At 62.7% G+C, this 56,286-nt stretch carries 56 protein-coding genes, 1 other RNA gene and 2 pseudogenes (1 of these 59 only partly in view); 15 read left to right on the top strand and 44 right to left on the bottom strand.

Annotated elements, in window-relative coordinates:
* The 10 genes from gcvP to N430_RS03115 form a co-directional block, all read right to left on the bottom strand.
* Positions 1-503 carry the start of an aminomethyl-transferring glycine dehydrogenase gene (gcvP, locus tag N430_RS03160; protein WP_110632693.1) on the bottom strand. Its footprint begins 2,371 nt before the window's first position, so 503 of the gene's 2,874 nt are visible here — the first part of the coding sequence; it begins with the start codon at positions 501-503; the stop codon falls past the left edge of the window.
* A 184-nt stretch (positions 504-687) separates the two neighbouring features.
* On the bottom strand, positions 688-1,071 hold the full coding sequence (gene gcvH / locus N430_RS03155; RefSeq protein WP_110632690.1) for a glycine cleavage system protein GcvH: 384 nt from the start codon (positions 1,069-1,071) through the stop codon (positions 688-690).
* A 48-nt stretch (positions 1,072-1,119) separates the two neighbouring features.
* Positions 1,120-2,202, bottom strand: coding sequence for a glycine cleavage system aminomethyltransferase GcvT (gene gcvT / locus N430_RS03150; RefSeq protein WP_110632687.1), 1,083 nt, complete (start codon positions 2,200-2,202; stop codon positions 1,120-1,122).
* Between the two features lie 123 nt (positions 2,203-2,325).
* Positions 2,326-3,948, bottom strand: a complete 1,623-nt coding sequence (locus tag N430_RS03145; protein ID WP_110633777.1) for an iron ABC transporter permease — start codon at positions 3,946-3,948, stop codon at positions 2,326-2,328.
* 141 nt (positions 3,949-4,089) lie between these two features.
* Positions 4,090-5,091, bottom strand: a complete 1,002-nt coding sequence (locus N430_RS03140; RefSeq protein ID WP_110632684.1) for an extracellular solute-binding protein — start codon at positions 5,089-5,091, stop codon at positions 4,090-4,092.
* Between the two features lie 240 nt (positions 5,092-5,331).
* Positions 5,332-6,549: a 2-octaprenyl-3-methyl-6-methoxy-1,4-benzoquinol hydroxylase gene (locus tag N430_RS03135; protein ID WP_165837335.1), complete on the bottom strand. Its 1,218-nt coding sequence runs from the start codon at positions 6,547-6,549 to the stop codon at positions 5,332-5,334.
* Positions 6,550-6,558: 9 nt separating this feature from the next.
* Entirely contained in the window at positions 6,559-7,041 is a 483-nt protein-coding gene (locus tag N430_RS03130; protein WP_110632678.1) for a DUF4442 domain-containing protein, read from the bottom strand.
* The gene (gene ubiH, locus N430_RS03125; RefSeq protein WP_110632675.1) at positions 7,038-8,237 is read right to left on the bottom strand and encodes a 2-octaprenyl-6-methoxyphenyl hydroxylase; all 1,200 of its coding nucleotides are present in this window, start codon (positions 8,235-8,237) and stop codon (positions 7,038-7,040) included. The genes N430_RS03130 and ubiH overlap by 4 nt, the downstream gene beginning before the upstream one ends.
* Positions 8,234-9,568 carry a Xaa-Pro aminopeptidase gene (pepP, locus tag N430_RS03120; RefSeq protein ID WP_110632672.1) on the bottom strand — a complete coding sequence of 445 codons (1,335 nt, stop codon included), beginning with the start codon at positions 9,566-9,568 and terminating at the stop codon, positions 8,234-8,236. The genes ubiH and pepP overlap by 4 nt, the downstream gene beginning before the upstream one ends.
* Before the next feature lie 22 nt (positions 9,569-9,590).
* A complete protein-coding gene (locus N430_RS03115; protein WP_027920874.1) occupies positions 9,591-10,145 on the bottom strand; it encodes a YecA family protein in 555 nt (184 codons plus the stop codon).
* Between the two features lie 182 nt (positions 10,146-10,327).
* Here N430_RS03115 and N430_RS03110 point away from each other — a divergent pair, with 182 nt between their 5' ends.
* The 4 genes from N430_RS03110 to N430_RS03095 all read left to right on the top strand — a co-directional run bounded on the left by N430_RS03110 (position 10,328) and on the right by N430_RS03095 (position 11,689).
* Positions 10,328-10,510, top strand: coding sequence for a TIGR02449 family protein (locus N430_RS03110; RefSeq protein WP_029886233.1), 183 nt, complete (start codon positions 10,328-10,330; stop codon positions 10,508-10,510).
* Positions 10,507-10,827 carry a cell division protein ZapA gene (locus N430_RS03105; protein WP_103446188.1) on the top strand — a complete coding sequence of 107 codons (321 nt, stop codon included), beginning with the start codon at positions 10,507-10,509 and terminating at the stop codon, positions 10,825-10,827. Before N430_RS03110 ends, N430_RS03105 begins: the two co-directional genes overlap by 4 nt.
* 17 nt (positions 10,828-10,844) lie before the next feature.
* A non-coding RNA gene (gene ssrS / locus N430_RS03100) (6S RNA) lies at positions 10,845-11,024 on the top strand.
* Between the two features lie 56 nt (positions 11,025-11,080).
* Positions 11,081-11,689 carry a 5-formyltetrahydrofolate cyclo-ligase gene (locus N430_RS03095; RefSeq protein ID WP_110632669.1) on the top strand — a complete coding sequence of 203 codons (609 nt, stop codon included), beginning with the start codon at positions 11,081-11,083 and terminating at the stop codon, positions 11,687-11,689.
* A 20-nt stretch (positions 11,690-11,709) separates the two neighbouring features.
* Here the strand turns inward: N430_RS03095 and N430_RS29410 are convergent, their stop codons facing one another.
* Positions 11,710-11,859 (bottom strand): hypothetical protein, encoded by a 150-nt coding sequence (locus N430_RS29410; RefSeq protein ID WP_165837333.1) that lies wholly within the window; start codon positions 11,857-11,859, stop codon positions 11,710-11,712.
* 178 nt (positions 11,860-12,037) lie between these two features.
* On the opposite strand from N430_RS29410, the gene N430_RS03090 reads away from it, so the two are divergent.
* Positions 12,038-12,490 carry an EVE domain-containing protein gene (locus N430_RS03090; protein WP_060485681.1) on the top strand — a complete coding sequence of 151 codons (453 nt, stop codon included), beginning with the start codon at positions 12,038-12,040 and terminating at the stop codon, positions 12,488-12,490.
* Positions 12,491-12,651: 161 nt separating this feature from the next.
* On the opposite strand, the gene N430_RS03085 is transcribed toward N430_RS03090, so the two are convergent.
* Complete coding sequence (locus N430_RS03085; protein ID WP_027920870.1) at positions 12,652-13,056, bottom strand: flagellar basal body-associated protein FliL; 405 nt, start codon at positions 13,054-13,056, stop codon at positions 12,652-12,654.
* A gap of 169 nt (positions 13,057-13,225) precedes the next feature.
* On the opposite strand from N430_RS03085, the gene N430_RS03080 reads away from it, so the two are divergent.
* Positions 13,226-14,203, top strand: a complete 978-nt coding sequence (locus N430_RS03080; RefSeq protein ID WP_110632666.1) for an NADPH:quinone oxidoreductase family protein — start codon at positions 13,226-13,228, stop codon at positions 14,201-14,203.
* A gap of 97 nt (positions 14,204-14,300) precedes the next feature.
* Here the strand turns inward: N430_RS03080 and N430_RS03075 are convergent, their stop codons facing one another.
* The 7 genes from N430_RS03075 to trxA all read right to left on the bottom strand — a co-directional run bounded on the left by N430_RS03075 (position 14,301) and on the right by trxA (position 20,453).
* Complete coding sequence (locus tag N430_RS03075) at positions 14,301-14,951, bottom strand: gamma-glutamylcyclotransferase (protein WP_103446191.1); 651 nt, start codon at positions 14,949-14,951, stop codon at positions 14,301-14,303.
* Positions 14,952-15,197: 246 nt separating this feature from the next.
* Positions 15,198-16,166, bottom strand: a complete 969-nt coding sequence (locus tag N430_RS03070; protein WP_110632663.1) for a CDP-6-deoxy-delta-3,4-glucoseen reductase — start codon at positions 16,164-16,166, stop codon at positions 15,198-15,200.
* Complete coding sequence (gene ubiD, locus N430_RS03065; protein WP_110632660.1) at positions 16,166-17,632, bottom strand: 4-hydroxy-3-polyprenylbenzoate decarboxylase; 1,467 nt, start codon at positions 17,630-17,632, stop codon at positions 16,166-16,168. The genes N430_RS03070 and ubiD overlap by 1 nt, the downstream gene beginning before the upstream one ends.
* Positions 17,633-17,792: 160 nt before the next feature.
* On the bottom strand, positions 17,793-18,107 hold the full coding sequence (locus N430_RS03060) for an addiction module antidote protein (RefSeq protein WP_110632657.1): 315 nt from the start codon (positions 18,105-18,107) through the stop codon (positions 17,793-17,795).
* A complete protein-coding gene (locus N430_RS03055; protein ID WP_110632654.1) occupies positions 18,104-18,424 on the bottom strand; it encodes a type II toxin-antitoxin system RelE/ParE family toxin in 321 nt (106 codons plus the stop codon). Before N430_RS03055 ends, N430_RS03060 begins: the two co-directional genes overlap by 4 nt.
* A 208-nt stretch (positions 18,425-18,632) precedes the next feature.
* Entirely contained in the window at positions 18,633-19,892 is a 1,260-nt protein-coding gene (gene rho / locus N430_RS03050) for a transcription termination factor Rho (RefSeq protein WP_003253661.1), read from the bottom strand.
* 231 nt (positions 19,893-20,123) lie between these two features.
* Positions 20,124-20,453, bottom strand: a complete 330-nt coding sequence (gene trxA, locus N430_RS03045; RefSeq protein ID WP_110632652.1) for a thioredoxin TrxA — start codon at positions 20,451-20,453, stop codon at positions 20,124-20,126.
* A gap of 242 nt (positions 20,454-20,695) precedes the next feature.
* Between trxA and ppx the strand changes: the two genes are divergently transcribed.
* Entirely contained in the window at positions 20,696-22,198 is a 1,503-nt protein-coding gene (gene ppx / locus N430_RS03040; protein ID WP_110632648.1) for an exopolyphosphatase, read from the top strand.
* On the opposite strand, the gene ppk1 is transcribed toward ppx, so the two are convergent.
* Positions 22,185-24,416, bottom strand: coding sequence for a polyphosphate kinase 1 (gene ppk1 / locus N430_RS03035; RefSeq protein WP_110632645.1), 2,232 nt, complete (start codon positions 24,414-24,416; stop codon positions 22,185-22,187). The two genes, ppx and ppk1, sit on opposite strands and share 14 nt — an antisense overlap.
* 213 nt (positions 24,417-24,629) lie before the next feature.
* Here ppk1 and N430_RS03030 point away from each other — a divergent pair, with 213 nt between their 5' ends.
* Positions 24,630-25,274 carry a DedA family protein gene (locus N430_RS03030; RefSeq protein WP_165837332.1) on the top strand — a complete coding sequence of 215 codons (645 nt, stop codon included), beginning with the start codon at positions 24,630-24,632 and terminating at the stop codon, positions 25,272-25,274.
* 501 nt (positions 25,275-25,775) lie between these two features.
* Here the strand turns inward: N430_RS03030 and N430_RS29635 are convergent.
* A pseudogene (locus N430_RS29635) lies at positions 25,776-26,402 on the bottom strand (sterol desaturase family protein); the annotation flags it as partial.
* A gap of 113 nt (positions 26,403-26,515) precedes the next feature.
* On the opposite strand from N430_RS29635, the gene elbB reads away from it, so the two are divergent.
* Positions 26,516-27,181, top strand: a complete 666-nt coding sequence (gene elbB / locus N430_RS03020; protein WP_110632638.1) for an isoprenoid biosynthesis glyoxalase ElbB — start codon at positions 26,516-26,518, stop codon at positions 27,179-27,181.
* Here the strand turns inward: elbB and N430_RS03015 are convergent, their stop codons facing one another.
* Together N430_RS03015 and N430_RS03010 are read right to left on the bottom strand one after the other, a co-directional pair.
* Positions 27,182-27,634 (bottom strand): YaiI/YqxD family protein, encoded by a 453-nt coding sequence (locus N430_RS03015; protein ID WP_103446197.1) that lies wholly within the window; start codon positions 27,632-27,634, stop codon positions 27,182-27,184.
* Between the two features lie 134 nt (positions 27,635-27,768).
* Complete coding sequence (locus tag N430_RS03010) at positions 27,769-29,709, bottom strand: cytochrome c/FTR1 family iron permease (RefSeq protein WP_110632635.1); 1,941 nt, start codon at positions 29,707-29,709, stop codon at positions 27,769-27,771.
* 220 nt (positions 29,710-29,929) lie between these two features.
* On the opposite strand from N430_RS03010, the gene N430_RS03005 reads away from it, so the two are divergent.
* The 4 genes from N430_RS03005 to N430_RS02990 are packed head-to-tail and all read left to right on the top strand — an operon-like array spanning position 29,930 to position 33,057.
* On the top strand, positions 29,930-31,321 hold the full coding sequence (locus tag N430_RS03005) for a COG3014 family protein (RefSeq protein WP_110632632.1): 1,392 nt from the start codon (positions 29,930-29,932) through the stop codon (positions 31,319-31,321).
* A gap of 15 nt (positions 31,322-31,336) precedes the next feature.
* Positions 31,337-31,702 (top strand): YcfL family protein, encoded by a 366-nt coding sequence (locus N430_RS03000; RefSeq protein ID WP_110632629.1) that lies wholly within the window; start codon positions 31,337-31,339, stop codon positions 31,700-31,702.
* Between the two features lie 20 nt (positions 31,703-31,722).
* Entirely contained in the window at positions 31,723-32,310 is a 588-nt protein-coding gene (lpoB, locus tag N430_RS02995; RefSeq protein WP_110632625.1) for a penicillin-binding protein activator LpoB, read from the top strand.
* A gap of 3 nt (positions 32,311-32,313) precedes the next feature.
* Positions 32,314-33,057 carry a penicillin-binding protein activator LpoB gene (locus tag N430_RS02990; protein ID WP_110632622.1) on the top strand — a complete coding sequence of 248 codons (744 nt, stop codon included), beginning with the start codon at positions 32,314-32,316 and terminating at the stop codon, positions 33,055-33,057.
* Between the two features lie 48 nt (positions 33,058-33,105).
* On the opposite strand, the gene N430_RS02985 is transcribed toward N430_RS02990, so the two are convergent.
* The 8 genes from N430_RS02985 to N430_RS02940 form a co-directional block, all read right to left on the bottom strand.
* Positions 33,106-33,357, bottom strand: a complete 252-nt coding sequence (locus N430_RS02985) for a DUF3077 domain-containing protein (RefSeq protein ID WP_110632619.1) — start codon at positions 33,355-33,357, stop codon at positions 33,106-33,108.
* Between the two features lie 16 nt (positions 33,358-33,373).
* Entirely contained in the window at positions 33,374-33,628 is a 255-nt protein-coding gene (locus N430_RS02980) for a hypothetical protein (protein WP_110632616.1), read from the bottom strand.
* Positions 33,629-34,345: 717 nt separating this feature from the next.
* Entirely contained in the window at positions 34,346-35,752 is a 1,407-nt protein-coding gene (locus N430_RS02965; protein ID WP_110632612.1) for an efflux transporter outer membrane subunit, read from the bottom strand.
* Positions 35,749-36,624 carry an HlyD family secretion protein gene (locus N430_RS02960; RefSeq protein WP_110632609.1) on the bottom strand — a complete coding sequence of 292 codons (876 nt, stop codon included), beginning with the start codon at positions 36,622-36,624 and terminating at the stop codon, positions 35,749-35,751. Before N430_RS02960 ends, N430_RS02965 begins: the two co-directional genes overlap by 4 nt.
* Positions 36,621-36,833, bottom strand: coding sequence for a DUF1656 domain-containing protein (locus N430_RS02955; protein ID WP_016392395.1), 213 nt, complete (start codon positions 36,831-36,833; stop codon positions 36,621-36,623). Before N430_RS02955 ends, N430_RS02960 begins: the two co-directional genes overlap by 4 nt.
* Entirely contained in the window at positions 36,830-38,917 is a 2,088-nt protein-coding gene (locus N430_RS02950; RefSeq protein ID WP_110632608.1) for an FUSC family protein, read from the bottom strand. Before N430_RS02950 ends, N430_RS02955 begins: the two co-directional genes overlap by 4 nt.
* Entirely contained in the window at positions 38,914-39,366 is a 453-nt protein-coding gene (locus tag N430_RS02945; protein WP_060486199.1) for a MarR family winged helix-turn-helix transcriptional regulator, read from the bottom strand. The genes N430_RS02950 and N430_RS02945 overlap by 4 nt, the downstream gene beginning before the upstream one ends.
* A gap of 106 nt (positions 39,367-39,472) precedes the next feature.
* Positions 39,473-40,267, bottom strand: coding sequence for a tetratricopeptide repeat protein (locus N430_RS02940; RefSeq protein WP_110632604.1), 795 nt, complete (start codon positions 40,265-40,267; stop codon positions 39,473-39,475).
* Positions 40,268-40,473: 206 nt separating this feature from the next.
* On the opposite strand from N430_RS02940, the gene N430_RS02935 reads away from it, so the two are divergent.
* The gene (locus tag N430_RS02935; protein WP_110632601.1) at positions 40,474-41,031 is read left to right on the top strand and encodes a WYL domain-containing protein; all 558 of its coding nucleotides are present in this window, start codon (positions 40,474-40,476) and stop codon (positions 41,029-41,031) included.
* A gap of 189 nt (positions 41,032-41,220) precedes the next feature.
* On the opposite strand, the gene N430_RS02930 is transcribed toward N430_RS02935, so the two are convergent.
* From N430_RS02930 to N430_RS02865, 13 genes and pseudogenes are all read right to left on the bottom strand, one after another.
* Positions 41,221-41,580, bottom strand: coding sequence for a hypothetical protein (locus N430_RS02930; RefSeq protein WP_256592058.1), 360 nt, complete (start codon positions 41,578-41,580; stop codon positions 41,221-41,223).
* Between the two features lie 72 nt (positions 41,581-41,652).
* Positions 41,653-42,003 carry a hypothetical protein gene (locus tag N430_RS02925; protein WP_256592057.1) on the bottom strand — a complete coding sequence of 117 codons (351 nt, stop codon included), beginning with the start codon at positions 42,001-42,003 and terminating at the stop codon, positions 41,653-41,655.
* Positions 42,004-42,131: 128 nt separating this feature from the next.
* Positions 42,132-42,503, bottom strand: coding sequence for a hypothetical protein (locus N430_RS02920; protein ID WP_110632598.1), 372 nt, complete (start codon positions 42,501-42,503; stop codon positions 42,132-42,134).
* 139 nt (positions 42,504-42,642) lie between these two features.
* Positions 42,643-43,026 carry a hypothetical protein gene (locus N430_RS02915; RefSeq protein WP_116583634.1) on the bottom strand — a complete coding sequence of 128 codons (384 nt, stop codon included), beginning with the start codon at positions 43,024-43,026 and terminating at the stop codon, positions 42,643-42,645.
* On the bottom strand, positions 43,023-43,997 hold the full coding sequence (locus tag N430_RS02910; RefSeq protein WP_110632595.1) for a hypothetical protein: 975 nt from the start codon (positions 43,995-43,997) through the stop codon (positions 43,023-43,025). The genes N430_RS02915 and N430_RS02910 overlap by 4 nt, the downstream gene beginning before the upstream one ends.
* A gap of 9 nt (positions 43,998-44,006) precedes the next feature.
* Positions 44,007-44,482: pseudogene (locus N430_RS02905) on the bottom strand (Hcp family type VI secretion system effector).
* 298 nt (positions 44,483-44,780) lie between these two features.
* Entirely contained in the window at positions 44,781-45,644 is an 864-nt protein-coding gene (locus tag N430_RS02895) for an ABC transporter permease (RefSeq protein WP_110632591.1), read from the bottom strand.
* Between the two features lie 14 nt (positions 45,645-45,658).
* Positions 45,659-46,522 (bottom strand): ABC transporter ATP-binding protein, encoded by an 864-nt coding sequence (locus N430_RS02890; protein ID WP_110632588.1) that lies wholly within the window; start codon positions 46,520-46,522, stop codon positions 45,659-45,661.
* Between the two features lie 6 nt (positions 46,523-46,528).
* Positions 46,529-47,548, bottom strand: a complete 1,020-nt coding sequence (locus N430_RS02885) for an ABC transporter substrate-binding protein (protein WP_110632584.1) — start codon at positions 47,546-47,548, stop codon at positions 46,529-46,531.
* 17 nt (positions 47,549-47,565) lie between these two features.
* Entirely contained in the window at positions 47,566-48,465 is a 900-nt protein-coding gene (locus N430_RS02880; RefSeq protein ID WP_110632581.1) for a TauD/TfdA family dioxygenase, read from the bottom strand.
* Between the two features lie 253 nt (positions 48,466-48,718).
* Complete coding sequence (locus tag N430_RS02875; RefSeq protein WP_110632578.1) at positions 48,719-50,095, bottom strand: HlyD family type I secretion periplasmic adaptor subunit; 1,377 nt, start codon at positions 50,093-50,095, stop codon at positions 48,719-48,721.
* The gene (locus tag N430_RS02870) at positions 50,085-52,241 is read right to left on the bottom strand and encodes a type I secretion system permease/ATPase (RefSeq protein ID WP_110632575.1); all 2,157 of its coding nucleotides are present in this window, start codon (positions 52,239-52,241) and stop codon (positions 50,085-50,087) included. Before N430_RS02870 ends, N430_RS02875 begins: the two co-directional genes overlap by 11 nt.
* 42 nt (positions 52,242-52,283) lie before the next feature.
* A complete protein-coding gene (locus N430_RS02865) occupies positions 52,284-53,621 on the bottom strand; it encodes a TolC family outer membrane protein (RefSeq protein WP_110632573.1) in 1,338 nt (445 codons plus the stop codon).
* Positions 53,622-53,974: 353 nt separating this feature from the next.
* Between N430_RS02865 and N430_RS02860 the strand changes: the two genes are divergently transcribed.
* A partial coding sequence (locus N430_RS02860; protein WP_133248819.1) for a retention module-containing protein occupies positions 53,975-56,286 on the top strand: 2,312 nt, incomplete at its 3' end.

The following is a 56,286-nucleotide window of genomic DNA, read 5'->3' as shown; positions in this document are numbered from 1 at the left end:
CGCGCCACGCGCTTGGCCAGGGCCATCGCTTCGGCAGCGGCCGTGGCCTCATCGAGCAATGACGCGTTAGCCAGCGCCAGCCCGGTGAGGTCGATGACCATCTGCTGGAAGTTGAGCAGCGCCTCCAGGCGGCCTTGGGCAATTTCAGGCTGATAGGGCGTGTAAGCGGTGTACCAGCCGGGGTTTTCCAGCACGTTGCGCAGGATGACCGTGGGCGTGACGGTGCCGTGGTAGCCCATGCCGATGAGGCTGGTCCACACCTGGTTCTGCTCGGCGTAGCCGGCCAGCTTGGCCAACGCAGCCTGTTCATCCAGGGCCGGCGGCAGGTCGAGGGCGCGGTTGAAGCGGATGCCCGGCGGCACGGTCTGCTCGATCAGCTCGCTGCGGCTGTTGAGGCCGAGGCTGCTGAGCATTGCCTGCTGCTCCGAGGCATCGGGCCCCAGGTGGCGGCGCAGGAAAGGGTTGAGCTCTTGCAGTTGATGCAGGGATGGCGACTGGGACATGTCGACGCTCTCTTCCTAGACCAGGTGTCATGGAGACTTATAAGTCTAGGAAGGATTGCCGATTCTGCGGGGAATCTTGCTCTGGCTGTACTGGCCTCTTCGCGGGCAAGCCCGCTCCCACAGGCCCTGAGGCCTACGCTATCTCTGTGGGAGCGGGCGTGCCCGCGAAGCAGGCGACGCGGTGTTACTCGCCAATCAGGGCTTTGTAGCCGGCAGCGTCCAACAGTTTGTCCAGCTCCGACTTGTCGCTCGGCTTCAGCTTGAAGATCCACGAATCATAAGGTTCTTCGTTGAGCAGCTCCGGGCTGTCGGCCAGCTCCTCGTTGACCGCGATCACTTCACCGGAAACCGGGGCGTAGATGTCGGAGGCGGCCTTGACCGACTCGACCACACCGGCTGCGTCGCCAGCGGCAAAGGTCTTGCCGACTTCGGCCAGCTCGACGAACACCACGTCACCCAGCGCTTGCTGGGCGTGGTCACTGATGCCGACGGTGACGGTGCCATCAGCTTCCAGGCGTGCCCACTCGTGGCTTTCGGCGAAACGCAGATCGGCGGGGATATTGCTCATGTCTTGAATTCCTCGTTTGGGTCAGCGGTTCGGCCCGCCGTTGAATGTTCAGATCAAAATCTTGCCGTGGCGCACGAAGGTCGGTCTGACCACCCGCACCGGGTACCATTTGCCGCGAATCTCGACCTCGGCACGGTCACCGGTCGCCATGGGCACGCGTGCCAGAGCGATGGATTTGCTCAGCGTAGGCGAGAAACTACCACTGGTGATCTCCCCTTCGCCAATCCCGGCTACACGTACCACCTGGTGGGCACGCAGAACGCCGCGCTCTTCCAGCACCAGGCCGACCAGTTTTTCCTGCACACCGCGCTCGATTTCCGCCAACAGGCCGGTACGGCCGACGAAGTTTCGTTCGGCCGGCTCCCAGGCGATGCACCAGCCCAGGTTGGAGGTCAGCGGGGTGTGGCTTTCATCGATGTCCTGGCCATACAGGTTCATGCCGGCCTCCAGGCGCAGGGTGTCACGCGCACCCAGGCCGCTCGGCGCGATGCCGGCGCCGACCAGATCGTTGAAGAATGCTACGGCCTCATCACCCGGCAGGATGATTTCCAGCCCGTCTTCACCGGTGTAGCCAGTGCGGGCGATGAACCAGTCACCTTCGGCAATACCTTCGAACGGGCGCAGTTCACGAATCAGCGCAGCGCGGGCCGGGCTCAGCAGCGCGGCGACCTTCTCGCGGGCATGGGGGCCCTGGATGGCGAGAATCGCGAGGTCTGGGCGAACCTCGAACGAGGCGCTGAAACCGGCGCTCTGGCGCTGTAGCCAGTCGATGACCTTGGCCCGCGTGGCCGCGTTGGTGACCAGGCGGTAGCCGTCTTGTGTGCGGTAGACGATCAGGTCGTCGATGACCCCGCCGTCTTCGTTGAGCAACGGGCTGTACAGCGCCTTGCCGGTGCTGTCGAGACGGGCCACGTCGTTGGCCAGCAGACGTTGCAGCCAGGGCGTGGCGTCGTCGCCGGTGATGTCGATGACCGTCATGTGGGAAACATCGAAGACACCGCAGTCGCTGCGCACCTGATGGTGCTCCTCGACCTGCGAGCCATAGTGCAGCGGCATGTCCCAGCCGCCGAAATCGACCGTCTTGGCGCCAAGCGCCAGGTGCAAGTCGTACAAAAGCGTGCGCTGTCCCATGGGTTTCTCCTTCCGGGCGTGGCGAAGCGGCGGCGGTCGATGACGTTTAATCGTCAGCTCTTCTTGTAGGAACCGCCGCGCGAATGCCGCGCATTGTAGCCGCAAGGGCGCAAGCTGGCATCCTCAGTGACTGTGACCCGGGCGACGAGCCGAACGGCGGATCAGCCCGATGACCGGCAACAGCCCCACCAGCACGAGAGTCAGCGCCGGCAGCGAGGCGCGCGCCCATTCGCCTTCGCTGGTCATCTCGAACACCCTGACCGCCAGGGTGTCCCAGCCGAACGGGCGCATCAGCAAGGTGGCGGGCATTTCCTTGAGCACATCGACGAACACCAGCAGCGCGGCGCTCAGGGCACCCGGCACCAGCAACGGCAGATACACCTTGAAAAACAAACCGACGCCACCGACGCCGAGGCTGCGCGAGGCTTCCGGCAACGAAGGGCGTATACGTTCCAGGCTGCTTTCCAACGGTCCATAGGCCACGGCGAGGAAGCGCACCAGATAAGCCAGCAGCAAGGCGGCCAGGCTGCCCAGCAGCAGTGGCTTGCCCGCGCCGCCCAACCAGGTCGACAGCGGGATAACCAGCTGATTGTCCAGATAGCTGAAAGCCAGCATGATCGACACCGCCAGCACCGAACCGGGCAAGGCATAGCCCAGGTTGGCCAGGCCGACACCGGCACGGATGCCGCCCGTCGGGACCTGACGGCGGGCGAAGGCCAGCATCAGGGCCACGCAAACGGTGATCAGGGCGGCCATGCCGCCCAGGTACAAGGTATGCAGCACCAGGCCGACATACCGCTCATCCAGATCATGCCGACCGCGCTGCCAGCACCACACCAGTAACTGCAGCAGTGGAATGACGAACGCACAGGCGAACACCAGCAGGCACCAGCCGCTGGCAAGTAGCGCCTTGACCCCACGCAAGTGATAGAGCGCCTGCCCACGCGGGCGCTCGTTGCCACTGCGGGTTGCGCCGCGGGCGCGGCGCTCGCCGTACAGCACCAGCATCACTGCCAACAGCAGCAGGCTGGCCAGCTGGGCCGCGCTGGACAGGCTGAAGAAGCCGTACCAGGTCTTGTAGATAGCTGTGGTGAAGGTATCGAAGTTGAACACCGACACTGCACCAAAATCGGCCAGGGTCTCCATCAGCGCCAAGGCGATGCCCGCACCAATCGCTGGCCGCGCCATCGGCAGGGCCACCCGCCAGAAGGCTTGCAGGGGCGACAGGCCCAATACCCGCGCAGCCTCCATCAAGCCCTTGCCCTGGGCCAGGAACGCCGTACGCGCCAGCAGGTAGACGTAGGGGTAGAACACCAGAACCAGGACGATGATCACCCCACCGGTGGAGCGTACCCGCGGCAGGCGCATCGGCCCGAACACTTCGCGCAGGGCGCTCTGCACGGGACCGGAGAAATCGAGCAGGCCGACGAAGACAAAGGCCAGCACGTAGGCCGGAATGGCGAACGGCAGCATCAGCGCCCAGTCGAGCCAGCGCCGGCCGGGGAACTCGCAGAGGCTGGTAAGCCAGGCCAGGCTGACGCCGAGCAGGGTGACGCCGATGCCGACGCCGACCACCAAGGTCGCGGTGTTGCCCAGCAGGCGGCCCATCTGGGTGTCGAGCAGGTGCGACCAGATCTGCAGGTCGATGGACTGCCATGACAGCAACAGCACGCTCAGGGGCAGGAGGACCAGGGCGGCTGTCAGGGTGACCGGGAGGTACCAGCGGCGTTGGGCGGTATGGGGCAAGTGAATGTCTCTGTGGCTGATTGCGACCGCTTTGCGGTCGTTCGCGGGCATGCCCGCTCCCACAGGGATCGAGTATTCCTGTGGGAGAGGGCATGCCCGCGAAGAGGCCCGTGAAGGCCCCGGAAGCTTAAGGCCGGGTGCTTAGTTCCAGCCAGCCCGATCCATCAGGCGAATGGCCTCGGCCTGACGCTTGCCGGCCACTTCCACTGGAATGCTGTCAGCCTTGAAGCTGCCCCAAGCCGCCACTTCTTCCGACGGTTTGACCTTTGGGTTTGCCGGGAACTCCTGGTTGATGTCGGCGAACAGCTTCTGCGCCTTCTCGCCGGTCATCCACTCCACCAGCTTCTTGGCGGCTTCCGGGTGCGGCGCATGCTTGGTCAGGCCGATGCCCGACAGGTTGACGTGCACACCACGGTCGCCCTGGTTGGGCCAGAAGATCTTCACCGGTAACTTCGGGTTCTGGGCGTGCAGGCGACCGTAGTAATAGGTGTTGACCACACCCACATCGCACTGGCCGGCCTCGATGGCCTGGATCACCGAGTTATCGTCGGAGAACACATCGGTGGCCAGGTTGCCGACCCAGCCTTTGACGATCTGCTCCGTCTTGGCCTCGCCGTGGTTCTCGATCAGCGTGGCGGTCAGCGACTGGTTGTACACCTTCTTCGCGGTGCGCAGGCACAGGCGGCCTTCCCAGTGTTTGTCGGCAAGGGCTTCGTAGGTGGTCAGCTCGGCCGGTTTGACCCGCTCGGTGGAGTAGACGATGGTACGTGCACGCAGGCTCAGGCCGGTCCAGTCATGGGACGAGGCGCGGTACTGCGGCGGGATGTTCTGGTCGATGATGTCCGATTTGATCGGCTGCAGGATGCCCATCTGCTCGGCCTGCCAGAGGTTGCCAGCATCGACGGTGAGCAGCAGGTCGGCCACGCCGTTCTCGCCCTCGGCCTTGATCCGCTGCATCAGCGGGGCTTCCTTGTCGGTGATGAACTTCACCTTGACCCCGGTTTCGGCGGTGTAGGCGTCGAATACCGGCTTGATCAGCTCGTCGATGCGTGAGGAGTACACCACCACTTCGTCCGCCGCCTGGGCGGTGCCGCCGAACAGGGTCAGGGCCAGGGCGGCCAGTAGGGGCTTGCGTGGCAACATGGAAAGCACTCCTCGGATCGTATGAGAGGTGCAAATGGTAGTGAATCCCATTTTCCGACTCATCATCCGAGCAGTTACCGGATGTTGCAAAATGAGCGCAAGCGCACCCTGTGGGAGCGGCCTTGTGTCGCGAAAGGGCCGCAGAGCGGCCCCGGCGATATCTGCTGGGAAGCTGAAATCTGGGGCCGCTACGCGACCCTTTCGCGACACAAGGCCGCTCCCACAAAAAAAACGGCGACTTCAGGGCTTGGCCAGTTCCGGCAGGTCCCCGGTCAACCCCAAGGCCTGGCGGACGAACATCGCCTTGGCTTCCGGCATCTGTTCCACCAGCTTCAACCCGCTGTTACGCAACCAGCGCAACGGCAACGGATTGGCCTGGAACAACCGCTCAAACCCTTCCATGGCTGCCATCAACGCCAGGTTGTGCGGCATGCGCCGGCGCTCATAACGGCTGAGCACCTTCACATCCGCCAAGCGCTCGCCGCGCTCGCAGGCATTCTCCAGCACCTCGGCCAGCACCGCGGCATCAAGGAAGCCCAGGTTGACGCCCTGCCCGGCCAACGGATGGATGGTGTGCGCGGCATCGCCAATCAACACCAGCCCTTCGTCCACGTAGCGCTTGGCGTGGCGCTGGCGCAACGGCACGCAGACGCGCGGGTCGGCCTCCAGCACATCCCCCAGACGCCCCTCGAATGCGCGTTCCAGGGCCTTGAGGAAGGCCTGCTCATCCAGTGCCATGATCTGCTCTGCCTGCTCCGGCGTGGTCGACCAGACGATCGAGCACCAGTCCTGCTTGCCGTCACGCGACAGCGGCAGGAACGCCAGCGGCCCCTCATCGGTAAAACGCTGCCAGGCAGTGGCCTGGTGCGCAGCACTGCAGCGCACGCTGGTGACGATCGCGTGGTGCAGGTAATCCCATTCGCGGGTTTCGCAGCCGGCCAGCCGGCGCACCGCCGAGTTGGCGCCATCGGCGGCCACCACCAGCGGCGTACGCAGCTGGCGGCCATCGGCCAGGGTCAGCAGCCATTCGTCACCGGAGCGGCGCAGCTGCTCCAGGCGGGCATTGGGCAACAGGCCGATGTCGCTGTCGTGCAGGCGCTCCAGCAGGCCGTCCTGTACCACCCGGTTCTCGACGATATGGCCGAGCACCTGGGCATGCACGCTGGCTGCCGAGAAATGAATCTGACCGGTACCGCTGCCGTCCCACACATGCATGTCGGAATATGGCGAAACGCGCCGCCCGGCGATGCCGTCCCAGGCTCCCAGGCGTTCGAGGATGCGCTGGCTGGCCGCAGACAGGGCACTGACCCGTGGCTCGAACGGAGCGGCGCCATCGAACGGTTTGACCGACAGCGGGCCGCCATCGAGCAGGAGAATTTCCAGGCCGCTGTGGCGAAGCGCCAGGGCCAGGGCGCTGCCGACCATACCGGCACCGACAATCAACAGATCTGCGCGCATTTCCATGCCTTACGCCTGCCTCGCTTGCGGCTTGAGCCGCACGTATAGGGTTTTATCGACTCGTGCCACCAGCTCGCCGGCTTCGTCACGGATATCGACCTGCACACGCGGCAGGTACTTCTTGCCGGTGGCGGTCTGCTGGCGGATCTCGTCCAGCAACCGGTCATCGACGTGGAACTCGGCGTACACCGTGCCCTTGCCCGGGGCGATGAAATCGATGCTGGCGGCCTTGTCCCAGACGATGTACTCGCGACCCAGCTGCTCGATCAACAGCAGCATGTAGAACGGGTCGACCATCGAATACAGGCTGCCGCCGAACTGGGTGCCGACGTAGTTGCGGTTCCAGCGGGTCAGTTTCATGCGCACCTTGACGCTGCGCATGTCCGGGCTGATGTGCTGGATGTGGATGCCAGCGCCAAGGTACGGCGGGTAGAAGTTCAGCAGCCAGCGCAACATGCGCGCCCGGCGCGCCAGCCTGCGCGGGTTGCTCATGCCTGACCCCGCGGATCGGGGCGGGTGCCGAGGCCCATGGCCTGGCGGGCAAACCAGCTTTTTGCCGGTGGCAGCAGGTCGAGCCCGAGCAGGCCGATATTGCGCCCGGCCGCCAGCAGCGGCTGGTTGCTGCCGAACAGGCGGGTGACCTGGTCGGAGAATCCGATGGTCAGGGCCTGGTCGAGGCGCTGGCGCTGGTGATAGGCCTGCAGGGTGGCGAGATCCCCCGGCTGCTGCGGGCCGGCCAGCAGCGCATCGGCCAGCGACTGCACGTCACGCAGCGACAGGTTGAAGCCCTGCCCGGCAATCGGGTGCAGGCTGTGCGCGGCGTTGCCCAGCACCACCAGGTGTGGGCGTACCTGCTCCTGGGCTTCGATGAGCGCCAACGGGTAGAGATGCCGGGCACCGACCTGGCGCAGAGCGCCAAGGCGATAGCCAAAGGCATCCTGCAGCTCACGCAGGAAGCTGCGCTCGTCGATTTCGGCCAGGCGCCGGGCATCCATCCCTTGCCGCGTCCAGACCAGCGCACAGCGGTTTTCCGGCAATGGCAGCAAGGCCATCGGGCCTTGCTCGGTGAAGCGTTCGAAGGCTTGGCCGCAGTGGGCTTCGCCCGGGGTGATGTTGGCGATCAGCGCGCTCTGCTCGTAGGGCGTACGGCGCACATGGATACCCAGTTGCTCACGCAGGCCGGAGCGGCCACCGTCAGCCAGCACCGCCAGGTCGCATTCCAGGCTGGTGTCGTCGTCCAGTAGCAGGCGGTAGCCACCTTCGATGGCCTGCATCGCCTTCACTTCGGCCGGGCAACGCCAGCTCACCACCTCGCTGTCCAGCCCTTGCCACAGGCACTGGCCGAGCCAGGCGTTCTCCACCACGTAACCCAGGGCCGGCACGCCCTCCTCCATGGCATCCAGGCGGGTAGCACCGAAACGGCCCCGATCAGAGACCTGGATCTGCCGGATCGGCTCGGCACGCGGGCTGATGGTTTGCCACAGGCCAAGGTGCTGATAGATCTGCCGGGTGCCGAAAGACAATGCCGAGGAACGTGCGTCGTAGCTGGGCTGGAAGCTGTCGCCGGGGGCGAACGGCTCGATCAGCAGGATCTTCCAGCCGCGTGCCTTGGCACCGGCCTGCAGGGCCAGGGCCAGGCTTGCGCCGACCAGACCGCCACCGATAATCGCCAGGTTGACCCGGTTCATGCCGCGTCCTTACGTGCAGCCTGCATCAGCGCCTCGATCTCGGCGACCGTACGGGGCACGCCCGAGGTCAGAATGTCACAACCTTGCCTGGTCACTACAACGTCGTCCTCGATCCTGATGCCGATGCCGCGCCATTTCTTCGCGACCGACTCGTTGTCGGCGGCGATGTAGATACCCGGCTCTACTGTCAGCGCCATGCCAGGCTCCAGCACCCGCCACTCGCCACCCACCTTGTATTCGCCAACATCGTGCACGTCCATGCCCAGCCAGTGCCCGGCACGGTGCATGTAGAAGGCCCGGTAGGCCTCGCTGTCGATCAACGCCTGCACCTCACCCTTGAGCAGGCCGAGTTCCACCAGACCTTCGGTGATGACACGCACGGTCGCCTCGTGGGCGTGGTTCCAGTGCTTGCCCGGTGCGATCTCGGCAAAGGCGGCCGCCTGGGCCTTGAGCACCAGCTCGTAGATGGCCTTCTGCTCGGGCGAAAAACGCCCGCTGACCGGGAAGGTGCGGGTGATATCGCTGGCGTAGCAGTCGATCTCGCAACCGGCATCGATCAGCACCAGGTCACCGTCCTTGAGCGGGGCATCGTTCTGCTGGTAGTGCAGTATGCAGCCATTGCGCCCGGCGGCGACGATCGAGCCGTAGGCCGGCATCTTCGCCCCGCCCTTGCGGAACTCGTAGTCCAGCTCAGCTTCCAGGCTGTACTCGTGCAGCCCGGCGCGGCAGGCCTGCATGGCCCGCACATGAGCGCGCGCAGAGATATCCGCGGCGGCACGCATCACTTTCACTTCCGCTGCCGATTTATACAGGCGCATGTCATGCAGCAGATGATCCAGCGCAACGAACTCGTTTGGCGGCTGGGCGCCGAGGCGCGCCTTGGAGCGGATCACGTTGATCCAGTCCATCAAGCGGCGGTCGAACTCAGCATTACTGCCCATGGCGCTGTAGACCCGTTCGCGACCTTCGATCAGGCCCGGCAGGATCTCGTCGATATCGGTAATCGGGAAGGCATCGTCCGCGCCAAAGTCACGGACTGCGCCTTCCTGGCCGGCACGCAGCCCGTCCCATTGCTCGCGCTCCGGGTTACGCTCACGGCAGAACAGCACGTATTCGCCATGCTCGCGGCCAGGAATCAGTGCGATCACCGCCTCTGGCTCGGGGAAGCCGCTGAGGTACTGGAAATCGCTGTCCTGGCGGTACACGTGCTCGACGTCGCGGTTGCGGATGGCAACGGCGGCGGCGGGCAGGATGGCGATGCTGTTGGGGACCATCTGCGCCATCAGCGCCTTGCGCCGACGGGCATACTCGGCCTTGGGTATGTGGCTCATGGGCAGAACTACCCCCGGTTAATCAGTGCAGCGAAGGTTTTGGTGCAGGTGCGGCCGGCGCGGCCAGCTCTGTGTACAGCAGCAGCGGTGCGACGCGCAGGTATTCCATGACTTCCATGTAGTCGCTCTCGCCGTCTTCGGATTCTTCGAGTGCTTCCTGGACCTGGGAAATGGCCACCAAGTCCTGCAGCACTTCCTTGGCTTCGGTAGACAGGTCCTTGCCACCGGCGTTCAGCCCGAAGCCGGTGATGAAGCCCTGGCACCACTGGCCCAGCGCTTCGGCGCGGTCGGCGAGTGCGGCATCGTCGCTTGGCAGCAGCAAGACGATGGCCATGTCTTCGCTGTTGAGCTCGCCCTTGACCATCTCTTGCAGGCCGATCAAGGCATTGCGCACGGTGTCACCGGGCTCGGTTTCCAGCAACTGGGCGGCGTCGGCCAGCCAGGCCTCGGCATCGAAACCTGCACCGGCACAGCTGCGGCCGATCAGCAGGCCGTGCAGCTCGGCAGGGGTTACAGGGTGGCCATTGCTCGAAAGCAGCATGGCGAAGGCAACGTAGGGCGATTGAGTATTAGGCATGGTCGGCTAGGCGCCAGACGGCGCATTTGACTAGAATGAAGACCTTGTATCCTAGCACCGGCAGGCGCGCCAAGACCATCGGCACTGGCCGCCGCTGCGCAGGGAGAGGCATCATCGCAGGGTGATTCAACGACGGAGCGAATCGAGTGCAACCCACGCAAGAGAACGACCTGCAAGCGCTGATGAGCCGGTTCGAGTTGCTGATTGAACGCGTCGAGCAACTAAAACGGCAAAATGCACTCCTAGTAGCTCAGGAAAAATCCTGGCGCGAGGAGCGCGCCCACCTCATCGAAAAGAACGAGATCGCCAAGCGCAAGGTCGAGTCGATGATTTTACGCCTGAAGGCCCTGGAGCAAGACTCATGAGTTCAAGCAATAGCGTCACCGTGCAGATCCTCGACAAGGAGTATTCGATCATCTGCCCGCCGGAGGAGCGCAATAACCTGGTCAGCGCCGCGCGCTACCTGGACGGCAAGATGCGCGAGATCCGCAGCAGCGGCAAGGTGATCGGTGCCGACCGTATTGCGGTCATGGCGGCGTTGAACATCACTCACGAGATGCTGCACCGCCAGGAGGAACGCAGTGACGCGCCAGTGAGTGGCACCAGCCGTGAACAGGTGCGTGACCTGCTGGAAAGGGTCGATCAGGCTTTGTCCGACGATGCGGGTACCAAAAACGGCTGAGATTGGTATACTGGCGCCACTCCCTGGGGGATGCGCCAGTCGGTTATGTCCCTGAGCCGATACGCACAACCACGGGGGTTGCACGCTGGGGCCGGTGTGCATGTCCGCCCGACGGAAAGCCTTAACGCCCCCTGCAATCTCCACCTTGAACTTTCGGGTTCAAGGGCTACACCGATAGCGGTCTTATCGGGGAGCCTGATTCTTCCTGCCCAGCACTCAGCTGGGCAATCCGACACCTGGGATCGCCAGTGCCATGACTGAAACTGCGCCGCTCACCCGCCCCCAGCTTCGTCGCCTGCTTCGCAATGCCCGCCGCGCCCTTACCCCCGCCCAGCAACACCAGGCTTCACGCGGGTTGTACCGGCAATTGGCGCAGCACCCCTTGTTCCGCCGTGCCCGGCATATCGCTTTGTACCTGCCCAATGACGGTGAAATCGACCCGCGCCTGCTGTTGCGCGAGGCTCAGCGCCGGGGCAAGCGTACCTACCTGCCGGTACTGCATGCCTGGCCGCGCACGCGCATGGTGTTCCAGCGTTTTGAACAGGGCGAAAAGCTCAAGCGCAACCGCTTCCGTATTCCCGAGCCATTGACCGATCGTCGGCGCCAGCGCCCGATCTGGTCGCTGGACCTGATCCTGCTGCCGCTGGTCGGCTTCGATGAAGTCGGCGGGCGATTGGGCATGGGCGGGGGATTCTACGACCGCAGCCTGGCCTACCAGGCACGGCGCAAGACCTGGAAGAAACCGCTGCTGCTGGGGCTGGCGCATGAATGCCAGAAGGTCGAGCGACTGGCACAGGCCAGTTGGGATGTACCGCTGCAGGGCACGGTCAGCGACCGTGGCTGGTACCTGGCGCCGAAGTAAGCGGCGTCAGTGAGGGGATATCAGCGTTGCTGCGGGTTGGCGTCGACCGGCGTCTGATAGGCGGTATCCAGCTTGCGCTCCCAGATGCCCTGGGCATAACCGGTGGTGACCACACCAAGGCCAAAGATGAAGACCAGGATCCACAGTAGATCCGGTTTGCGTTGATTCATCGAAGAATGCCCCCCTAGGCATACGTTCAGGCTCGGCGACCTTCTAGGTGCCGCCGGAGCGTCTAGCTTTAAAATCGGCGCATTTTCCGACAACCTGAGTCTTCACGCAAACGTTGACGCCAACCGGCTGTCGGTTTCGTGCAACAGGTTATTTCAAACCTTTTCAGGAGCAGTATCCATGGCCTATTGGCTGATGAAATCCGAGCCCGACGAGCTCTCGATCGAAGGCCTGGGCCGCCTGGGCGAGGCGCGCTGGGATGGCGTACGAAATTACCAGGCGCGCAACTTCATGCGGGCCATGAGCGTAGGCGACGAGTTCTTTTTCTACCATTCCAGCTGCCCGCAACCGGGCATTGCCGGCATCGCCCGCATCACTGCAGCCGCCTACCCGGACCCGACGGCACTGGACCCGGAAAGCCACTACTTCGACGCCAAGGCCAATGCCGAGAAGAACCCTTGGAGCGCGGTGGACGTGGCCCACGTGAAGACCTTCCGCCAGGTGCTGGGGCTGGGACTGCTAAAGCAGCAGAGTGCGCTGGCAGAGTTGCCGCTGGTGCAGAAAGGCACGCGGTTGTCGGTTATGCCGGTGACTGAAGAGCAGTGGGCGGCGATCATCGCGCTGGCGCGCTGAGTGCGAGCAATAGCGATCAACTGTAGGAGCGGCCTTGTGTCGCGAAAGGGCTGCGCAGCAGCCCCAGGATTTCAGCTTCGCAGCTTAGAATGCCGGGGCTGCTACGCAGCCCATTCGCGACACAAGGCCGCTCCTACACGCTTCAACTTGAGCATGTTGCGTTATTGAACAATCAGATTATTGAACAGCAGATCCTCGACAATCGGCTTGCCCTCTTCCGATTCCATCACCTGCTGCACCTGCTTCAACGCTTCCTGGCGCAGCTTCTCCTTGGCGTCGACGTTACTCATGCTATCCACCGTCTGCTGGGTGAACAGTGCCACCAGCTGGTTGCGGATCAACGGCTCCTGGTGCTTGACCGCAGCCGCCGCGGCATCACCGGTCACGCGCAGGGCCACATCGGCCTTGTACACGCGCAGCTTGGGGCTGCCATCGAGGGCATAGTTGCCGACGAAGGGTGGGCTCAGGGTGATGTAGGAAACTTTCGGCTCCCCTTCCTTGGCTTCTTCGGCCATGGCCGCCGCTGGCAGCATCAGCGCCAGTACCATCAAGATCCACGCTTTCACGAATTCGCTCCTCAAAACAGTTGGCGCCAGCTTACCCAGCATGCCGCGCAAACCCAAGCACGGGCTTGTGCCAGCACTTATGTCAGTACATCAGGGCGGGGCATGCTCGTTGACCCGGCAGGCGACCCTCCTACACTTATCGGCCACTACACGCAAAGGAATAGCCCCGATGAAAGCTGTGTTGTGCAAAACCCTGGGCCCGGCTCGTGACCTGGTGCTGGAAGACGTGGCCAACCCGGTGCCGAAGAAGAACGAGATCCTGCTCGATGTGCAGGCTGCCGGGGTCAACTTCCCCGACACGCTGATCATCGAAGGCAAATACCAGTTCCAGCCCCCGCTGCCATTCTCGCCAGGTGGCGAGGCCGCTGGCGTAGTCGCTGCGGTCGGCGAACGGGCCGGTACTTTCAAGGTGGGCGACCGGGTAATGGCCCTGACCGGCTGGGGGGCGTTCGCCGAGCAGGTGGCGGTGCCCTTCTACAACGTGATGCCGATCCCCGAGCACATGGACTTTGCCACCGCCGCGGCATTCGGCATGACCTATGGCACCTCGATGCATGCCCTCAAGCAGCGCGCCCAGTTGCAGCCCGGCGAAACCCTGCTGGTGCTCGGTGCATCCGGTGGTGTTGGCCTGGCAGCGGTGGAAATCGGCAAGGCCATGGGCGCTAGAGTGATCGCCGCCGCCAGCAGCGCCGACAAGCTCGCCGTTGCCAAGGCTGCCGGGGCTGACGAACTGATCGACTACAGCCAGGCCAGCCTCAAAGAGGAAATCAAGCGCCTGACCGGCGGCCAGGGCGTGGACGTGATCTACGACCCAGTGGGTGGTGAGCTGTTCGACCAGGCCGTGCGCGGCCTGGCGTGGCAGGGCCGGCTGCTGGTGGTGGGGTTTGCCAGCGGCACGATTGCGCAGATGGCGGCGAACCTGGTGCTGCTCAAGGGGGCGGCGGTACTTGGGGTGTTCTGGGGAGCGTTTGCCCAGCGCCAACCTGAGGACAATGCGGCGAACTTCCGGCAATTGTTTGCCTGGCATGCCGAGGGCAAGTTGAAACCGTTGGTGTCGAAGACTTATCTACTGGCTGAAGCGGGAGCCGCAATTGAGCAGCTGGGGCAGCGCAAGGCTGTGGGTAAGTTGGTAGTGCTGGCCAGATAAGCAGGACCGGCCTCTTCGCGGGGCAAGCCCGCTCCTACAAGGGATAGCGTTTTCCCTGTAGGAGCGGGCTTGTCCCGCGAAAGGGCCGGCAGCCCGTTCATACCTCTCGCAGGTTATGGCAACGCCTGAACCGTGCCTCGAGGTTACGATCTGGCATCTGATGGCTGCGCAGCGCATTCAGCGTCTGCTCGACATAGTCCCGCGTGGTGCCATAGCGCCCCTTGGCACTGGCCAGAATCTGGCTGAGCAAGGTATCCGGCAGGTTGCCCGCATAGCACGGCAGATGCCGCTCCAGCACAAACCCCAACGCCTGCACCTTGCTGCCATCGCCCAACCGGCAGCTGAGCCAGTGCGGCCGATACGCCGGATAAGGCATTTCCCGCTGCCACAGGGCCATCAGCGAATCATCGAGGTTGCTGTCTTCAAGTCGGTAGGCAAAACCGCTGCAGGATCCGCCGCGATCAAGGCCGAACACCAGGCCTGGCGTTTCCGGCGTACCCCGGTGCTCGTGCGACCACAGGTACAACCCACGGTGATAACCATGCACTCGCGCCCGTTGGCGCTCCACCGAATTGCATTCCGGGCGCCAGATCAACGAGCCGTAGGCAAACAACCAGACAGGGCCACCTTCATGGCGCGACATGGTCATTTGCATGGAATTGAGCAATTGCTCACGGGTGAGTTGCTGACCGAAGTCGAGCGTCGGAGGATATGCAACTTCCCAGGACAAACTTTCAAGTGCCGACATAAGCTGCCGCCATTATTCCCTGTGTACTACGCATAAAGCGGGAGGCGCTGATGACGCGGCCTGCGCGGCCGCGCCAGCGGCGCTTGCAGTAACCATAGGATAGAAATGCGCCAATACTCAAGTCCCATGAACAGAGTTTCATGCACAGTTCCGACGACTGGGAAGTACTGTTTCGATGGTGGCGAAAGTTAATGGCCAAGGCGGTAACAATGACCGCCTTATACCCCTTACTTCAAACTTCGGTTATTAACCGCGTGGTGCGTAGGCAAACACATCGGCGCGCATGCGGTGCGCATCCATGCCGGCCTCGACCAGGGCGTCGAGGGTGGCGTAGACCATGTTCGGCGACCCGCTGGCATACACATGCACGGTATTGAGGTCTTTGACGTCCTCGCACACCGCTTCGTGCAGCATGCCGCAACGCCCTTCCCAGCCACACAGGTCACTGACCACCTTGTGCAGGAACAGGTTGGGCAAGCGCTCCCATTCGGCCCAGTGCTCGATGCTGTAGAAGTCTTCCGGGCGACGTACGCCCCAGTAAAGATGCACTGGATGCTTGAAGCCCTGGGCGCGGCAATGTTCGACCAGGCTGTGCATCTGGCCCATGCCAGTACCAGCCGCTATCAGCACCAGCGGCCCGTCAGGCAATTCGGCAAGGTGAGTATCACCAAACGGCATTTCGATACGCGCCAAGCGGTCGCGCTGCAGTTGTGCCAGCAGTTGCTGGGCGCTGGCTTCGCGGACCAGCACATGCAGCTCGAGCTCGCGCCCGGAATGCGGCGCAGAGGCCAGCGAGAAGGCCGCCGGCTTGCCGCCCTCTCGCTCGATCATCAGGTATTGCCCGGCATGGTAACGCGGCGGCTTGCCAGCCGGCGCACGCAGGCGCACGCGCCAGACGTCGCCACCGACTTCGACGCATTCGCTCACGCTGCACGCCAGCTTGCGCACTGGCAGCTCACCCAAGGCAAGCACACCATCCCAGAGCAACACACAGTCCTCCAGCGGTTCGGCAATGCAGGTGAACAACTCGCCATGGTCACGGACTACACCGTCCTGACGCACGCTTCCTTCGACCAACAACGCGGCGCAGACATGGCAATTGCCATTGCGGCAGCTGTTCGGGCAGTCATAGCCCAGCCGCCGCGCTCCATCCAGGATCCGTTCCCCGGGTTCGAGCGCCAGCACCGCCCCGGACGGCTGCAACGTTACCTGCATCAATCTATTCCCAACTGATCCCACAGCTCATCGATACGGCGGGTGACGGTCTCGTCCTTGACGATGACCCGGCCCCATTCGCGTGTAGTCTCGCCCGGCCACTTGTGCGTGGCGTCCAGGCCCATCTTCGACCCCAGCCCCGATACCGGCGACGCGAAGTCCAGGTAGTCGATCGGCGTGTTGTCGATCATCACCGTATCACGCTTGGGGTCCATGCGCGTGGTGATGGCCCAGATCACATCGTTCCAGTCGCGGGCGTTGATATCGTCGTCGGTGACAATAACGAACTTGGTGTACATGAACTGTCGCAGGAACGACCACACACCCAGCATCACGCGCTTGGCGTGGCCTGGGTACTGCTTTTTCATGGTCACCACCGCCATGCGGTACGAGCAGCCTTCCGGCGGCAGGTAGAAGTCGACGATTTCCGGGAACTGCTTCTGCAGGATCGGCACGAACACTTCGTTCAGCGCCACGCCCAGGATCGCCGGTTCATCCGGCGGCCGGCCAGTGTAGGTGCTGTGGTAGATCGGCTTCTGCCGGTGAGTGATGCGCTCGACGGTGAACACCGGGAAGCTGTCCACTTCGTTGTAGTAGCCGGTGTGATCGCCATACGGGCCTTCCGGGGCCATTTCGCCCGGATGAATCACGCCTTCGAGGATGATCTCGGCGGTGGCCGGCACCTGCAGGTTGCTGCCACGGCACTTGACCAGCTCGGTGCGGTTGCCGCGCAGCAGGCCGGCGAAAGCGTATTCGGAAAGGGTATCCGGCACTGGCGTCACGGCGCCAAGGATGGTGGCCGGGTCAGCGCCCAGGGCCACGGCAACCGGGAACGGCTGGCCCGGGTGCTTTTCGCACCACTCGCGATAATCCAGGGCGCCGCCACGGTGGCTCAGCCAGCGCATGATTACCTTGTTGCGGCCGATCACCTGCTGGCGGTAGATACCCAGGTTCTGGCGATCCTTGTTCGGGCCGCGAGTCACGGTCAGGCCCCAGGTGATCAGCGGCGCCACATCGCCTGGCCAGCAGTGCTGGATCGGCAACTGGCCGAGGTCGACATCGTCACCCTCGATGACCACTTCCTGGCACACCGCGTCCTTGACCACCTTCGGCGCCATCGACACGACCTTCTTGAAGATCGGCAGCTTGGACCAGGCGTCCTTCAGGCCTTTCGGCGGCTCGGGCTCCTTGAGGAAGGCCAGCAACTTGCCGATCTCGCGCAGCTCGTCAACCGACTCGGCGCCCATGCCCATGGCCACACGCTCTGGCGTGCCGAACAGGTTGCCCAGCACCGGGATGTCGAAGCCGGTGGGCTTTTCGAACAGCAAGGCCGGGCCCTTGGCACGCAGGGTGCGGTCGCAGACCTCGGTCATTTCCAGGACAGGGGAAATCGGAACCTGGATGCGCTTGAGTTCACCGCGCTGCTCCAGGCCACGGATGAAGTCGCGCAAATCGCGATACTGCATGCATGAGCCTCGTGTTGGCCGTATCGGTCGGGGTGCAGAGTGTAGCGCCGTTCGGGCTTTGTTGGGGGGCAAAATGCATTGGGGCCGCTTCGCAGCCCTTCGCGTAGGCTTGCGCGAAGCGGGCCCCAATCAATACTCGGTGAGGAAGATTACGTGCACTTCATCGATTATGCGAAACCACCTTCGACAGCCCGACACCAAGCGCTTGCAGCACCTTTAACACGGTGGACAACTTTGGATCACCATCTGCTGCCAACGCTCGATAGAGGTTGGGACGAGCAAGCCCGGTAGCCTGAGAAAGGTTGCCCATGCCGCCGCGCGCTTCAGCCACACGCCGAACCGCCGTCAGAAACCCTGCAGCGCCACCAGGCTCATCGATTTCCTCAAGCGCAACAGAGAGATAATCGATGGCGAAAGACTCGTCGCTGCGGAGCATTTCGAGAACACTTTCTTCATGGGGACGTGTGCCGGTCATAGCTTTACCTTCTGCCTGCGCCAAAGTGATCTGGCCTGGTCAATATCGGCCTGCTGCCGGTCTTTCGAACCACCCCCGAGCAGGAAAATTATCCTTCGCCCAATGGTGGCGTAATAGATGCGATAGCCTGGCCCAAAATCCAGTTTCATCTCGAACACGCCATCACCCACTGGCTCCGTTACGCCAAAATGGCCCTGCGCGGCCCGGTCGACCCTTGTGGTGATTCGCGCCTTCACCCTTGTGTCGCGAATGGTGTCCAGCCATGCCTGGTAGAGATCCACGCCATTACTGGATAGAACGTGATGAACTGCGTACATCCACACTGTACCTTAAAAGAGACAATTCCGTGTCGTTTTTTTGGTCAGCTGCCTATGCGAGCTGGCTTTTGGCGGGAGGCAGAGTGCCTTCAGGGGATGACAGCCCGCAGACAGCATGGTGGCCTGCGTTCAGGTTGCTGGCGAACGGTCTTTTGTGACAAACAGCAAAAAGCCGGGTTTCCCCGGCTTTTCGCGTGGTACGACGATCTTACTTGCGCTTCATCGACAGGAAGAACTCGTCGTTGGTCTTGGTCTGCTTGAGCTTGTCGACCAGGAACTCGATGGCAGCGATCTCGTCCATCGGGTGCAGCAGCTTGCGCAGGATCCACATGCGCTGCAGTTCGTCGTCGGCGGTCAGCAGCTCTTCGCGGCGGGTACCGGAACGGTTGATGTTGATGGCCGGGAAGACGCGCTTCTCGGCGATACGACGGTCCAGGGGCAGTTCCATGTTGCCGGTACCCTTGAACTCTTCGTAGATCACTTCGTCCATCTTCGAGCCGGTTTCGACCAGCGCGGTGGCGATGATGGTCAGCGAACCGCCTTCCTCGATGTTACGCGCGGCACCGAAGAAGCGCTTCGGCTTCTCCAGGGCGTGGGCGTCGACACCACCGGTCAGCACCTTGCCGGAGCTCGGGATCACGGTGTTATAGGCACGCGCCAGACGGGTGATGGAGTCCAGCAGGATGACCACGTCCTTCTTGTGCTCGACCAGGCGCTTGGCCTTCTCGATGACCATTTCGGCAACCTGCACGTGGCGGGTTGGCGGCTCGTCGAAGGTCGAGGCGACCACTTCGCCGCGCACGGTGCGCTGCATTTCGGTCACTTCTTCCGGGCGCTCGTCGATCAGCAGGACGATCAGGTGGCACTCGGGGTTGTTACGGGTGATGTTCGCCGCGATGTTCTGCAGCATGATGGTCTTACCGGCTTTCGGCGGAGCGACGATCAGGCCGCGCTGGCCTTTGCCGATCGGGGCGCACAGGTCGATGACACGACCGGTGAGGTCTTCGGTGGAGCCGTTACCAGCTTCCATCTTCAGGCGCTTGTTCGGGAACAGCGGCGTCAGGTTTTCGAAGAGGATCTTGTTCTTCGCGTTTTCCGGACGGTCGAAGTTGATGGTGTCGACCTTCAGCAGGGCGAAGTAACGCTCCCCTTCCTTCGGCGGGCGGATCTTGCCGACGATGGTGTCGCCGGTACGCAGGTTGAAACGGCGGATCTGGCTTGGCGAGACGTAGATGTCGTCAGGGCCGGCCAGGTAGGACGCATCAGCCGAACGCAGGAAACCGAAACCATCCTGGAGAATCTCCAGCACGCCGTCACCCGAGATCTCTTCGCCGCTTTTCGCGTGCTTTTTCAGCAGGGCGAAAATCACGTCCTGTTTGCGCGAACGGGCCATGTTTTCGATGCCCATCTGTTCGGCCATTTCCAAAAGATCGGTAATCGGCTTTTGCTTGAGTTCAGTCAGGTTCATAAGGGGAGTGACGTAATCATGTAAGAAGGGAGAATTAAGCTGTGGCTTAATGAGGCCGCGCCGCTAGATGGCGACAGGATCGCGTACTGATTCGAATTAGGGATGCTTCGGCGACGGCGTGCAGAGGGCACTGGAGAAGCAGTGCGAGGCCGAATGTAACACTTGCTTTTTTCTGCGTCTAGTGCTCTGAAAAAGAAAAAACCCCGCATTTGCGGGGTTTTTTGCTTCGAATCACAGGTGGGCGTCGAGGAACGCGGCCAGCTGCGATTTGGACAGGGCGCCGACCTTGGTGGCTTCGACGTTGCCGTTCTTGAACAGCATCAGAGTCGGGATGCCACGCACGCCGTGCTTGGCTGGGGTTTCCTGGTTGTCGTCGATGTTCAGCTTGGCGACGGTCAGTTTGCCGTTGTAGGTAGCGGCGATGTCGTCCAGAACCGGAGCGATCATCTTGCATGGACCGCACCATTCAGCCCAGTAGTCGACCAGCACCGGGCCTTGTGCCTGCAGGACTTCGGCATCGAAGGTGGCGTCAGTGACGTGTTTGATCAGATCGCTGCTCATGGATATCTCCAGGGTCGTAAGCAAAAAAACGTGGCCCATGATAGCGGCACCCAGGCCCTACAGGAAGTCACGGACGATTGAGTGTAACTATAGTTGTGCAAGACGCCGCGAATCGAAACTGTCACACAAGTGTCATAGCATGGAATGGCACATTGCCTTGCATCAAGGCCCGGTGCGCTGCGCGTTGGCGTCAGCCAAGGATCGTGGCACGATTGCCGGGTTACCGACCGAGAACACACAGAATGCCGCATACCTCCGCGAAGAACCTGTCCCTGATCGCCGCCATCGACCTGGGCTCCAACAGCTTCCACATGGTCGTGGCCAAGGCGCACCACACCGAAATCCGCATTCTCGAGCGGCTCGGCGAGAAGGTTCAGCTGGCCGCCGGCATCGACGAAGAGCGCAAGCTCAGCGAAGAAGCCATGGAGCGAGGCCTGGAATGCCTCAAGCGTTTTGCCCAACTGATCAACGGCATGCCGGCAGGCTCCGTGCGCATCGTCGGCACCAACGCCCTGCGCGAAGCGCGCAACCGCAACGAATTCATCCTGCGCGCCGAAGCCATCCTCGGCCACCCGGTGGAGGTCATCTCCGGCCGAGAAGAGGCGCGCCTGATCTACCTCGGCGTGTCGCACACCCTGGCCGACACCCCCGGCAAGCGCCTGGTCGCCGACATCGGCGGCGGCAGTACCGAGTTCATCATCGGCCAGCGCTTCGAGCCGCTGCTACGCGAAAGCCTGCAGATGGGCTGCGTGAGCTTCACCCAGCGCTACTTCCGCGACGGCAAGATCACCCCGGCACGCTACGCCCAGGCCTACACCGCCGCACGCCTGGAGCTGATGAGCATCGAAAACGCCCTGCACCGCCTGACCTGGGACGAGGCTATCGGTTCGTCCGGCACCATCCGCGCCATTGGCGCCGCGATCAAGGCCGGCGGCCTGGGCAACGGCGAGGTCAATGCCGAAGGCCTGGCCTGGGTCAAGCGCAAGCTGTTCAAGCTGGGCGAAGTCGACAAGATCGACTTCGAAGGCATCAAACCCGACCGTCGCACCATCTTCCCGGCCGGCCTGGCGATTCTCGAGGCGATCTTCGACGCCCTTGAGCTGCAGCGCATGGACCACTGCGACGGCGCCCTGCGCGAAGGTGTGCTGTTCGACCTGCTCGGCCGCCACCACCACGAGGATGTGCGCGAGCGCACCCTGAACTCGCTGATGGAGCGTTACCACGTCGATCAGGGCCAGGCAGCACGCGTCGAACGCAAGGCTCTGCATGCCTTCGACCAGGTGGCCAAGGCCTGGAAGCTTGAGGAAGGAAACTGGCGCGATCTGCTGGGTTGGGCGGCGAAAATCCATGAAATCGGCCTGGATATCGCCCACTACCATTACCACAAGCACGGCGCCTACCTGATCGAACACTCCGACCTGGCGGGCTTCTCGCGCGACGAGCAGCAGATGATGGCCTTGCTGGTGCGCGGCCATCGCCGCAACATTCCCAAGGACAAGTTCACGGAATTCGGCGACGAAGCCGTGCAGCTGATTCGTCTGTGCGTGCTGCTGCGCTTCGCCATCCTGTTCCACCACATCCGTGGTAATCAGCAGATGCCCAAGGTGGAGCTGCAGGCCGGCGAAGACAGCCTTGAAGTGGTGTTCCCTGAAGGCTGGCTGGAACAGAACCAGCTGACCCAGGCCGACTTCGCCAACGAGGCGGAGTGGCTGGCCCGGGTCGGCTTCGTCCTCAGCGTACGTTGAGGAGCGGGTTGCTCAGGCGCTCCAGCAGGGTCGCCTGGGCACTGCGCGGGTTCTGGTTGCCGGTCGGGGTGCTGCGCACGTAGCGCCCGTCAGGCTGCAAGGTCCAGGCGTGGGTATTGTCGGTCAGATAGCCTTCCAGCTCCTTCTTCACCCGCAGCAACAGCTTCTTGCCCTCCACCGGGAAACAAGTCTCGACGCGCTTGTCGAGGTTGCGTTCCATCCAGTCGGCACTGGACAGGTAGATCTGCTCTTCGCCGCCATTGAGGAAGTAGAACACCCGCGTGTGCTCGAGGAAGCGGCCGATGATCGAGCGCACCTGGATGTTGTGCGAAACCCCCGGAATGCCTGGGCGCAGGCAGCACATGCCGCGCACCACCAGGTCGATCTTCACGCCCGACTGGCTGGCCTTGTACAACGCCTTGATGACCTTGGCGTCGGTCAGCGAATTGAACTTGGCGATGATGTGCGCCGGCTTGCCTTCCAGGGCGAACTGGGTCTCCCGGGCGATCATGTCGAGCATGCCCTTCTTCAGGGTGAACGGCGCGTGCAGCAGCTTCTTCATGCGCAGGGTCTTGCCCATGCCGATCAGCTGGCTGAACAGCTTGCCGACGTCCTCGGTGAGGGCGTCGTCGGAGGTCAGCAGGCTGTAGTCGGTGTACAAGCGAGCGTTGCCGGCGTGGTAGTTACCGGTACCCAGGTGCGCATAACGCACGATCTCGCCCTGCTCGCGGCGCAGGATCAGCATCATCTTGGCGTGGGTCTTGAAGCCGACCACGCCGTAGATCACCACCGCACCGGCGGCCTGCAGGCGGCTGGCCATCTGCAGGTTGGACTCTTCGTCGAAGCGCGCGCGCAGCTCGATCACCGCGGTGACCTCCTTGCCGTTACGCGCCGCATCCACCAACGCGTCGACAATCTCCGAGTTGGCCCCGGAACGGTACAGGGTCTGACGCACGGCGAGCACGTGCGGGTCCTTGGCGGCCTGGCGCAGCAGGTCGATCACCGGGGTGAAGGACTCGAACGGGTGCATCAGCAGGATGTCCTGCTTGCCGATCACGCTGAAAATGTTGTCGGCATTCTGCAGCAGCTTGGGGATGGCCGGGGTGAACGGCGTGTACTGTAGCTCCGGGTGGCTGTCGAGGCCGGTGATGCTGAACAGGCGGGTCAGGTTGACCGGGCCGTTGACCTGGTAGAGCTCGCTTTCGCTCAGGCTGAACTGCTTGAGCAGGTAGTCCGACAGGTGTTTCGGGCAAGTGTCGGCGACTTCCAGGCGCACGGCGTCGCCGTAGCGGCGCGAGAACAGCTCACCGCGCAGGGCGCGGGCAAGGTCGTCGACCTCTTCGGAATCCAGCGCCAGGTCGGCGTTACGGGTCAGGCGGAACTGGTAGCAACCCTTGACCTTCATGCCCTGGAACAGGTCATCGGCGTGGGCATGGATCATCGACGACAGGAAGACGTAATTGTCGCCTGGGCCACCGACTTCTTCCGGCACACGAATGACGCGTGGCAGCAGGCGCGGGGCCGGGATGATCGCCAGACCGGAGTCGCGGCCAAAGGCGTCCACACCTTCGAGCTCGACGATGAAGTTCAGGCTCTTGTTCACCAGCAGCGGGAACGGGTGGGTCGGATCGAGGCCGATCGGGGTGATGATCGGCGCGATCTCGTCGCGGAAGAAGCGGCGCACCCAAGTCTTGAGCTTCGGCGTCCAGTAGCGGCGACGAATGAAGCGGATAGCGTGCTTTTCAAGCTCCGGCAGCAACACGTCGTTGAGGATCGCGTACTGGCGCTCCACTTCGAAGTGCACCAGCTCGCTGATGCGTGCCAGCGCCTGGTGCGGCTGCAGGCCATCGGCGCCGGCCAGCTCGCGGGCGAAGTTGATCTGCTTCTTAAGGCCCGCGACGCGGATCTCGAAGAACTCGTCGAGGTTGCTGGAGAAGATCAGCAGGAATTTGAGGCGTTCGAGCAGCGGGTACGATTCGTCCAGCGCCTGCTCCAGCACGCGGATATTGAATTGCAGCTGCGAAAGTTCGCGATGAATGTACAGGCTGCTGTCGTCCAGGCTGGGGACGGCGATGGCCGGCGTCGGCGCAGGGGCCGGGGCGGCGACTTCGACCACCGGCTCCACGACCTCGGGCAGGTCTGGCGGGGTCTGTACCATCTCTTCGGGGACTGCCTGGGCATCCTTGATCGCGACAGGGGTTAGCACTTCATTATTCATCTGACGTTCCTAAGGACGTTAACGCCCTATGATCAATTGAGCGGCAAGATAAGCGCCCATTATGACGGCTGTGTTACAGCTTCGCGCAAGCCGCGACTTAAGGCTGCCGGTATTGTCCGCGTAGGAATAGTTCACGTCGAGACACATTTGGACACTTTCACGAATGCGCGCGAAGGGGTAGGCTGCGCGTTCATTTCGCCAGCACCTCAGAAAATGCTCCAACAATTCCTGCAGGATTTCGGCTACTTTGCCCTTTTTCTAGGCACCTTCTTCGAAGGCGAGACCATTCTGGTACTTGCGGGCTTCCTTGCGTTCCGCGAATACATGGACATCAAGCTGGTGGTCCTGGTGGCCTTCTGTGGCAGCTACGCTGGCGACCAGCTGTGGTACTTCATGGGCCGGCGGCACGGGCGCAAGATCCTCGCACGCAAGCCGCGCTGGCAGGCCATGGGTGACCGGGCGCTGGAGCACATCCGCCGTCACCCGGACATCTGGGTGCTGAGCTTCCGCTTCGTCTACGGCCTGCGCACGGTGATGCCGATCGCCATCGGCCTGTCCGGCTACTCGCCGCGCCGGTACCTGCTGCTCAACGGCATCGGCGCTGCCGTATGGGCCTTGGCACTGGGCCTGGCTGCCTACCACTTCGGCGCCATCCTCGAAGGCATGCTGGGCAGCATCAAGAAGTACGAGCTATGGGTGCTCGGCGGCCTGTTGCTGCTGGGCGGCCTGCTCTGGCTGCGCCGGCGTTTCCGCACCATCCGCGCCGAGCGCCGCGCGGCGGCAGACGAGCAACCCGCCAGCGCTGAGCAGCAGGTAAACACCGAGAAGCAGCCAGAACACGGGCACGACCACCGCTAAGCCCAGCGTGCCGGCCAGGTACAGCGCCGGCACCAGCGTCAGCAGGCGCGCCAGCTCCAGACGCACCGCCCACGGCCGGTTTTCCAGAGCCGCTCCCAGCACGAACAAGCCGAACGCCATCAGCGACCAGCCCAGCACCAGGGCTGCAGCTGGCACGCGCTCGGCCACATCCATCAGATAACTGCCCAGCGCGATGTAGACGGCGAATTGCGCCGTCACGTACACCTGCCACCCCCGGCCCAGGGCTATCTCGAACTTGCGGAACATCGCCAGGTTCTGTTTCGCCTGTGGATAAGCTGCCGCGACATCAGCCGGGCGCCAGCCAGTGGGCATGAACCAGATGCGCAGCTTGTCCTTCCAGCTGCGGGTGCGACGGGCATCGCTATACAGCTGGGCGTAGAACTGCAGGTTGGCCCACAGCGGGTTCCAGCTGGCCAAAGGCGTGGTCACGCCAAACACCACCGGCTCGGCCAGGTCCTCCTCCTTGAACGTGCCGAACAGGCGGTCCCAGATAATGAACACGCCGCCGTAGTTGCGATCCAAGTAGGCAGGATTCTGCGCATGGTGGACACGATGGTTGGACGGTGTGATCAGCACCCACTCAAGCCAGCCCAGCTTGGGAATGTGCCGGGTGTGTACCCAGAACTGGTACAGCAGGTTCAGCGAGGCCACGGTGATGAACACCACGGGCGGCACGCCGATCAGCGCCAGCGGCAAGTAGAAGATCCACGAGAAGATGAAACCGCTGCTGGTCTGGCGCAGCGCCGTGGTGAGGTTGTACTCCTCGCTCTGGTGATGCACCGAATGCGCCGCCCACAATATGTTGCGCTCATGGCCCAGGCGGTGCAGCCAGTAGTAGCACAGGTCGTACAGCACGAACGCCAGCAGCCAGACCCACACGGCGTTCGCCGGCAGGCGCAGCAGCGCCAGGTGCTCCCAGGCCAGCGCATAGGTCAGCAGCCCTACCCCTTTGGTCAGCAGGCCGGTACTGGTGGACAGCGCGCCAGTGCTGAGGCTGTTGATCGAATCGGCCAGGGTGAAGTTGCGCTGGCCGCGCACGCGGTCGGCAATCAGCTCTACGGCAATCAGCACGAAGAAAAACGGCACGGCCAGCAGAATCAGGTCCATGGGCAACGCTCGGTAAGGTTATCCACAGAGATTAGGATGCGCCTGCCGTAATCCCTATGGCCACATCTGCCAAACTAGAGGACATTTAGCGCCTCGAAAATGGAGTAATGAGCATGACCAAGAAAGTAGCGGTGATTCTTTCCGGCTGTGGCGTCTACGACGGCGCCGAAATCCACGAAAGCGTGATCACCCTGCTGCGCCTCGACCAGCGCGGCGCACAGGTGCAGTGCTTTGCGCCGAACATCGCGCAGATGCACGTGATCGACCACCTGACTGGTCAGGAAATGCCTGAATCGCGCAATGTGCTGACCGAGTCGGCGCGCATCGCCCGTGGCGAAGTGAAAGACATCCGCGAGGCCAAGGCCGAAGACTTCGATGCGTTGATCGTGCCGGGCGGTTTCGGCGCGGCGAAGAACCTGTCCAACTTTGCCGTGGAAGGCACTGAATGCACGGTGAACCCGGAGGTGCTAAGCCTGGCCGAAGCCTTTGCCGAGGCCTGCAAGCCGGTTGGCCTGATCTGCATCTCGCCGGCGCTGGCGGCGAAGATCTATGGCCCGGGCGTGATCTGCACCATTGGCAATGACGCGGACACCGCGGCAGCTGTGGAAAAGATGGGCGGCAAGCACGAGGAGTGCGATGTGCATGACATCGTCGAGGACACCCAGCGCAAGCTGGTGACTACCCCGGCCTACATGGTGGCCAAGTCGATCAGTGAAGCGGCCAGCGGCATCTACAAGCTGGTGGACCGGGTGCTGGAGCTGACCCACGAAGGGGCGTGATCAGCCCTTGCTGAGGCGGGTCAGGATCCGATCCAGGGCATTGGCGAAGGCCTGCTTCTCGCGTTCGCCATAGGGCGCCTGCCCTCCCCCGACCTGACCCTGCTCACGCAGCTCGGTGAACAGGTTGCGCACCGCCAGGCGCTCGCCCATGTTGCGTTCGTCGAACTCGCGGCCACGTGGGTCCAGCGCGGCGACTCCCTTCTTGATCAGGCGGTCGGCCAGCGGCACATCGCTGCAGATCACCAGCTCGCCGGGCACGGCGTGTTCGACCAGGTAATCGTCGGCCGCGTCCATGCCGCTAGGCACCACGATCAGGCGGACGATCGCGAAGGCCGGCTTGGCTACGGCCTGACCGGCCACCATCACCACTTCGAGCTGACGCTTGAGGGCAAATTTGACGATCAGGTCCTTGGCTGCCTTGGGGCAGGCGTCGGCGTCGATCCAGATGCGCATTCAGTTAAATCTCTTCATTCCTGCACTGGCCTCTTCGCGGGCAAGCCCGCTCCCTCAGGGATCGCACAGTATCTGAAACCTGTGCAGTACCTGTGAGAGCGGGCGTGCCCGCGAAGAGGCCAGCAGCATCAACCTTAAACGGCAGCCCGGCGCTTGTCGGCCAGGCGACTACGCCCATACAACACCAGAATCGCCAGCAACGCCACCGCCTGCGCACTCAGCGAGTACACATCGGGGTGAATCCCCAGCCAGTCGAACTCGAAGAACGCCACCGGCCGCGTGCCCAGCACGCCCGCCTCCTGCAGCGCCTTCACGCCATGCCCGGCAAACACCACCGACAGGGCGCACAGCAGCCCGGCGTTGATGCTGAAGAACAGCGACAGTGGCAGCTTCGCCGAACCGCGCAGGATCACCCACGCCAGGCCCACCAACAGCACCAGCGCCGTGGCACCGCCGGCCAGCACCGCCTGGTGGCCAGCTGGGCCAGCTTGCAGCCACAGGGTTTCGTAGAACAGGATCACTTCGAACAGCTCGCGATACACCGAGAAGAACGCCAGCACGGCAAAGCCGAAGCGCCCGCCGCCACTGACCAGGCTGCTCTTGATGTAGTCCTGCCAGGCGGCAGCATGGCGGCGGTCGTGCATCCACACGCCCAGCCACAGCACCATCACGCTGGCGAACAACGCCGTGCTGCCTTCCAGCAGCTCTCGCTGTGCACCGCCGACGTCGATCACATAGGCCGCCACGGCCCAGGTGGCAAAGCCTGCAACCAGCGCCAGCCCCCAGCCGATGTTGACGCTGCGTATGGCCGATTGCTGGCCGGTGTTGCGCAGGAAGGCCAGCACCGCGGCCAGAACCAGAATCGCCTCCAGGCCTTCACGCAGCAGGATCAACAGGCCGGAGATATAGCTCAGCGACCAGCTCAGGCCGTCGCTGCCCAGCAACTTGGCGGCCTGGTCGAGCTTGCTTTTCGCCTCGGCAAGGCGCTGTTCGGCCTGGGCGACCGGCACGCCGTCCTGCAGCGACTGACGGTAAGCCATCAGCGACTTTTCAGTGCTCTTGCGCGCTTCGGTGTCGATGTTGTCCAGCGAGCTTTCGACCAGCTCAAACCCTTCCAGATAAGCCGCCACCGACAGGTCGTAGGCCTGGTCGTGGTCGCCTGCACGGTAGGCCGCCAGGCTCTTGTCCAGCGTACTGGCGGTGTATTCGAGCAACTGCGACGGCCCACGCTTGACCTGCGGCGGCTGGGCGCGCTGGGCGCGGAACGCCTCGACCGACGCGGCGCCTTCGTTGGCAGCGACTTCGGCCGGGGTCTGGCGGGCCAGGTCGGCGATGTTCCAGGTCTTGTCGCCCTTGGCGGCTTCAGGCTTGGCCGTGAAGCTGGCGATGTAGGCCGCCACGTCCCAGCGCTGGCGCTCATCAAGCTGGTCCGCGAAGGACGGCATTTCGGTGCCGTCGATGCCCAGGGCCAGGGTGTTGTAAAGGTCGAACAGGCTCAACTGATCGAGACGTGCGGTGTCACGCAGGTTGGCCGGTGCCGGCTCCAGGCCTACACCTGCCGGGCCGTCACCGGCGCCGGTATCACCGTGGCAGATCGAGCAGTTCTGCGCATACAGCGAGGCGCCACGGACCGGGTCCGGAGTAATGACCGGGGCCTGGCTGACCTCGTAGGCCACCGCCAGGCGCGCGCCCAGCAGACGGGCCTGCTTGGCTACCGCTGCGCCGTCCTGGCGCTGGTCGATAGCGTGGCGCAGCACCTGTACCCCCTGTGCCAGGCCAGCTTGTTCGGCATTCGCCGGCAGGCCTTTGACCAGGTCAGCCAGCACTGCACCGAACTCCTGCTGCTCGCGGTACTCGCCATCTTCGATGACCTTGCCGTCCTGCACGGTCGGTGGGTAATCGGCGCCAATGTAGTCAAGCAGGTGCAAGGCCTTGGCTGCCTCGGCGGGCGCTTCGGCCTGCACCAGGGTGCTGCACAGCGCCAACACCGGGCCGAGCAGTACAGCCGGCAACCAGGCGAGCAGACGGGAACGGGTTTTCATGGCCAGTCTCGGACGGAATGCGAAAGAGAACATTGTTCACTTCCACTCCAGCTTGCTCAAGGTTTGCCGACGGATTTCATGAAAAATTCGGCAACAAATTGGCTGCGCAAACCCAGGATTACATCCCTTCCGAAAAATAGGGGCACTTTGCCACCGTCTGTCGGGCACTTTGCATATAATCCGCGGTCACAATGATGGCCAAACGCAACTAATGGCCAGGTGCCCGTATCTGCTCAGGGAATGAAGCTCAACGATGGGATCTCGTGTCCTCCTCCTCGCCCTGCTGGTGGCCATCCTGCAAATGACTGGCTGTGCCATGCTCCGCGACTATGACAGTGAGTTGCAGCAGACCAGCGAGCAATTGGCGACTGGCAACGTCGATGCGGCCCTCGCGCTGCTCGAAAGCCATAATCAGGACGAGAAGAAGGACCTGCTCTACTACTTCGAAAAGGGCGAATTGCTGCGTTCCAAGGGCGATCTCAAAGGCAGCCAGGACGCCTGGCGCGCCGCTGACAGCGTGGTGTTGCAGTGGGAGGAAGCGGTCAAGTTCGACACCGACAAGTACCTGAGCCAGTTCGGCACCCTCCTGATAAACGACAAGCTGCGTCGGTACGAGGGTTACGACTACGAAAAGGTCATGCTGACCACGCAGATGGCCCTCAACCTGCTGGCCGAGAATGATTTCGCCGGCGCCCGCACCGAGATCAGGAAGACCCACGAACGCGAAGCCGTGATCGCCGAAGTGCGCGACAAGGAATACCTCAAGTATGAGGAACAGGCCGAGCAGGAAGGGCTCAAGACCGAGTACAAGGACCTGCAGGGCTATCCCGTCGCCAGCCTCGACGACCCGGAAGTGATAAAGCTGAAAAACAGCTACCAGAGCGCCTTCAGTCATTACCTGGCAGGCTTCGTCTACGAAGCGCTGGGCGAGAAGGGCCTGGCCGCCCCCGGCTACCGCAAGGCCGCCGAACTGCGCCCGAACACGCCACTGCTCGAGCAGGCCCTGCTGAAGCTGGACAAACGCAGCGTCAAGGCCGGCCAGAGCGAGGTATTGATCGTGGTGCAAAGCGGCCTGGCGCCGGCCCGCGCGTCGATGAACATCCCCCTGCCGCTGACCATCGACGGCAACCTGGTGCTCACACCGTTGTCGTTCCCGATCATCCGCGAAGACACGTCTACCACCGGCGTTAGCAAGCTGTGGCTGGATGACAGGCCGCTGGACCTGACAGTGCTCAACAGCACCAGCGCCATGTCGCGCCGCGCACTGCGTGATGAAATGCCGGGGATCATCCTGCGCACCAGCGTACGCGCCATCCTCCGCGGCGCGGGGCAGAAGAAGCTGAACGAAAAAAACCCGTCGGCTGCCCTGGCTTTGAGCATCGCTTCACTGGTTGCCGAGGATGCCGACACCCGCACCTGGCGCACCCTGCCCAACGATACGCTGGTGGCCCGTGTGCGCCTGGCTCAGGGCAAGCACCAGCTGACCCTGCCGTCAGGCCAGGGCGGCGGCCACGTCAAGGTCACCATCGACCGCCCATACCAGGTAGTAAGCCTGCGGGTGATCGGCAATCAGGTATTTGCCAGCGGTGCCGCCGTCGAAGTGGCACCCCACACCCCAGCCCCGGCCACCGTCAGCCTCAAGTGACCTCAAGGATCGAACATGCGCAGAACCTGCCTCGCCCTCATCGCCGCCGCTCTGCTGGCCGGTTGCGCTTCCCAGCCGGAGCCGGGTAGTGCCGCCAGCAAGGTCGTGACCATGGGGCAACTGGATGACATCGACGTCGGCCCGATGCGCGTCGCTCGGGAAAACGGCTTTCTCACCGTCAAGGTAGCGCTGAACAATGCCAGCGGCAGCAACCAGACCCTGTTCTATCGCTTTGCCTGGCTAGATAACGACGGTTTCCCGGTGGCCGATGAAGAGGGCTGGAAAGCCCTGCCACTGTACGGTGGACAAGCCAGCTTCCTACCTGCCATCGCACCCACGCCCAAGGCGACCGATTTCCGCCTTGAAGTCCACACCCGGTAACCCTTTCCAGGAGCAGTCCCATGCTTGCACGCCTTTCCCTTGCCGCCCTCGCCATCGCCCTGGTCAGCGGCTGCAGCACCCCGTCGCCCGTGCTGGGCAGCGGCAACATCAGCTATGGCGACGCCAGGGCCGTGGAGCTTGTGACCAACGAATTCGGCTCCACCGACCTGCAGATGATCGCCGAGAGCATGACCCGCTCGCTGGCCCAGTCCGGCGTGCTGCATGGCCGCCCGGTGGTGCAGGTATACGACGTGAAGAACAAGACCAGCGAGTACATCGACACCCGCGAGATCACCACTTCGATCAAGACCCAGTTGATGAAGTCGGGTACCGCTCGGTTCGCCAGCGACAACACCGACATGCAGAGCCAGGTCGACCAGCTGCAACTGCAGAACCAGAGCGGCCTGTACAAGAAGAGCACCGTTGCCAAAACCGGCAACATGATCGCCGCACGCTACCGGCTGGAAGGCTCGATCAGCTCCATCGTCAAGCGCAGCAGCGATTACAAGGACGTGTTCTACAAGTTCAGCCTGCAGCTGGTCGACGTTGAAAGCGGCCTGGCCGAATGGATGGACGAGAAAGAAATCCGCAAGACCACGGAGCGCTGAGCGATGAAAGCATGGATGGCAGTGATCGGCCTGGCCTGGGCGTTTTCGGCACACGCGGCGCCCATGCTCGCGGTCACCGACCTGGCCTACGAAGCACGTGTGGAAGAATACATCCACACCGTCAACGCCCAGAACGATGGCCAGTCGAGCCCGTACAACAGCAGCCACTCGTCGAGTTACAGCGAGTACGAAAGCAGCAAGGGCTACATCGAGCAGACCGAGCTGCGCAATTTCGGCGGCGACATCAAGGGCGAGATCCTCAAGACCGGGCTGTTCCAGCTGGTGCAAGGCAAACCATACACCGCCTCGTCCGGTGAGGACGTGCATGACGTGATCGCGCGGATCAAGGCCGGCGCCTTCCCCGGCGCCGACTACGTGCTGTTCGGCACCCTCTCGGACATCGACTTCCAGCGCGATGTCGGCGCGCTGGCCAATACCAGCAGCTACTCGTCGGTGCTGGCCCTGAGCGTGGTGGCCGACTTCAGCCTGATCGACACCCGCACCTTCGAGATCACCTCGGCGTTCACGGCCATGGGTGAGGGGCAGGACACCAAGCTGGTCAGCAGCCGGGACCGCCAGGTGACGCCGAACCGCCCGCGGGTGGTACGTGAAGTGTCCAAGGAGCTGGGCATGGACGTGGCGCGGCAGATGGTCGAACAGTTGCGTGGGTCGCCCAATGACCGGGAAGCGCCCACGAGCGGGCAGAATGACTTGCCGCCGGATGAGCCGGCGAAGATCTTGCGTTGAGACAGGGCCCTGGCGAAGGGCCGCTATGCGGCCCCATGTACTTGAAGTTTATTGACGAACCTTGTTCAGCCCCAGCTCCATATCGTCGATCAGCGCCTTGGCCATTTCACTGAGAATTCGCGCCGCGCTGCCGGCCATGCGGTCGTTCTCCATTTCTGCTTCGGTGGTGAGGTGGCGGATGCAGCCGAGCAACACTGATAGCTGCGAGAAGGCATGGTCAAAGGGCACGTTGGGCTTGAGGCTGAAAAGATCGAAGGTTTCCAACCCTGCCGTTACTGCGTCCTGTGGATAAGTGCTCATCCTGTCGCTCCTTGCTTTAGACGGGGAGGTCCGAGTGTTCGGCCAGGGCAGAGACCATTCGGCACAGCAGACGGATGTTCATGGCCATGGCATCACGCTGCGGGCCTGGCTCGCTGTCCAGCAGGACGCCGTAGGTTTGCTGCACGGTGAGGGTCATGGCGTGCATCAGCGCATTGCATTGCCCGGTGCCGGGTGGCGTGATGAGCGAGAAGCCGGGGATGTCGAGTTGAGGGATAGAGGTAGGAGGTGGGTCGGGGACTAGCTTTTTCATGGCGGAACTCCTGTACATGGAAATGTCCTGCCTTCCTCCTCGTCTCACGGATTTGGGTGGCAGCCGTGCACGGGGTGAGACCCGGGGTACAGGAGACCCGGCCAGGCAAAAGCCTGCCCGCGCACGACCGCCATAAGCGATGCGCCCTGTACCAAACGGGTGTCTCACGCCCGATCGCCTTGCGAGGCGACCCAGGAACAGTAGTCCGGGAGCACTTCCCAGCCAAGACAGCACCTTCCGACAGGTGCCGTAGGATAATTCGACATGAAATCAGAACTGAAGCATTTGGTTTCAAGTTCGGAGATGTCTGACAGCAAGGGACTTTAGTGGATTCAGGAGATGCCTGCCGGGAGATAGGGTGAGGGCGGACAGGTGCCTGCCGACAGGTTTGCAGCGCCTATGAGATCGAGCGCCGCCCGCGCGGCGCATCGCGGGCAAGCCCGCTCCCACATCTGTTTCGGGCCAGTCATTCCTGTGCCGCCAACAGGGACCGCCTTGTTGGCATGGCGATGCATTTCGGTGAGCGCCAATGCCGCTCCATCTGTCTCCAGACATGCACCGAGGCAGATCCTGTTGGCGGCACAGGAGATATTGCCCGAAACAGATGTGGGAGCGGGCTTGCCCGCGATGCGCCGCGCGGGCGGCGCTCGATCTCATAGGCGCTGAATGCGTCAAGGCGGACACATTTCAGCCATCACCCAATCTCAAGCCAAAACCTCACTGCTTCCACCCCCCACCCAACGCCAGGAACACACCAATCTGCCCCAACGCCACCTGGCTGTTAGCCGCCGCCAACTGCGCCCGCACATCGGTATAGGTCCGCGTCGCCTGCAGGTCGGCGAGGAACGACTCACGCCCCGCCTGGTAATACCGGTGCGTCTGATCCGCCGCTTCCTTCGCCGATTTCTCCGCCTCAGCCAGCGCATCACGCCGGTCCAGCAGGGCGCTGTACTGGGCCAGACGGGTCTGGGTCTCGCGGATGGCGTTCAGCACCACGCCGTCGAAATGCGCCAGGGCAGCCTGGGTCGAGGCTTCAGCCATGCGAATCCGCGCGCGGGTGCCGTTGGTCGGGATGCTCCAGCTGATCTGCGGGCCAAAGCCCCAGCGGTTGGTCGACGGATCGCCAAGCTCTTCAAGGATACCGATGGTGCCGACCTGGGCACCGATGCTGATGTCCGGGTACAGCGCACCCGTCGCCACGCCGATTTCGGCGGTGGCCGCCGCCAGCTGGCGTTCGGCCTGGCGCACGTCCGGGCGGCGCTTGAGCAGGGCCGCGCCGTCACCGACCGGCACCAACTGGTTGAGGTGCGGCAGCTCGGCGCAATCGGCGGTACCGGCGGGCAACTTATCCACAGGCACGGCCAGCAGCGCCGCCAGGGTGTACACGCCCGTTTCGCGCTCGGCCTTGAAACGCGGCAGTTCGGCGCGCAACGACTTGAACTGGGTCTGCGAGCGGGTGACCTGGGTTTCGTCGCCACGGCCGGCGTCGCGCAGGCGCTGGTTGAGCTTCACGCTCTGTTCCTGCAGGTCGAGCGACTCGCGGGCGATATGGAATTCCTCGTTGGCCGAGCACACCTGGGTGTAGGCCTTGACCACGTCGGCCACCAGGGTGATGCGTGCGGTGTCGGCGGCGGCCTGTACTGCGTCGGCATTGGCCTTGGCGGCCTCGGTGCCGCGCTTGAAGGTGCCCCACAGGTCGAACTGGTACGAGGCACTGATGATCGCCTCGCCGATATTGGCCACCGGTACCTTCTCCGGCAGCAGGAAGGCCTGGCCAGACTCCTGCAGGCGCTGGGCGCCGGCCTTGATGCCGCCATTGAAGCCGCCCTGGGACTCGGCCACTTCGACTTGGGCACGGGCCTTGGCGATGTTGGCCGCGGCCACGCGCAATTCAGTGTTGGCACTCAGCGCCTGGCGCACCAGTTCGTTGAGGCGTTGATCCTGATACAGCTGCCACCAGTCCTCGGGCACCGGCGCCGACACCACGCTGTCGGCATCCTGGCGCAACGGGCCGTTGAGGTCGCTGCGTTGCACCGCCGCGTCCTTCGGCACTTGGTAATCGGGGCCGACCATCATGCAGGCCCCCAGGGACAGGCAGAACCCCGCCAGGATCAGCTGTTTCATGGGCGCTGGCCCTCGAGGATCGACACGGTGGCCGTGCGCCCGGCGATCATGCGGAAGTCTGCCGGCACTTCGTCGAAGGCGATGCGCACCGGAATGCGCTGGGCCAGGCGCACCCAGCTGAACGCCGGGTTGACGTTGGGCAGCAGGTTGGCGCCGCTGACGCGGTCACGGTCTTCGATGCCGGCGGCGAAGCTCTGCACATGGCCGCGCAGGCGGGTGTTGTCGCCCATCACGCGGATGTCCACGGCGTCTCCGATGTGGATGCCGCCGAGCTTGGTTTCCTCGAAGTAGCCATCGACGTGATACGAGGCACTGTCGACCACCGACAGCACCGGGTGGCCAGCGCTGACGAATTCATGGTCACGCGGGGCGCGGTCGTTGAGGTAGCCATCTACCGGGCTGCGCACCACCGAGCGGTCGAGGTTGAGCTGGGCAGTATCGACCGCCACCTGGGCCTCGCTGACCGCCGAACGGGCGCGAGCCTCGCGGGACTGGCTCTCTTCCAGCTGCTCGGCCGCCACCAGGTTGCCGAGCTTGCGGTTACGCTGCGCTTCGCGGGACGCCTGGGCCAAGGTTTCCTGGCGCTCGCCGAGGGTCGCCTTGGCCTGGCGCAGGGCCAGGGTAAAGCGGTCCTGGTCGATGGTGAACAGCACATCGCCGCGCTTGACGGTCTGGTTGTCGCGCACCTCGACCTTCTGGATCAGGCCGGACACGTCCGGGGCAATCTGGATCACGTCGGCACGGATGTGCCCGTCGCGGGTCCAGGGGGCGAACATGTAGTACACCACCATCTGCCACACGAGCACGGCGGCGAAGGTCACTACCAGCAAGGTCAGGACCACACGGCCCAGGGTCAGCAAAGGTTTTTTCATGGCAGCATCAGGCTTCGGCAAAAGTGGTCGACCGCACCCAGCAGCACGGCATACAGGGCAACGTTGAACAGCGCCCGGTGCCAGACCAGGCGGTAGAAATGAAGGCGCACCAGCACCGCGTGCACCCCCAGGAACAGCAGGTAGGTGCCAAACATCATCACCAGCAGCGTGGGCAGGAACACCCCGCTGATATCCAGTTCACCGATCACAGGGGCGCTCCATCGAGGCCGGGGGGCAGTTGCGGTTGTTCGGCAGGCTCGAGCATCACCTCGACACCCGGCAGCAAGGCCAGGCGCAGGCCTGCCAGGGCATGCAGCAGATGAGTGCGTGCATCGCCGCGCTCGTACAGTTCATCCAGGTTCAGCGCCAGGCGCGCACGCTCCATGTTGCGCAGCAGCGCGGCCGGGGCATGCAGGCGCTCGCCAGCACGCAGGCAGGCGGCGTAATGCGCGCCGACTTCCTCGATCACTGTGCCCAGGCGCTCGCGGGCCTGCTGGCCGGCGCGCGGCATATAGGCCAGCAGGTCGAGCAGGTTCAACCCCACGCGCAGGTCACGCAGCGCCACGCCGCTGTCCTGGCCGGTCTGCGACAGGCGTGGCAGGTGCTGCATGAGGCGATCGAGCATCTGCACGCCGACCTGGCGGTGCTCGGCCAGGGTCGCCGCCTCGGTCATTTCGACGATGTCGCGCCAGACGAAGCGGGTCATGCGCTTGGCCGCCAGCTCCACGCCAAATGGGCGCATCACCAGGGTCCAGATGAAGGCGAACAGCAGGCCCACGGGGCCGGCCAGGTTGGAGTTGAGGAAGGTGAAGAAGTCAGCGTCGTAGGCGCCCTGGATGCTGATGAACGTCGAGGTGTTGACGATGGTCAGCAAGGTGCCGAGGTAGAAGCGTGGCTGCACGGTCAGGGTGCCGACACAGATGAACGGGATCGCGAAGGCCAGCACCAGCATCGGGAAGTCGTGCAGGTTGGGCAGCACCAGGAACAGGTACAGGCTGGAGAAGATCACCGACATCAGGGTCCAGAAGAAGAACCGGTAGATCTGCGGCGCCGGGTCGTCCATGGCGGCGAAGAAGCTGCACGACACGGCGGCAAGGATCACCGCACTGGCGCCGTCGTTCCAGCCCAGTCCGATCCACAGGCCACAGGCGACGACGATCGCCAGCACTGTGGAGACCACCGAGTAGAGCATCAGGCCACGGTCGAAGAACGCCGTCAGCCGGCCCAGGCGCCAGTGGCGGTAGACCGCGCGCCAGGGGTTGGGGTCGTCGGTGCGCAGGGCGTGCTGCAAGGAGCAGCAGTCCTGCCACAGGTCAGCCCATTCGGTGAGGCGGTAAAGGGCGTTGGACAGCAGCAGCTCGGCACGCTGGTCGAGGGCGGCGGCGCCGGGCTGCAGGCGGTCGATCTGCTCGTGCAGGGCGGTCCAGCGGGCTATGGAGGCACTGTCGGCGGTGCCTTTGAGCCATTCGCGGGCGGCATCCAGCACCGGTTGGATCTGCGCGTAATGGGCCGGGGCGCGGCCTTCGAGGGCGACCAGGGCGTCGTCGAGGGCGTCGATCACCGGTAGCAGGTGGATCATCCGCCCGCGCAGCTCGCGGGCGTTCTTCAAGGTATGCGGGCCGGCACCTTCGTGGCCGAGCTGGCCGATCATCAGCTCCAGCGAGTTGAAGGTGGTGACCATTGCGCCGCGCATGCCACCGACCTTGTCGGCGCTGGCTTCACGGGCGAGGTAGGTGTCGCTGTAGCGGATCGCCTCGGTGAACCAGCTGCCGGTGGCGCCCACTACCACCGGTGCCAGCCGGCGCGGCCAGAAAATCGCACCAACCACTGCCGCGCAGACGATCCCCAGGCAGATTTCCTGGGCCCGCGAGGACGCCACGTCGAACACCGCCAGCGGGTTGTCGACCACCGCCAGGGCAATCATCGGCAAGGTGTAGCCGGCCAGCATCAGTACGTAGTTGTTGGCCGTGCGCAGGTTCAGCGAGAGGAACAGCAGGGTGCCGGTCCACAGGGCGATGGCGATGCTCAGCAGCAACGGTGACTGCACCAGCGGCGGCACGAAGAAGATCGCCCCGGCAGCACCGAGCAGCGTACCCACGGCGCGATACACCGCCTTGGAGCTGGTCGGGCCGACGAACGGGCTGGAGACGATGTAGACGGTGGCCATCGCCCAATACGGGCGCGGCAACTGCAGCAGCAGGGCGATGTACAGGGCGATCATCGACGCGGCGAAGGTGCGCACGCCGTAGAACCAGTCGCGGGCCGGCGGCACCGAGCTGAAGAAACCGTTCATGCCACCCCGCCTGCAGTACCCAGGCCAGCGGCTTCGAAGGCACGCAACACGCGCAGCGCGGCCTGCAGGTCGGCCTCGTCGATGCCTTGCAGCACGTCATGGCGTACGCGCACCAGCTCGGCTTCGATGGCTTCGGCCAGGCGACGGCCTTCGGCGGTCAGGCTCAGGGCCTTGGCACGGCGGTCCAGCGGGTCTTCGCTGCGGCAGACCAGGCCAGCCTTGCACAGCTGGTCGAGCAAGCGCACCAGCGACGGGCTTTCCAGGCCAGCAGCCTGGGCCACGGCCACCTGGTGCACGCCATCGCCCAGGCGCACGATCATCAGCAACGGTGCGGCGCAGGCCTCGGAGATACCGTAGCCGATCAGGGCGTTGTGGCAGATGCGCCGCCAGTGGCGAGCGGCAACCACCATGCCGCTGCTGACTTGCAGGCGCAGGGAGTCAATGGACATGAGAAGAACCAAGGATATTCATAGTTTGCTAACTATCAATATACGCCTGTGCCTCCCCCTGTCGTCAACAGCGGGCGACGGGGGGCCTTGATGAATTCTTGTTCATTCAGGGCTGAACCTGGTCTTCCAGTTTCATGGTCAGGGCCAAGGTGCTGCCCATCTGCACCGCCCGGTCACGCCAGTCCTGGTAACGCGCGTCGTCCCGGCTGCTGAAATGCACCGCCAACTCCTCGGCCGCCTGCATCACCCCGGTTGCCGCCGCCAGCTCCAGCCAATACAGCGCGGCCTTGATGTCCGCGTCCACGTACAGGCCATGCAACAAGCGGTAGCCCATTTCGAACCGGCAACGCGCCTCGCCACGCTCGGCGCCACGCAAGAACCACTGGTAGGCCTGGCCTGGGTCCACCTGCCAGCCCAGTGCGGCATCGCAGACCTCTTCTTCGTACAGGTCACCCAACGCAGCAGCGGCATGCAGCATGCCCCGCTCGAAGGCCTGGCGATAACATTCCTCGGCCTGGGCATAGGAGGTTTCGACGCCTTTGCCGAAATAATGCTGCTGCCCCAGGTTGAACCACGCCGCCGCATTGCCCTGCAGCGCCGCCATGCGCAGCAGGTGCCCAGCCAGGGCGGTGTCGGCACGCCAGTACTTGCCATTGAGCCAGATCCAGCCGAGGTCGTTGAGTGCCGCCACGTTGCCGGCCAGTGCCTGCTGGCGCAGGTCGGTGTACACCGCCTGCAGGTCGTGGGCCTCGTCCAGGCGGTTGACCAACAGCGCGCGCTGGCTGGGCTGCCCTACCCCGGCAAACAGCCGCTGTCGCCTGCCGGCGTGTGTCGGTGGGCAAATGACCTGCTCAGGCAGAAGACGGGCGAGCAGCGAATGGATATTGCTGACAGCAGACATGTTCATCCTCATTGAACGACCCACAGGCCCGACCGCGGCTGTGATGAGGCGTGATTCTGCGCGACGTCACGTCAAAACCTGTCGCGAACGATTCGGGGCAAGGCAACCAATTGCGTATTCCTGGATCTGAGCGAGTTATGGCTAATTGCCATGACCCGCTCGAGCCGCCATCCTGTTGCGGCAAGCCTAGACAAGGACGTTACCTTTTGCCGTTCGCCACCACCCGCGCCACCCTCAGCCGTCAGTGGGCGCTGCTGCGCCAGTTACCCAGCCGCTCCCCTGGCATTACCAGCGCCGAACTGGTGTGGCGCCTGCGCGATGTGGGCTTCAATGTCAGCAAACGTACGGTGGAGCGGGACCTCAATGAGTTGTCGCTGATCTTTCCGCTGGATCGCAATGACAAGAGCATTCCGTTTGGCTGGCACTGGACGGCGAACGTTGCTGGCGAGTTGCGGGGGAATTTCGACCTGCAGGGATATTTGCGTGGTGATTCGCTTCAGCCGGTTCAGGGTGAAGGGATCGAGATGCAGGCCTGGGTCAGCGATCCTTTGGCCAGGCAGTTGCGTGAAGCGCCGTTGAGCGTGGACATGCAGTTGACCGCGTTGGACCAGGGGCATCGGCTGCGGGCCACGGTGGAAGATGGCGGGCCATTGCGCTGGTGGGTATTGAGCCAAGGGGAAAGCCTGGTGGTCGAAGAGCCGCAGGCGCTGCGCGAAGAGATCGCCAGGACCTTGAGCAATGCGGCTGCACAGTACGTGAATTAGCTGCCTGTGCTGGCCTCTTCGCGGGTGAACCCGCTCCCACAGAGATTCCGCAGGCCCTGAATGCTGCGCAGCACATGTGGGAGCGGGTTTACCGAGGCGTCAAACCGCCGCGAAGAGGCCGGCACAGGTGTATTACCTCTGCATCCCCCACCACTCCCCGACTAGCAGACCGATCAGGATCCCACCACTCTAAAAAGATCCGAGCATCAAGAAGATCATTGAAGAAATACACATCGCGCACCAAGTTCCGACCAAAATCCTTTTCATCGAATTTGGAAAATCTCGCAGTTGAGTCACATCAACCAATCCTCTGCGTGCAAATAATCTCGGCACAGTCAACAGTGTTGATATCGTACTGATACGCATAATTTTACCGAGGAAGCCCGCGTGCAAATAAAGCTTCTTATTCCCCAATACAAAATCGCTTTTCGACAGCAGTCCTTCAACCTCATCAAGATGTCTCATGGCGACATACATCTGCACTAAAAATGCAACCATCGCCAAGAAGAAAAAACAAATCGCAACCAAATTAATCTCAAATTTACTCACGATTTACTACTCATGTAAAAGTTCACGAATCGCCGCTGCAGCACTTACTTAGCAATCAGCCTCGTAAAATACCTACCCATATGCAGAAGGACGCCAATGATGAAATAAAAACAAGTGCACGAACCACAGCATAATCAGCAGCCTCTTGAGGCGATCAGGTACTGCTTGTAAATCTCCAGCGTCAGCCAAACCCTTTCGAACACAAAACTGGCCCACGGATAGCATCGCGGAAATTCCCCCCACACGCAAAACCTTCCCCAATAGCCCGGCACCGGACAAATTATCCCGATTACCGACAACAATATTGCTATTCTTTAATAAAGATTCAATATACTCAAGATATCGACAAGCGACAAAAATCCATGCCGCAAACATCAGCACTGGCGAAGCAAACAAGCAAACGCCGAGCACAACTATCTGCATATTCGTCACTTTGAGGACTCACATAGGACCTGACTCATTGTCTCTCTGAACATAGACCTTGGCACCCCACCTACCGCCACCAAGGTGATTCTTATAAACTCACCAAGGTTACGACTACCCAGAGCAATTCAAACAAAATATAGCCAGACCCTAAATGCCAGCATCGCTAAGATCTCAAAGGTCAGTGCTAACCAAAGCCCAATCAACATACGCCTCATTGATCTCGGAAACTTCTTTACCTCCTCGCCGTTCGCTAGCCCGCGACGCACATAAGGGCCTGGCAGTGTCAAAAGACAGGCAATACTACATATACGCAGAACCTTTCCCGGCATACCTGCATTGGAAAAGGCCTCCTTGACGCCCTGCACATACTTAGACCCTTCAAAAAATGACTCAACTCTATCTATATGTGTACAAGCAACATACACCAGGACAAGTAGAGTTATTATTCCAAAGCTAAAACCCAACAAGACAACCAGGCCAGGTTCAAACATATTCATTCTGATACCTTGCGGCATAGGAACCCCCTGCCCTTCACTCACCGTACCAGTCAACCCCGCCACTGTTGGCAACAATTACCGGTTCGGCGGCGATCAACATCAGGATGCACATTGAGATGGAGCATCAATGTTCATACATTCAAGCAGGCAGATTAAAATACTTCAGGATGTTGTGAGAAACAAAAAACAGGACTATTGAAAGCATTAACCCCCCCCAACAGACTAGCATCTTAATTCTCACGCTTCTTGGAAAACGCAATATTTCGGAAGCATCCGCAACTCCTCTGCGGACAAAAATCCAAGGCATCATAAGCATGTTTGCGGCCAGGCAGGTACGCAACACCTTACCTAGCAATCCCGCCGATGAAAAATTCAGCCGATTATCACGCACATAGCTACATCCTGACAGCTCCGACTCAATCACATCAAGATATCGGCATGCTAGATAAACCATGAAAATCAGGCTAATTATCATCCAAACCAAGAGCATAGACATCATTACCACTGCGACTGTCGATTTCATTCGAGCGTCCACTCATACACTATCTCCCCAAGCGCTCCAAACCACTCCTTCCCAAAATCGCCACCATACTTACCACCTATAGCACCTCCAATAACAGCGCATGCAACACCGACACTACCAGCAGAGGGAATACTGAGTGCCACACACATTGCACTTACCGTAGCACCGCCTACGATCCCTCCAGCAGCACTGCCAGATATACTTCCTGTCAAACCGCTCAACTCGACGTATTTAGCCTTCCTGCACTCTTCCTCACGACCTAGGGTGCATGCATTTTGAATAGACAACCCAGTTGCGGCCACATCCAATGCAACCCCAATGTAAGCACCTTTTTTGATCAGACTCGCAGCCCTCGCCACTCCCGTTACCTTCTTTGCATACCCCGTAATTTCACCGGTACTCAGATAGCGTTTAGTGGAAAGCTGCAGCATCCGCTTGATCGATCCCTGATTTCGTAGACCAGAGCCGTAAGCAGCGGTTTTCCCCAACTGCTCATCCAGCCTGCTAAACAGCGCCGCACGTTTGGCATAAAACTCCTCCCGCGCCCTGAACGTACCACCACTCATGTGCTCGCGGTGCAATTGCTCAATCTGTTCCAGCGTCTTCTTGATCGCATCCAGATGCCTGGCCCAGCCATCACTCGCGGCCCCTGCCCCCATCGACGCATGGGACAGCAGACTCTGCAGCATTTCGAAGTTATCCAGCATGAACCCATCGACACCGCCACCGTTGAAGACAATGTCACGGTGAATACCTGCCGCCTTGCCCATGAGAAAGGCTTCATGGCTGGTACAGGAGGAAGTGCTTGGATCACCGACGATCACCAATTCTCCGGCCAGGACAACCGCGTTGGCGATATGCGCATTGAGCACATCGAACTTAGCCTGCTGATTGGCATTCATCGGCGTGCCGTTCTTCAGGGTCGCGTAGTTCTGTGCCTTGGGATTTATGTAGCTGCGTGCCTCTGACATGGTCGTTCCTCACGCAAATATCTTGTTGGCGATACGGTCCCAGCCACCGGTGACACTGCCGCCAGCACCGCCATCGGCGCGCTGCTGCCGGGTGTAGATGGTCTTGATACGGCCGTAGTTGAGTTGGACGATTTCAGTCGGCACGCCGGAGTGCACGCCTTGTATAAAATCGGCAACGATCACTTCTTCGAGCACGACTTCGTAGTACTTGAGCTTGTCGCCACCGGCGCGGCAGACGACCAGCCTGACTTCTTTCAGGTACTGCCCGGCGCAACTGGCTTCGAGCAGTTTGCAGCTGACTTGGTGAAGGTCAGATTGCTCAGGGTGGTACGCCCGGAGGTGGCGCCCCCTGCGGAACTTGCGGTAGCAGAGGTGCTTTGGCTGGTGCCGAACGTGTAGCTGAGAACCTCGATCCAGTGCTTGTATTGCTCGTCTTGTGATTCGCCAGCGATTTCCGCGATTTGAATGAATGCGTCGAAAGCCATGATTACTGTTCCTTGTAAACGAATGAGCGGAACAGGCTAGGCGCGAGGAAAGGTGACCGCAATGGTTCTAAGGAAATCGAGACTAAATTCAGAATTTTCCTACAACTTTACCGACAAATTAGCTTGTAAATGTATGAAAGCTTTTCAGGACAAGGGCCGCGGCCCACCGCTAGTGAATTGGTCGCCTGTGCCGGCCTCTTCGCGGGCAAGCCCGCTCCCACAGGGATCGCGCAGGTCCTGAACACTGTGCAGTACCTGTGGGAGCGGGCGTGCCCGCGAAGAGGCCGGCACAGGAAAACTACCGCTGCATGCCCCACCGCCGAACGGTCAACCGCTCCAGGGTATTGAACACCAGCCCCTCGACCAGCAAGCCGATCAGGATCACCACCGCCAACCCGGCAAACACCTTGTCGGTATACAGCTCGTTGCGGTTCTGGAAGATGTACCAGCCCAGCCCGCCCTTGCCACTGCTGGCGCCGAACACCAGTTCGGCAGCGATCAGCGTGCGCCAGGCGAACGCCCAGCCGATCTTCAGCCCCGAAAGAATCGAGGGCAACGCCGCTGGCACCAGGATGTGCAGGACCAGGCGCAGCCCTTTCAGGCCGTAATTGCGCCCGGCCATGCGCAGGGTTTCCGACACCCCGAGAAAGCCCGCATAGGTATTCAGCGCCAGTGCCCACAACACCGAATGCACCAGCACGAAGATCAGGCTGTTGTCACCCAGCCCGAACCACAACAGCGCCAACGGCAGCAGGGCAATCGCCGGCAACGGGTTGAACATCGAGGTCAGGGTGCCCAGCAGATCGCGCCCGAGCTGGGTCGACACCGCCAGACTGGTCAGGCCGAAGGCCAACACGATGCCCAGCAGGTAACCCTTGAGCAGAATCACCAGCGACACACCGACCTTGGCCGGCAGCTCGCCACTGAGCAGGCCGTCCCACAACGCGACGGCGGTCTGCAGGAAGGTCGGCAGCAGCAGGTCGTTGCCCTGGTAGCGGGCGATCGCTTCCCACAAGGCGGCGATCACCACCAGGATCACGGCCTTGCGCAGCCAGCCGTGCTGCCACAGGCGCTGGGCCAACGGTAGGTTGCGTTCCACAGGCACACTGAGCAAAGGCTCCAGCTGCACCTCGTATTCCTGGCGCACAGGTGTAGGGGTCATGGCTGAAGCTCCTGTCAGTAGGCGATGCGAATGTCGTTGAAGCCCAGGTCATCGGCCTGTTCAGGGGCTTCGGCCTCGTCGAACAGCAAGCGATGGATGCGCCGCGCGCTGGCCTGGAAGTCAGCAGCGCCGAGGCTGCCGAGGTCGTACTGGTGGCTGTGCACCTCGGCCCGGACCCGGCCCGGATGGGGCGACAACAGCAGGATGCGGTTGCCGACCACCAGCGCCTCCTCGATGGAGTGGGTGACGAACAACAAGGTGAAGCGCACTTCCTCCCACAGCAGCAGCAGTTCTTCCTGCATCTTGCGCCGGGTCAGCGCATCGAGCGCGGCGAACGGTTCGTCCATCAGCAGGATCTTCGGCTGGGTGGCCAGCGCCCGGGCGATCGCCACGCGGGCCTTCATCCCGCCCGACAGCATGTGCGGGTAGACGTCGGCAAAGGCGGCCAGGCCAACCTTGTCCAGGTAGTGCAGGGCCCGCTCCTCGGCCTCGGCGCGCTTGAGCTGGCCAGACACCACCAGCGGGAACATGACGTTCTCTTTCACCGTTTTCCATGGTGGCAGCTGGTCGAACTCCTGGAACACCACGATGCGGTCAGGGCCGGGGCCGTTGACCGGCTGGCCCTGCAACAGGATCTGCCCTTCCCGGGGGGCGATGAAACCGGCTACGGCCTTGAGCAAGGTCGACTTGCCGCAGCCCGACGGGCCAAGCAGGACGAAACGGTCGGCCCGGTCGACTTCGAAGCTGACCTGATGGGTTGCCCGCACCACGCGCTGCGCGGTGCGGTATTCGAGGCTCAGGTTGTCCACCTGGAGCAACGGTGGTGTAGCGACACGGCTCAGGTTGCTGGCCGTGTGGCCTGGCAAAGGGGCGGTCATGGTCGGTCAGCTCCCCTGCAGCGGGCGTTCATCCTGGAAGAAGTAGTCCTTCCACGATTCCGGCTTGTGCTTGATGGCGCCAACCCGATACAGGAACTCGGCCAGCTTGTAGGTGTTCTTCGGCGTGACAGTGAACTCGTACTGCGGGTTGTCGATCAGCTTGATCAGCGCGTCGCGGTCGATCTTGGCCTTGGTCACGCGAATGTAGGTATCCGCTGCAGCGGCCTTGTCCTTCTGGGCGAAGTCTGCCGCCTCGGCCAGGGCATCGACGAAGGCCTTGTAGGTCTTGGGGTTGTCCTTGCGGAATTTCTCGGTGGCGAACAGCAGGGTCGGCGAGTTGGGGCCGAGCAGGTCATAGCTGTTGAGCACCACGTGCACGTCCTTGTTGGCCAGCGCCTGGTCCTGGAACGGTGGGTTGGAGAAGTGCCCGTTCAGTTCGGTGCCGCCGGCCAGCAACGCGGCGGTGGCATCGGGGTGCGGCACGGCCAGGGTGTACTTGTCGAGGCGGTTGTATTCCTTGTCGCCCCACTGCTGGGCGGCGGCGTACTGCAGGAAGCGTGACTGCACCGAAACCCCCACGGCCGGCACCGCAATGCGGTCCTTGTCGGAAATATCGGCGATGGTCTTCACGTTCGGGTTGCTGCTGACCAGGTAGTACGGGAAGTTGCCCAGTGAGGCCACGGCCTTGACGTTCTGCCGGTCCTTGGTGCGGTCCCACACGGTCAACAGCGGGCCGACCCCGGCACCGGCGATGTCCACCGAACCGGACAGCAGCGCGTCGTTGATCGCCGAGCCGCCGGACAGCTGCGCCCAGTCGACCTCGATGTCGATGCCCTGCTCTTTGCCGTGCTTCTCGATCAGGTGCTGGTCGCGTACCACGTTGAGCAGCAGGTAGACGATGCCGAACTGCTCGGCGATGCGGATCTTGCCTTCGGCGTGCGCCACGGCGGGGGCCGCCAGGCTGCCGACAACCAGGCTGGCGCCCAGGCCGATGCTTGCCGCCAGGCGGCTGATGGATTTGCGCATGATGAATTCCTCAGTCGTCAGAACGGGGCATCGCCCTGGATGGTGGTGCGGAACAGTTTGCGGCGCAGGTGCGCCGGGCAACCGGTAGCCAGGTGGATCAGCGAACGGTTGTCCCAGAACACCAGGTCGTGGGGCTGCCACTGATGGCGGTAGATGTTCTGCTCAAGCACGCTCAGCGCGTACAGCTGCTGCAGCACGTCGCGGCTTTCATCGTCAGGCAGGCCGACGATGCGGGTGGTGAAGCCTTCGCTGACGAACAACGCCTTGCGGCCGTTTTCCGGGTGGGTCCGTACCACCGGGTGGATGACCTCCTTCACCTGCGCGAGCTGCTCGGCGGTCAGGGTCGGGCGCCAGTTGCCCTCGAACTTGGTTTCAGCATAACGGGCGGTGTAGGAGTGCGCGGCACTGCGGCCTTCGACCACCTTGCGCAGGGCCTCGGGCACGGCGTCCCAGGCTTTGTGCATGTCGGCGAACAGGGTGTCGCCACCTTCACTTGGCAGCTCCTGGGCGTGCAGCATGGACCCGAGGCTTGGCAGTTCCTTGTACGACAGGTCCGAGTGCCAGAACTTGCCGGCATCGCCCAGGCCGATGTTCTGGCCGTGCTCGACGATGTTGGAGACGATCAGGATTTCCGGATGGCCTGCGAGCAGGAACTGCTTGAGTACATGGATCTGCAGCTCGCCGAAGCGGCGGCTGAAGGCGATCTGTTGTTCCGGACTGATACGCTGGTCACGGAACACCAATACATGGTGGTCGAGGTGGGCGCGATGAATTCGGGTGAAATCCTCGGCGGTGACCGGCTTGGCCAGGTCCAGGCCAATGATCTCGGCGCCGACGGCACCGGAGAACGGGCGGATTTCGAAGGTTTGCGGCTGGGCGCTGTCGATGGACGACAAGGCGTTCGAGGCGGCTGGCATGTTTCACTCCCACGCAGTGCGCGACGTCAATGGCGCGCAACGATCAGAAACGCACGGGGATTACCCGTGTGGGTTCGAGTCGTGCGGCGCATCGATTGGTCGACGGGTACGCAGTGGGATTGACTATAAATGCATAAGAAAAATAATTTAAATATCTTTAAAGAATAAAGATATGAAGGGTGTCAGTGCTCGATTCTGGTGCTGCCTGTACCGGCCTCTTCGCGGGCAAGCCCGCGAAAGGGTCGGTGCAGACTTACCGCTCGCGCAGGGCCTCGTCGCGGGCCTTCATGATCGGCTTGAGCAGGTAGCTCATGATGGTCTTCTTGCCGGTCATGATGTCCACCGTGGCGACCATGCCAGGGATGATCAACAGCGGCTTCTGGTCGGTGCCCAGATGGCTCTTCTCGGTGCGCAGCCTGATCAGGTAGTAGGTGGTCTTCTTGTCTTCGTCGGTGATGGTATCGGCGCCGATCTGCACCAGCTTGGCCTTCAACCCACCGTAGATGGTGTAGTCGTAGGCGCTGAACTTGATGGTCGCTTCCTGCCCTGGGTGCAGGAAGGCGATGTCCTTGGGCAGGATCTTCGCCTCGACCACCAGGGTGTCGTCCAGCGGCACGATCTCGATGATGTCGCTGCCCGGCTGGATCACCCCGCCGATGGTGTTGACCAGCAGCTGCTTGACGATGCCGCGCACCGGCGACGTGACCAGGGTACGGCTGACGCGGTCATCCAGCGCCTTGCTGGTGGCGGTGGCCTTGTTCAGCTCGGTACGGGCCTCGTTGAGCTTGGTCAGCGCCTCACTGCGGAACTTGCCGCGGGTCTCTTCGATCTTGCTCTCGACTTCCTTGATGGCCGCTTCGGCACGCGGGATGGCCAGCGCCGTGGAGTCCATCTGGCCACGGGTTTCCACTTCGGAGCGGCGCAGGCGCAGCACCTCCACCTGGGAGACCGCGCCCTGGGCCACCAGCGGCTCGGACATGCCGATCTCTTGGCGCAGCAACTGCAAACTGTTGGCGTACTGGGCACGTTTGGAGGTGAATTCGCGCAGTTCCTGCTGCTTCTGCACCAGCTGCTGCTGCAGGCCACCGAGCTCGTCCTGCAACTGCTGGCGGCGGCTCTGGTACAGCGACTGCTCGTCCGCTGCCTGGCTTGGCGCGGCCTTGCGCAGCTCTTCGTCGATCTTCAGCGGTCGGTCCTCGACCTCGGCGCTCAGGCGCTCGACGCGCAGGGCCATGGCCAGGCGGTCGGCCTCGGTTTCACCGACATTGGAGGCAAAACGGGTTTCGTCCAGGCGCAGCAGCGGCTGGCCGACCTCGACCACCTGCCCTTCCTTGGCGAAGATCTCGGCGACGATGCCGCCCTCGAGGTTCTGGATCTTCTGCACCTTGGACGACGGGATGGCCTTGCCTTCCCCGCGGGTCACCTCGTCAATGGGCGCGAAGCTGGCCCAGACGATGAGGAACAGGAAGAACGCGATCACGCCCCAGATGGTCAGGCGCACGACGCGCGGGGCGTCTTCGATGAGCGCTTTGTTGACCTCGGGCAGCGGCTGCCCGTTGAGCGAGTCGGAGCCTTTGAAATAGCGACGCAGGCCGTCCTTGAACACGCCGAAATCGAGCTTATGCAACACTGATTTGCCCCTTCTTCAACGCATCCATGACCGTGGCTTTCGGGCCATCGGCGACAATCTGCCCTCGGTCGATGACGATCAACCGGTCGACCAGTGACAGCAGCGAGGCACGGTGGGTGACCAGCAGCACGGTCTTGTTTTCCACCACGGCCTGCAGGCGTTGCTTGAGGCGCTCTTCGCCGGTGTTGTCCATGGCGCTGGTCGGCTCATCGAGCAGCAGAATCTGCGGGTTGAGCAGCAGCGCACGGCCCAGGGCGACGTTCTGCCGCTGGCCGCCGGAAAGGTTCTGGCCACGCTCGCCGACCTGCAGCTCGTAGCCATCCGGGTGCAGCCGGGCGAATTCGTGCACGCCAGCCAGCTCGGCGGCTTGCAGGATCAGCTCGTCCTCGATGTAGCGGGCACCGCTGACCAGGTTGTCGCGCAGGGTACCGGCCAGCAGCTGGATGTCCTGCGGGACGTAGCCGACGTTGTGGCGCAGTTCGCTGACGTCGATCTGGCGGATGTCCACGCCGTCCACCAGCAGCGAGCCGTTGTCGGTTTCGTACAGGCCGACGATCAGCTTGGCCAGCGAGCTCTTGCCCGAGCCGCTGCGGCCGATGATGCCGACCTTCTCGCCCGGGCGGATGTTCAGGTTGATGCCCTTGAGCGCCTGGTTCTGCTGGTTCGGGTAGGTGAAGTCGACGCCGCGGAACTCGATGCCGCCCTGCAGCACCTTACGACTCAGCGGGCGCTCCTCGAAGTTGCGCTCCTGCGGCAGCTCCATCATCTGGTTGGTCGAGACCATGGTCACCTTGGCCTGCTGGTAGCGGGCCAGCAGGCCGTTGAGCGAACTCAACGGGCCCAGGGCGCGGCCGCTGAGCATGTAGCAGGCCACCAGGCCGCCCATGCTGAGGTTGCCGTCGATGATCAGGTACACGCCGACGCAGATCATCGCCACGCCAGCCAGCTGCTGGATCAGCAGGGTGATGTTCATCGCCAGGCTCGACAGCACCTTCACTCGCAGCTCAAGGCGGCTGAGGGTGCCGAGGGTCTGCTCCCACATGTACTGGCGTTCGCTTTCGGCGTTGTTGACCTTGACCGCGTCCAGGCCGGCCAGGGTTTCAATGAGGCTCGACTGACGCTCGGAAGCCAGCGCCATGGTCCGTTCCATGGTCGCCATCAGCGGCCGCTGCAGGGCGTAGCCGATGCCCAGGGCCAGCGGGAAGGCGAGGATCGGGATCCACACCAGGTGCCCGCCGATGATGGCGATGACCAGGAGGATGATGAACGTGAACGGCAGGTCGATCAGGCTGGTCAGGGTCAGCGAGGCGAGGAAGTCGCGCAGGCCCTGAAACTCGTGGATGTTCTGGGCAAAGCTGCCGACCCGCGCCGGGCGGTACTTCATCGACATGCCGACGATGCGCTCGAACAGCGTGGCCGAGATGATCAGGTCGGTCTTCTTGCCGGCCAGGTCCAGGCACAGGCCGCGCAGGCCTTTGAGGATCAAGTCGAAGAGGTACGCGCCGGTGATGCCGATGGCCAGTACCCACAAGGTCGAGGTGGCCTGGTTGGGCACCACGCGGTCGTAGACGTTCATCACGAACAACGGCGCGGCCAGGGCGATCAGGTTGATCACCAGGCTGGCGGCGATGGCGTCAATGTACAGCCACTTGCTGCGCAGCAGGGTGTCGCGGAACCAGGACTTGGCCCGCGGGATCAGGTTGCCGTGGTTGACATCGTACTTGTGCTGCGGCTGGGCAAAGAACACCTTGCCGCTGTAGTCCTCGTCCAGCGCCTCGCGGCTGACCAGCACCTCGCCACCATCGCTCTCACTCAGCAGCAGGCGTGCACTGCCGTCGCTCTCCCAGCCCAGCAGCACCGCAGCGCGGCCTTCCTTGAGCAGCAGCATGGCCGGCATGGCAATGCTCGGAATCTGCTCCAGCTTGCGTTGCAGCAGGCGCCCCTGCAGGCCGGCGCGAGCGGCGGCGCGGGGCAGCAGCTCGGCGTTCAGGCGCTGGGACGGCAGCGGCAAACCAGTGGTGAGCATCGCCCGGCTGGCAGGCTTCTGATGCAGGACGCACAGCGTCAGCAGGCTATCCAGTAATGGATCGTCATGCTGACTGCGTGGATCGTGGTTGAGTTGGACTCGACTGACTTCGGATTCCACGCGGTGCTCTCTTCAACCTGGCGGGTAGTGGATGGGTGCCCCTCAGTTCAGGCCTGGCAGGTTCACCCGGGGTTTCAAATCGTTCTGCACAACGGTGGCCATCGGCGCGACCACACCCTGGCTCTTGAGCAGTTGGCCAATGGTCGCCTTGATTCGGTACTGAGTAAACAACTGAATATTCTTCACCTCTACTAGACGGCGCTGGGCGGTGAAGGTTTCGTTCTCGCTGTCGAGCAGGTCGAGCAAGGTTCGCTCGCCGAGGCTGAACTGCTGCTGGTAGGCGCTGCGCACGCGGTTGCTGTGGTCAACGTACTGCTGGGCGATCGGCACCTGGGCGTTGGCGTTTTCCTGGGCGTTCCAGGCCAGGCCCAGTTCTTCGTTGAGCTGGCGCAGGGCGTTGTTGCGGATGTCCAGGGCCTGGCCTGCCAGGTGCGATTTGGCTTCCAGCTCGGCCTTGTTGCTGCCGCCGGCGTACAGGTTGAAGTTCATCCGCACCATGGCTTCCCAATCGTTGTTGTGACCAACGACACCGTCGATGTTGTTGTCGGCGGTGCGGCCGAGTTCGGCATCGAAGCGCGGGTAGAAGCTGGATTTGGCGGCATCGTACTGTTTTTCCGCCGCGGCGATGTCCGATTCGGCCGAGCGCAGCACCGGGCTGCTTTCTACCATCTGCGCGCGGGCTTCTTCCAGGCTGGCGGGCAGCAGATCGATGAACGGCGCCGGGGCGCTCAGCTCATCCGGCATCTGCCCCACCACGCTCAGGAAGTTGGTGTTGGCGTCGGCCAGGTTGGTCTGCTCGGTGATCAGGTTGTTCTGGGCCTGGGCCAGGCGCGCTTCAGCCTGATCGAGGTCGGCCAGACGACCGACGCCACGGCTGGTGCGCAGCTTGATCTGGTCGAGGATGCGTTCGTGGTTCTGCAGGTTTTCCTGGGCCAGGCGCACCATCTCGCGGCGCGACAGCACGTCCAGATAGACCTTGGCCACGTCCAGGCCAGTGCGCTCGGAGGTGTCCATCAGTGCATAGGCGCGGGAGTTGGCGGTGGCCTGCTGGCGGCCAACTTCGCTGGAGGTGGCGAAGCCGTCGAACACCATCTGCCGCAGACGGATGGCCGACTCGCCACGGTTCAGGGTTTCCCAGCGGTTGCCGGTACTCGGGCTGTCGCTGCCTTCACGGCCGTAGCCGGCGGTGACGTTGACCTGCGGCAAATAGCCGCCCTTGGCGGCGCGCAACTGGTAGTCCGCGGCCACGCGCGCATTCACGCCGGCCTGGATCTCGGGGTGCACTTCAAGGGCCTGCTGCATGGCTTCTGGCAGCGTCTGGGCGTGGGCAAAAGTGGCGACAAAAGCGAGTGGCAGAGCGGTAAACAGTGGCGCACGCATGTTTTTACGGATCCCCGAAGGCGCTGTTGTTCTGAATCACGGCAGAAGCTGTGCAGGTTTGGAAAATGGCAACCTGATCTGAGCGATGAGCGAGCTTCCAACGGGGCACTTCGAGAGGCACTTCGGGAAGGGAATGCAAACGTTCAAATATCAATGTGACATTACTTCGTCGATTGTTTAGGATGACGAACATAAGGTCAATAGTTTGGCATAAAGTTAATTCCAATGAGTTATAGCCAATTTATTGACGTCAAAAATTTCAGACATATTAATGACACAATTCCGCCTGATGCAGCGCCCTGAGCGCCATTCGGAGCAGGGACGTCCTATCATCGGGTAAGCCGGAGAGTCCAATGAGCAGCGTTGTTGCCATCGTCAAGAGCATTGTTGGCCAGGTCATCGCAGTATCCCCAGAAGGCATCCGGCGCGTACTCATCGAGGGTGATCGCCTGTTAGCGGGCGAGCAGGTGCTCACGGGCGCGGGCGGGGCCGTTACCCTCGAACTGGCCGATGGCCGCCTGCTCGACCTGGGTCGCGACTCCCAGTGGAGCGCCGATGCGCCGGACAGCAGCACCGACCTGGGCCTGGCTGCCGCACAAGCCGCCCCGTCGGTTGAAGAGCTGCAGCAGGCGATCGCTGCCGGTGTTGACCCGACCACGCAGCTCGAAGCCACGGCAGCCGGCCCTTCGGCGGCAGGCGGTGGCGGCGCGGCAGGCGGCGGCCACAGCTTCGTGATGCTCGACGCCACGGCCGGCAGCGTGGACCCGACGATCGGCTTCCCTACGGCCCCGATAGGCTTCGCCACCGCAGCGACCACCGAGGAAACCGGAGGGGTCGATACCACCTCCAGTACGGCGGTCACGATGATCGCGACCGACCTCACCCTCAGCGCCACCCCTTCCATCACCGAAGCGGGTGGCGTCATCGTCTATACCGCCACCGTTGGCCAGGCTCCGGCGACCAACCTGACCGTGACCCTGTCGAACGGCGCGGTCATCGTCATTCCGGCCGGCCAGACCACCGGCACCGTCAACGTGCCGGTTGCAGGGAATGACACGCCGTACATCGATGGCGGGCAGATTTCCACCACCGTGACCGGCACCACCGGTGGCGGCAACGTGATCGTGACCCTGCCGCAGACGCCGGCAGTGACCGAAATCACCGACACCATCGACACCACCACCGCCACCCTGACCGCGTCGCCTAGCGTGACCGAGGGTGGCGTGATCACCTACACCGTGACCCTGAGCAACCCTGCACAGACTCCGGTGACCGTGACCCTGTCGAACGGCCAGACCATCACCGTCGAAGCCGGCAAGAGTACCGGTAGCGTTGATTTCCAGACCCCGGCCAATGATGTCTACAACAACGGTTCGACTGTCAGCACTACCATCACTGGTGCCACTGGCGGCAACTTCGAGCAGCTGACGCCGAACCCGGCGCCTGCCGAGACCGTCATCAGCGACTCGGTCGATACCACCACTGCCACCCTGACCGCGTCGCCTAGCGTGACCGAGGGGGGCGTGATCACCTACACCGTGACCCTGAGCAACCCTGCACAGACTCCGGTGACCGTGACCCTGTCGAACGGCCAGACCATCACCGTCGAAGCCGGCAAAAGTACCGGTAGCGTTGACTTCCAGACCCCGGCCAATGATGTCTACAACAACGGTTCGACTGTCAGCACCACCATCACCGGTGCCACTGGCGGCAACTTCGAGCAGCTGACGCCGAACCCGGCGCCTGCCGAGACCGTCATCAGCGACTCGATCGATACCACCACCGCTACCCTGACCGCGTCGCCTAGCGTGACCGAGGGTGGCGTGATCACCTACACCGTGACCCTGAGCAACCCTGCCCAGACTCCGGTGACCGTGACCCTGTCGAACGGCCAGACCATCACCGTCGAAGCGGGCAAAGCCGTGGGTAGTGTCGATGTGCCGACAGCGGCCAACGACGTCTACAACAACGGCTCCACCGTTTCTGTTTCGATCGAGAAGGCTGAAGGCGGTAACTTCGAAGCCCTGGACGTCAACAAGACCCCGGTTGAAACCGTTATCAGCGACTCGGTCGACACCACCACCGCCACATTGACTGCCACTCCAGGCGTCACCGAAGGTGGTGTGATCACTTACACCGTGACCCTGAGCAACCCGGCTCAGACCGCTGTGACCGTGACCCTGTCCAATGGCCAGACCATCACCGTTGAAGCCGGCAAGAACACTGGCAGCGTGGACTTCCAGACCCCGGTCAACGACGTCTACAACAACGGTTCGACCGTCAGCACCACCATCACCGGTACTACCGGCGGTAATTTCGAGCAGTTGGACATCGTCAAGACGCCAGCCGAGACCGTGGTCAGTGACTCGATCGACACCACTACCGCTACCCTCAGTGCCACGCCAAGCGTGACTGAAGGCGGTGTGATCACTTACACCGTGACGTTGAGCAACCCAGCCCAGACCCCGGTGACCGTGACCCTGTCCAATGGCCAGACGATCACCGTTGAAGCCGGAAAGAATTCCGGCAGCGTGGACTTCCAGACTCCGGCCAACGACGTCTACAACAATGGCTCGACAGTCAGCACCACCATTACCGGTACTACCGGCGGTAACTTCGAGCAGCTGGCGGTCAGCCCGACCCCGGCCGTGACTGCAATCACCGA

This window comes from Pseudomonas sp. CC120222-01a, from assembly GCF_003097235.1.
Lineage (GTDB): Bacteria > Pseudomonadota > Gammaproteobacteria > Pseudomonadales > Pseudomonadaceae > Aquipseudomonas.
This window is presented reverse-complemented; position numbering and strand designations above follow the sequence as displayed.

Bases quoted from the DNA above. Each gene is read 5' to 3' on its own strand.
- N430_RS02940 (WP_110632604.1), bottom strand. From the start codon at position 40,267: ATGTCTGCTGTCAGCAATATCCATTCGCTGCTCGCCCGTCTTCTGCCT.
- N430_RS03080 (WP_110632666.1), top strand. From the start codon at position 13,226: ATGAAAGCTGTGTTGTGCAAAACCCTGGGCCCGGCTCGTGACCTGGTG.
- ppx (WP_110632648.1), top strand. From the start codon at position 20,696: ATGCCGCATACCTCCGCGAAGAACCTGTCCCTGATCGCCGCCATCGAC.
- N430_RS02885 (WP_110632584.1), bottom strand. From the start codon at position 47,548: ATGCGCAAATCCATCAGCCGCCTGGCGGCAAGCATCGGCCTGGGCGCC.
- N430_RS02920 (WP_110632598.1), bottom strand. From the start codon at position 42,503: ATGAATATGTTTGAACCTGGCCTGGTTGTCTTGTTGGGTTTTAGCTTT.
- N430_RS03070 (WP_110632663.1), bottom strand. From the start codon at position 16,166: ATGCAGGTAACGTTGCAGCCGTCCGGGGCGGTGCTGGCGCTCGAACCC.
- N430_RS03140 (WP_110632684.1), bottom strand. From the start codon at position 5,091: ATGTTGCCACGCAAGCCCCTACTGGCCGCCCTGGCCCTGACCCTGTTC.
- elbB (WP_110632638.1), top strand. From the start codon at position 26,516: ATGACCAAGAAAGTAGCGGTGATTCTTTCCGGCTGTGGCGTCTACGAC.
- N430_RS03090 (WP_060485681.1), top strand. From the start codon at position 12,038: ATGGCCTATTGGCTGATGAAATCCGAGCCCGACGAGCTCTCGATCGAA.
- N430_RS03010 (WP_110632635.1), bottom strand. From the start codon at position 29,709: ATGTTCTCTTTCGCATTCCGTCCGAGACTGGCCATGAAAACCCGTTCC.
- N430_RS03005 (WP_110632632.1), top strand. From the start codon at position 29,930: ATGGGATCTCGTGTCCTCCTCCTCGCCCTGCTGGTGGCCATCCTGCAA.
- N430_RS02890 (WP_110632588.1), bottom strand. From the start codon at position 46,522: ATGACCGCCCCTTTGCCAGGCCACACGGCCAGCAACCTGAGCCGTGTC.
- N430_RS02945 (WP_060486199.1), bottom strand. From the start codon at position 39,366: ATGTCCATTGACTCCCTGCGCCTGCAAGTCAGCAGCGGCATGGTGGTT.
- pepP (WP_110632672.1), bottom strand. From the start codon at position 9,568: ATGAGCCACATACCCAAGGCCGAGTATGCCCGTCGGCGCAAGGCGCTG.
- gcvT (WP_110632687.1), bottom strand. From the start codon at position 2,202: ATGGGACAGCGCACGCTTTTGTACGACTTGCACCTGGCGCTTGGCGCC.
- N430_RS02985 (WP_110632619.1), bottom strand. From the start codon at position 33,357: ATGAGCACTTATCCACAGGACGCAGTAACGGCAGGGTTGGAAACCTTC.
- N430_RS02915 (WP_116583634.1), bottom strand. From the start codon at position 43,026: ATGAAATCGACAGTCGCAGTGGTAATGATGTCTATGCTCTTGGTTTGG.
- ppk1 (WP_110632645.1), bottom strand. From the start codon at position 24,416: ATGAATAATGAAGTGCTAACCCCTGTCGCGATCAAGGATGCCCAGGCA.
- lpoB (WP_110632625.1), top strand. From the start codon at position 31,723: ATGCTTGCACGCCTTTCCCTTGCCGCCCTCGCCATCGCCCTGGTCAGC.
- N430_RS03060 (WP_110632657.1), bottom strand. From the start codon at position 18,107: ATGACCGGCACACGTCCCCATGAAGAAAGTGTTCTCGAAATGCTCCGC.
- N430_RS03105 (WP_103446188.1), top strand. From the start codon at position 10,507: ATGAGTTCAAGCAATAGCGTCACCGTGCAGATCCTCGACAAGGAGTAT.
- N430_RS02960 (WP_110632609.1), bottom strand. From the start codon at position 36,624: ATGAAAAAACCTTTGCTGACCCTGGGCCGTGTGGTCCTGACCTTGCTG.
- gcvH (WP_110632690.1), bottom strand. From the start codon at position 1,071: ATGAGCAATATCCCCGCCGATCTGCGTTTCGCCGAAAGCCACGAGTGG.
- N430_RS03075 (WP_103446191.1), bottom strand. From the start codon at position 14,951: ATGTCGGCACTTGAAAGTTTGTCCTGGGAAGTTGCATATCCTCCGACG.
- N430_RS03135 (WP_165837335.1), bottom strand. From the start codon at position 6,549: ATGCGCGCAGATCTGTTGATTGTCGGTGCCGGTATGGTCGGCAGCGCC.
- N430_RS29410 (WP_165837333.1), bottom strand. From the start codon at position 11,859: ATGAATCAACGCAAACCGGATCTACTGTGGATCCTGGTCTTCATCTTT.
- ubiD (WP_110632660.1), bottom strand. From the start codon at position 17,632: ATGCAGTATCGCGATTTGCGCGACTTCATCCGTGGCCTGGAGCAGCGC.
- N430_RS03030 (WP_165837332.1), top strand. From the start codon at position 24,630: ATGCTCCAACAATTCCTGCAGGATTTCGGCTACTTTGCCCTTTTTCTA.
- N430_RS02965 (WP_110632612.1), bottom strand. From the start codon at position 35,752: ATGAAACAGCTGATCCTGGCGGGGTTCTGCCTGTCCCTGGGGGCCTGC.
- N430_RS03115 (WP_027920874.1), bottom strand. From the start codon at position 10,145: ATGCCTAATACTCAATCGCCCTACGTTGCCTTCGCCATGCTGCTTTCG.
- N430_RS03000 (WP_110632629.1), top strand. From the start codon at position 31,337: ATGCGCAGAACCTGCCTCGCCCTCATCGCCGCCGCTCTGCTGGCCGGT.
- N430_RS03055 (WP_110632654.1), bottom strand. From the start codon at position 18,424: ATGTACGCAGTTCATCACGTTCTATCCAGTAATGGCGTGGATCTCTAC.
- N430_RS02990 (WP_110632622.1), top strand. From the start codon at position 32,314: ATGAAAGCATGGATGGCAGTGATCGGCCTGGCCTGGGCGTTTTCGGCA.
- N430_RS02880 (WP_110632581.1), bottom strand. From the start codon at position 48,465: ATGCCAGCCGCCTCGAACGCCTTGTCGTCCATCGACAGCGCCCAGCCG.
- N430_RS02865 (WP_110632573.1), bottom strand. From the start codon at position 53,621: ATGCGTGCGCCACTGTTTACCGCTCTGCCACTCGCTTTTGTCGCCACT.
- N430_RS02895 (WP_110632591.1), bottom strand. From the start codon at position 45,644: ATGACCCCTACACCTGTGCGCCAGGAATACGAGGTGCAGCTGGAGCCT.
- N430_RS03110 (WP_029886233.1), top strand. From the start codon at position 10,328: ATGAGCCGGTTCGAGTTGCTGATTGAACGCGTCGAGCAACTAAAACGG.
- N430_RS03130 (WP_110632678.1), bottom strand. From the start codon at position 7,041: ATGAGCAACCCGCGCAGGCTGGCGCGCCGGGCGCGCATGTTGCGCTGG.
- ubiH (WP_110632675.1), bottom strand. From the start codon at position 8,237: ATGAACCGGGTCAACCTGGCGATTATCGGTGGCGGTCTGGTCGGCGCA.
- N430_RS03095 (WP_110632669.1), top strand. From the start codon at position 11,081: ATGACTGAAACTGCGCCGCTCACCCGCCCCCAGCTTCGTCGCCTGCTT.
- rho (WP_003253661.1), bottom strand. From the start codon at position 19,892: ATGAACCTGACTGAACTCAAGCAAAAGCCGATTACCGATCTTTTGGAA.
- N430_RS02925 (WP_256592057.1), bottom strand. From the start codon at position 42,003: ATGCAGATAGTTGTGCTCGGCGTTTGCTTGTTTGCTTCGCCAGTGCTG.
- N430_RS02910 (WP_110632595.1), bottom strand. From the start codon at position 43,997: ATGTCAGAGGCACGCAGCTACATAAATCCCAAGGCACAGAACTACGCG.
- trxA (WP_110632652.1), bottom strand. From the start codon at position 20,453: ATGAGCAGCGATCTGATCAAACACGTCACTGACGCCACCTTCGATGCC.
- N430_RS02950 (WP_110632608.1), bottom strand. From the start codon at position 38,917: ATGAACGGTTTCTTCAGCTCGGTGCCGCCGGCCCGCGACTGGTTCTAC.
- N430_RS02980 (WP_110632616.1), bottom strand. From the start codon at position 33,628: ATGAAAAAGCTAGTCCCCGACCCACCTCCTACCTCTATCCCTCAACTC.
- N430_RS03015 (WP_103446197.1), bottom strand. From the start codon at position 27,634: ATGCGCATCTGGATCGACGCCGACGCCTGCCCCAAGGCAGCCAAGGAC.